Origin of the sequence: Bacillus sp. ms-22 (assembly GCF_009759805.1) — a bacterium.
Lineage (GTDB): Bacteria > Bacillota > Bacilli > Bacillales > Bacillaceae > Bacillus > Bacillus xiamenensis.
The window spans coordinates 1,382,304-1,439,974 of the sequence record NZ_CP046653.1; the positions used below are offsets into that span (position 1 = coordinate 1,382,304).

Below are 57,671 nucleotides of genomic sequence, written 5' to 3' on the forward strand. Positions count from 1 at the left end.
TTGCTCGCTATTCGTAAACAGCTGGACTTATTTGCAAACATCCGTCCTGTCAAAGTATTTGATAGCTTGAGCGATGCTTCACCGTTAAAACAGGATCATATTAGCGGAGTAGATTTTGTCATCGTTCGTGAATTAACAGGAGGCCTTTATTTTGGTGAACCTAGCGAGCGCTATACGGATGATGAAGGCAAAGAAGCTGCTGTTGATACGCTCCTTTATACAAAGGAAGAGATTGTCCGTGTATTAAAAGAAGCGTTCGACATGGCGTTAACGAGACGGAAAAAAGTAACGTCTGTGGATAAAGCGAATGTTCTTGCTTCTAGTAAACTATGGCGGGATGCGGTTGAAGAAGTTGCTTCCCAATATCCAGAAGTCGCATATGAGCACATGCTTGTCGATAATGCCGCCATGCAGCTTATTTATAAGCCCGCTCAATTTGATGTTATCGTGACAGAGAATATGTTTGGGGACATTTTAAGTGACGAAGCTTCTATGATTACTGGCTCACTCGGTATGTTGCCATCTGCTAGTTTATCAAGCACCGGACTCCATTTATATGAGCCGATTCATGGTTCAGCACCCGATATTGCGGGGCAAAACGTTGCAAACCCTCTGGCTACCATTTTATCAGCAGCCAGCTTGCTAAGAACATCTTTTGCATTAGAAAAGGAAGCGGCTGCAATCGAAGAAGCCGTCGAAGCCGTTCTTGCCTCTGGCAAACGAACAAAGGACTTAGCAGCAAAAGAGGGAACGTACCAAACGACTGACGAAATTACGACAGCCGTTGTAGACGCACTTAAACAGCGCACGAAAACAACTGTATAAATAGAAATCTTGTTGAATTAGGTAGAGGGAGGAAAAAGGGTTATGCCTCGAACAATCATCGAAAAAATATGGGATCAGCATGTTGTGAAAAACGGCGAGGGAAAACCAGACCTTTTATATATTGATCTGCACTTGGTGCATGAGGTGACGTCACCTCAAGCATTTGAAGGATTAAGACAAAAAGGACGCAAGGTGAGAAGGCCTCAAAACACATTTGCAACGATGGATCACAACATTCCGACTGTGAATCGATTTGTGATCAAAGATGAGATTGCAAAGAAGCAAGTTAGTGCTTTGGAGCGCAACTGTGCTGAATTTGGAGTCCGTCTAGCTGACCTTCACAGTGTAGACCAAGGAATTGTTCATGTCGTTGGACCAGAGCTTGGTTTGACACTTCCGGGGAAAACAATCGTTTGTGGAGATAGTCATACATCCACACACGGCGCATTTGGCGCACTTGCCTTCGGGATCGGTACAAGTGAGGTTGAACATGTACTTTCCACACAAACACTTTGGCAGCAGCGTCCGAAAACACTAGAAATTAGAGTAGACGGAAAGCTTCAAAAAGGGGTAACAGCCAAAGATGTCATTTTAGCAGTCATTGGCGCACATGGCGTGAAGTTCGGTTCAGGCTATGTCATTGAATACACTGGGGAAGTATTCAGAAACATGTCAATGGATGAGCGGATGACCGTTTGTAATATGTCGATTGAAGCAGGTGCAAGAGCAGGATTGATCGCACCTGACGAAGTGACCTTTGAATATTGCCGCGGACGCAAATATGCACCGCAGGGTGAAGATTTCGAAGCAGCCATTAAAGAATGGAAAGAACTAAGAACAGATCCGGGTGCAACCTACGATAAAACCATTGTTTTAGATGGAAATGAGATTTCACCAATGGTGACGTGGGGGATTAACCCAGGAATGGTGCTCCCTGTGGATGCAGCGATTCCAGGACCAGAGGATTTTGCACAAGAAGATGATCAAAAAGAAGCCATGCGTGCTTATGAATACATGGGAGTTCACCCGCATCAGCGTATTGAAGATATTAAGATTGAGCATGTATTTATTGGCTCATGTACGAACTCAAGAATGACTGATTTACGCCAAGCAGCTTCTATGATTGAAGGACAAAAAGTAGCTGATCATGTTAGAGCGATTGTGGTGCCTGGCTCTCAAAGTGTCAAACTGCAAGCAGAAAAAGAAGGTCTTCATGAAATTTTCCTTGAAGCAGGTTTTGAATGGAGAGAATCTGGCTGCAGTATGTGCCTGAGCATGAATAACGATGTGGTGCCAGAAGGCGAACGCTGTGCGTCCACATCAAATCGTAACTTTGAAGGGCGTCAAGGGAAAGGCGCAAGAACACACCTTGTCAGCCCGGCAATGGCTGCAATGGCTGCAATACATGGCCGATTTGTCGATGTCAGGAAGTTTAATCAAGAGAAAACAGTCGTGTAAGGAGTTGTCATAGATGGAGCCTTTAGTCACTCATAAAGGAAAAGCCGCTGTGCTTAACCGTATTAATGTAGATACAGATCAAATTATTCCGAAGCAATTTTTGAAAAGAATCGAACGAACAGGCTATGGCCGATTTGCCTTTTTTGACTGGCGTTATTTAGATGATGGCAGCCTGAATCCAGATTTTGAGCTGAATCAGCCGATTTATGAAGGAGCATCCATTTTGATCGCAGGAGAAAACTTCGGCTGCGGCTCATCAAGGGAACATGCACCTTGGGCACTAGATGATTATGGCTTCAAAATTGTCATTGCGCCATCATTCGCAGATATTTTTCATCAAAACTGCTTTAAAAACGGGATGCTTCCGATTCGTCTTGATTATGATGTGTGGAAAACATTTGCTGCATCATATGAAAACAAAGGATATGAGATGACAGTTGATCTGGAAAAACAACAGATTCAAGACCACGAAGGGAACATGACTCCTTTTGATGTAGATCCTCACTGGAGAGAAATGCTCCTGAATGGCTATGATGAGATTTCATTAACATTGTTACTAGAAGATGAGATTCAGGCATTTGAAGAAAAGCGCAGCAGCTGGCTGCGTGCATAAACAACGAGAAGCTGTCCGCCCGAGGTGAGACAGCTTCTTTTTTTTCATGAAAACCTCTCGTTACTTGTGTTTACTAACCTTCGTTGGTAAACTGATAAAAAATATGCGCCCGAAAGGAACGTAAGCATGAAACATGACAAGAAGAAAGATAATGTCATTTTGTTTCCTGGTCTGAAAGAAAGACTGATTGAAAAAGGAATGGCAGCATTAAAAGATAAACAGTATCAAGAGGCGCTTCACTTATTTTCTGAAGCGAAATCTTATGATGACGATGAAGAATCCGATATTCACCTCGGTATGGCGATTTGTTTTCTAGAGCTTGGTGAGCTGCAGGATGCAAAGCGTGTGTGTGAAAAGATGTTAAATGAAGGATATGGTCACTACTTCACAGTGCTTCAAGTATATATGACCATCTTAATTCAGCTGAAAGAATACGAGGAAGTCAAACAGACGATTGAGGCTGTACTCGAGGAGAACCACCTTCCAGCAGAAAGTGCGGAGCATTTTTATAAGCTGCTTGAATTTAGCAGAAAGATGATTGAATCGCCGGAAGAGATTTTAGACGAAGACGAGAATGACAGCGGTGAAATCAATATAGATGATATGCTGGAGCGGCCAGAAGAGCAGGTGCAGTTTATCCATTCTTTAAAAGACCGCAATATTACACCGCACATGGGTCTATTAAATACAATTTTACAGAAACCTGACGGAAACCCTTTGGTCAAATCATTGATCTTACAGCTCTTGTCAGACCATGATGTGGCAAAGCCGGTTCATGTGACAAAATTCGGAGACTCTTTAACGCTTGTTCCTTCGGAGGCGGTGAAGCCAGAGCAGATGCCGCTTCTTCAGCAAGTATTGCGTTTGCTGGATGACACACTCGGCAATGAGAATCCAACCCTTTATCAAGGGGTGGAAGAGTTATGGCGCAGACACTTATTTGTGCTTTATCCATTTCTTCCAAAATATACTGATCCAAACCTTTGGGCAGCGTCACTTCATAAAGTCGGCTATGAAATGCATGGGATCGAAATTGACCTTGAAGAATTGCATCTATTGTATGATTTTAACGAACGAGAGCTGAGAGAGGCTTGTACAATGCTGAAAGATATTGAAGAAATTTCTTATTTGTAATTTGTCGATTTAGTTGAAAGACGGACTTGTTATGTTATAATATAATGGTTGTATTTGTGCTTATATCGTGTAGTTGTACGATTCAAATGGTTGAAAGACGATATGTATAATCAAGTCAAATGTTGTATACATAATACCGCTGCTTTAGCGGAGTGCGTGGTTTTTTGATTGGACGAAGTCTTTGTGATGCTTTAGAATGTAACAACGCACAATCTGAATAGATTTTTGGAGGGAAACACACATGTCAGTAAAATGGGAAAAACAAGAAGGTAACGAAGGTGTCTTAACTGTAGAAGTTGACGCTGAAACATTTAACAAAGCACTTGATGATGCATTTAAGAAAGTGGTTAAGCAAGTATCAATTCCTGGATTCCGTAAAGGGAAAGTACCACGTGGTCTTTTCGAGCAGCGTTTTGGAGTAGAATCTCTTTATCAAGATGCATTAGATATTCTTCTTCCAGTTGAATATCCAAAAGCAATCGACGAAGCTGGTATCGAACCAGTTGACCGCCCTGAAATCGATGTTGAGAAAATCGAAAAAGGCGCAAGCTTAATCTTCACTGCAAAAGTAACAGTGAAGCCAGAAGTAAAACTTGGTGACTACAAAGGTCTTAACGTAGAAAAAGACGACACAACAGTCACTGATGAAGATGTACAAGAAGAGTTAAAAGCAATGCAAAACCGTCAAGCAGAGCTTGTTGTCAAAGAAGAAGGCGCAATCGAAAACGGCGATACAGTTGTTCTTGATTTCGAAGGATTCGTTGATGGAGAAGCATTCGAAGGCGGAAAAGCGGAGAACTACTCTCTTGAAGTAGGTTCTGGTTCATTCATCCCTGGTTTCGAAGAGCAATTAGTTGGTCTTGAAGCAGGCGCTGAAAAAGACGTAGAAGTGACATTCCCAGAAGAATACCATGCTGAAGACCTTGCAGGTAAACCAGCTGTATTCAAAGTGAAAATTCATGAAATCAAAGCAAAAGAACTTCCAGCACTTGACGATGAGTTCGCTAAAGATGTTGATGAAGAAGTAGAAACGATTGCTGAATTAACTGAAAAAACGAAGAAACGTCTTGAAGAAGCAAAAGAAAACGAAGCGGAAGGAAAACTTCGTGAAGAGCTAGTTGCGAAAGCTTCTGAAAATGCGGAAGTTGACATCCCACAAGCGATGGTTGACACAGAGCTTGACCGTATGATGAAAGAATTCGAACAACGTCTTCAAATGCAAGGGATGAACCTTGAGCTTTACTTCCAATTCTCTGGACAAGATGAAGAAGCGCTTAAAGAGCAAATGAAAGAAGATGCTGCTAAACGTGTAAAATCTAACCTCACTCTTGAAGCAATTGCTGCTGCAGAAGACTTACAAGTGTCTGACGAAGAAGTGGAAGAAGAACTTTCAAAAATGGCTGAAGCATACAACATGCCAATTGAAAATATCAAACAAGCGATTGGATCTACTGACGCAATGAAAGAAGATCTAAAAGTTCGTAAAGCAATTGATTTTCTTGTAGAAAACCGTTAATATGGTGCATAATAATAAAACAGGGCGCGAGTGACTCGTGCCTTGTTTTGTACAATTTTTGACTTATCATCGCTTCTTTTGGAAACGATAGTGTAAGTCACGCTTTTCTGTCATACATATTTCAATGTGCAGTGTTAGAAACACATCATTACCGTCTTTTAGGAAAGTATGGTAAAATGCATACATACTGGACCCAAAAAGGTAGCTGACTGTTAGCTACAGGCAAGTGAAGAAGAATAAGGGGTGAAAGAATGTTTAAATTCAACGAGGAAAAAGGTCAATTAAAATGCTCGTTTTGCGGAAAAACGCAAGATCAAGTGCGTAAACTGGTCGCAGGACCTGGCGTATATATATGTGATGAATGTATCGAGCTTTGCACGGAAATAGTTGAAGAAGAACTTGGTACAGAGGAAGAAGTTGAATTCAAGGATGTTCCGAAACCTCATGAAATTCGGGAGATTCTTGATGAATATGTCATCGGACAAGAGAAAGCGAAGAAATCCTTAGCTGTAGCGGTTTATAACCATTATAAACGGATCAATTCCAACAGCAAGATTGATGATGTTGAGCTTTCGAAAAGTAACATTTCGATGATTGGACCAACAGGAAGCGGTAAAACATTACTTGCTCAAACGCTTGCTCGCATTTTAAATGTTCCATTTGCGATTGCAGATGCAACGTCACTAACTGAAGCAGGTTATGTTGGTGAAGACGTAGAGAATATCTTACTAAAGCTGATCCAAGCAGCGGATTATGATGTAGAAAAAGCGGAAAAAGGCATTATCTACATCGATGAGATCGATAAAGTAGCAAGAAAATCAGAAAACCCTTCTATCACTCGTGATGTATCTGGGGAAGGTGTACAGCAAGCCCTTTTGAAAATTCTAGAAGGAACGGTCGCTAGTGTACCGCCTCAAGGTGGTCGTAAGCACCCTCATCAAGAATTCATTCAAATTGATACAACAAATATCCTCTTTATTTGTGGTGGAGCCTTTGATGGTATTGAGCAAATCATCAAACGCCGCCTAGGGCAAAAAGTCATTGGATTCGGTGCAGAAAATAAAGTCGAAGACCTTGAAAAAGAAGCTCTTCTATCAAAAGTATTGCCAGAAGACTTGCTTCGCTTCGGTTTAATTCCAGAATTCATCGGCCGTCTGCCGGTGATTGCAAGCCTAGAGCCGTTAGATGAAAAAGCACTTGTAGAAATCTTGACGAAGCCTAAAAATGCGCTAGTCAAACAGTATACAAAAATGCTTGAGCTTGACGATGTAGAGCTTGTATTTGAAGAAGATGCTCTTAGCGAAATTGCGAAAAAAGCAATTGAGCGTAAAACGGGTGCTCGTGGTCTTCGCTCCATCATTGAAGGCATCATGCTTGATGTGATGTTTGACCTTCCATCTCGTGATGATATTGAAAAATGTGTCATCACTGGTGCAACGGTTGCTGATGGTGAGCCGCCACGTCTTGTGTTAAAAGACGGTACAGTCGTGAATAAAGATACAAAAACATCGGCGTAAGCCAATGGATCACTCCTGAATCTTTTGATTCAGGAGTTTTTTATTTATCGTGGAAGTTGTGTTTATTCCGTCCAGCTCTAGGAAATACTAGCAGACAGAAACCAATACATACAATAGATGAAGGAGGGAGCACCGATTGAGCTGGACAGGAATCGTATTATTCATACAGTTGTTCTTTGGTATCGTCATCGGGCTGTACTTTTGGAACTTACTGCGAAATCAACGCACACAAAAGGTGACGATTGACAAAGAATCAAAGAAGGAAATGGAAGCACTTAGAAAGATGAGATCAATTAAGCTGAGTGAGCCTTTATCAGAGAGAGTCCGGCCAAAGGGGTTTCAAGATATTGTAGGACAAGAAGACGGCATTCGTGCACTCAAAGCCGCCCTCTGCGGACCGAACCCGCAGCATGTCATCGTCTACGGACCGCCTGGCGTTGGAAAAACAGCTGCTGCTCGTCTTGTCATGGAAGAGGCGAAGCGCCATGCTGACTCGCCATTTAAAAAAGATGCAGTGTTTGTAGAGCTTGATGCCACAACCGCAAGATTTGATGAACGAGGCATCGCAGACCCCTTAATCGGTTCTGTGCATGACCCGATTTATCAAGGAGCAGGGGCAATGGGACAGGCAGGCATTCCGCAGCCTAAACAAGGAGCGGTCACACACGCTCATGGCGGGGTTCTCTTTATTGATGAAATTGGAGAACTGCATCCGATTCAAATGAACAAAATGCTCAAAGTGCTTGAGGATCGAAAAGTGTTTTTAGACAGTGCCTATTACAGTGAGGAAAATACGCAAATCCCAAATCACATTCATGATATTTTCCAAAATGGACTGCCGGCTGATTTTCGATTGATTGGTGCTACGACAAGAACACCAGATGAAATTCCACCAGCGATTCGGTCGAGGTGTTTGGAAATTTTCTTTAAGGACCTCGATCAGCATGAACTCAAAATAGTCGCAGCGAAAGCTGTCCAAAAAATACAAAAGGAATTAAGTGATGAAGGCTTGAACCTGTTAACGTCTTATGTAAAAAATGGGCGTGAAGCGGTCAATATGGTGCAGATCGCAGCTGGTATGGCTGTCACTGAAAACCGAAAAGACATTACGATCGCTGATATAGAGTGGGTGATTCATTCAAGCCAGCTGACACCAAGATATGAACAAAAAGTACCGGAAAAGCCAAAGGTAGGAGTCGTAAATGGTCTTGCCGTTTATGGACCGAACAGCGGCGCTTTGCTTGAAATTGAAGTGAACATATGTAAAGCGCTTGAAAAAGGCAGTATCAATATTACGGGCATTGCAGAAGAAGAAAGCATTGGCAATCAGTCTAAGTCCATCAGACGGAAAAGTATGGCGAAAGGCTCAGTTGAAAATGTATTAACCGTGCTGAGAAACTTAGGCATACGGACAAATGAATATGATATCCATATTAACTTTCCAGCAGGTGCTCCGATTGATGGCCCGTCTGCCGGAATTGCGATGGCCACAGCGATTTTCTCAGCCATTCATCAGATTCCAATTGATCATCTGACAGCGATGACCGGTGAGATTGGATTGCAGGGCCAGGTAAAACCGATCGGCGGTGTGATACCGAAAATTAAGGCAGCTAAACAAGCTGGTGTTCAAACAGTGATCATCCCTTATGACAACCAGCAGTCGATTCTAAAAGAGATTGAAGGGGTTACGATTGTGCCTGTGAAGCACTTCCAAGAGGTGCTGGATCATTGTTTGATCAATCCGCCAGATGAGAAGAAAGACGGACTAGAAGAAGAAATGAAAAGAAAATCTGTTTAATCCCCATCTCATATGGGGATTTTTTAGTGAAATAGATCTTTTTTTCTTTTTCAGGATAAAAAGAAAGGGTATACTACGGTAAGATCATCATTTCTCAAGTCTTTTACATTGTACAAGACTGAAACAGGTATATTATAATGATTCATACTAGTGACGGAGGTGTCTATCAACATGGCAGATGAAATCAAAAAGAATGTTCCGCTCCTTCCATTGCGAGGTTTGCTTGTTTATCCAACAATGGTCTTGCATTTGGACGTTGGACGCGAGAAGTCTGTTCAAGCATTAGAACAGGCCATGATGAACGATCATATGATTTTTCTAGCAACACAGCGGGAAATTTCAATAGATGAACCAGGTGAAGAGGAAATTTTTAAAGTCGGCACCTACACAAAAATTAAACAAATGCTGAAACTGCCAAATGGAACGATTCGTGTACTTGTTGAAGGTTTAAACCGAGCACAGATCGAATCGTACGTGGAGCTGGAGGACTATACGTCAGTCGATATTAAAGAGCTGGCAGAAGAAGAATTAAAGGACGCAGAAGCAGAAGCACTCATGCGCACGTTGTTAGATCACTTTGATCAGTACATAAAAATTTCTAAAAAAATCTCAGCTGAAACATATGCAACGGTAACGGATATTGAGGAACCTGGCAGAATGGCAGATATCGTCGCTTCTCACCTGCCGCTCAAATTAAAAGACAAACAAGAAGTGCTGGAAACAGTCGATGTCAAAAAGCGGCTGAATCGGGTGATTAGCCTGATCCACAATGAAAAAGAAGTGCTGGAGATTGAAAAGAAAATCGGACAGCGCGTCAAACGTTCAATGGAACGAACGCAAAAAGAATATTATTTGCGTGAACAAATGAAAGCCATCCAAAAGGAACTTGGAGACAAAGAAGGAAAAACAGGCGAAGTCAGTTCATTAATGGCTAAAATTGAAGAGTCCAGCATGCCGGATTCTGTTCGTGAAACGGCATTAAAAGAACTGAATCGTTATGAAAAAATTCCATCAAGCTCTGCTGAGAGCTCTGTCATTCGAAATTATATTGATTGGCTGATCAATCTGCCTTGGGGCATCTATACAGAAGATCGTCTAGACTTAAAGCTGGCAAGTGAAATTTTAGATGAAGAGCATCATGGGCTTGAAAAAGTTAAAGAACGTGTGCTTGAATATCTTGCTGTACAGAAGCTGACAAATTCATTAAAGGGACCGATTCTTTGCCTCGCTGGACCTCCAGGAGTAGGGAAGACGTCACTGGCAAAATCCATTGCAAAATCACTGGATCGAAAGTTTATCCGTATCTCACTTGGCGGTGTACGTGATGAATCTGAAATTCGTGGTCATCGAAGAACTTATGTAGGTGCGATGCCGGGCCGTATTATTCGCGGGATGAGCAAGGCTGGCACGATGAATCCGGTATTTCTTTTAGATGAAATCGATAAGATGTCTTCTGACTTTAGAGGCGACCCTTCATCTGCAATGCTCGAAGTGTTAGATCCAGAGCAAAATCATAACTTTAGCGATCATTATATTGAAGAGACATTTGATTTGTCTCAAGTGTTATTTATCGCAACTGCCAATAATTTAGCAACCATTCCTGGTCCACTTCGTGATAGAATGGAGATTATCACGATTGCAGGGTATACAGAGGTTGAAAAAGCAGAAATTGTGAAAGATCACCTTCTGCCGAAGCAACTAAAGGAGCACGGATTAAAGAAAGGGAACTTACAGCTTCGTGAAGCAGCGATTTACGATATCATTCGCTATTACACAAGAGAAGCAGGAGTCCGCGGGTTAGAGCGTCAGCTGGCGGCAATTTGCCGAAAAGCGGCAAAAGCGATTGTGGCTGAAGACCGTAAGCGTATCACAGTGACGGAAAAGAATTTATCTGAATATCTCGGAAAAAGACTTTACCGTTATGGTCAAGCTGAAACGACAGATCAGGTGGGCGTTGTCACAGGACTTGCGTATACCTCAGTAGGCGGAGATACCTTATCCATTGAAGTCTCACTCTCGCCAGGTAAAGGCAAGCTTTTGCTCACTGGTAAGCTTGGTGATGTCATGAGAGAATCTGCGCAGGCGGCATTCAGTTATATCCGTTCAAAAGCAGATGACCTAAACATTGATCCTCATTTTAATGAAAAGCATGATATTCATATCCATGTTCCAGAGGGTGCGGTTCCAAAGGACGGGCCATCAGCTGGTATTACCATTGCGACCGCTCTTGTATCAGCACTCACAGGACGTCCTGTATCAAGAGATGTTGGTATGACAGGAGAGATTACGTTAAGAGGAAGAGTGCTTCCAATTGGCGGATTAAAAGAAAAAGCATTAGGCGCACATCGTGCAGGACTGAAAACGATTATTCTTCCAAAGGACAATGAGAAGGATATTGATGATATTCCTGAAAGTGTGAGAGAAGGACTGACCTTTATTCCGGTCTCACATGTAGATGAGGTGCTTGAGAAAGCGTTAGTAGGAGAGGGAAGATGAAAGTAACAAAATCAGATATCGTCATTAGTGCGGTGAAACCAGAGCAGTACCCAAGCGGGGGACTGCCAGAGATCGCTCTTGCTGGACGATCAAATGTTGGAAAGTCATCGTTCATTAACTCATTGATTAACCGTAAAAACTTAGCGCGTACGTCTTCTAAACCAGGGAAGACCCAAACGCTTAATTTCTACATTATTAATGATATGCTCCATTTTGTGGACGTACCAGGCTACGGCTTTGCCAAAGTATCAAAAACAGAGCGAGAAGCTTGGGGCAGAATGATCGAAACGTATATTACGATGCGTGAAGAATTAAAAGCAGTCGTCCAAATTGTGGACCTGCGTCATAAGCCATCAGTAGATGATGTGAACATGTATGAATTCCTTAAATATTACGGGGTTCCTGTCATCGTCATTGCGACAAAGGCGGATAAAATTCCAAAAGGCAAATGGGAAAAACATGCGAAGGTCGTCAAGCAGACACTCGATATTGACCCATCAGATGAATTAATCCTATTCTCTTCTGAAACAAAAAAGGGAAAAGAGGAAGCCTGGAATGCGATCCTTGCGAAGGTGAACAGCTAAGAAGTCTATAAAAAGTTGTAAGAAAACATTTGTTTTCTTACAACTTTTTTTCATATGTCGAGAAAAAACGTAGAACTTGAATGATTCGTTTTTGTTTCTAGAAATACTCAAATGGTTGCGTGCTGAAAATTAATTAAAAAGATACAGCATGTAAATTAAATACCATATTTATAAATAAAAGTAATTTGATAATATGAATTTGAAAATATTTCAGATAGGAGTGGTCATAATGAAATTAAAAGCAAGAACTTGTTATCATTACTCACTAAATGAAATGAAGGAAAGGCAATCAAAACTGAAGGCGAGAACGTGCTATAATTACTCGCTCAATGAAATGAAAGAAATGCAAAAGGAATTAAAGAAAAAATAAGAGAGAATATGATGAGAAACAGAGGTTTTTTAAAATCTCTGTTTCTTAACACTTAAATAAGGAATAGTGTACATGAACATTCGGAACGTGAATACATTTGTCTATTTGGATACTATGATCGTTTTCATAGGGGCATTAGTTTGGACTGGACTGCCTCTTTATTTTTTTGAAATGACTGGTTCATATTTTTATTCAGGCAGTTTGACATGAGGAAAGAAAAACAAAACCGTCTTACCTGCAAAAATGTTGCTACACAAGCAACTGCAGATAAGGCGGTTATTGTCGTCTATCATCAATGAAACTGTTCTCTTAAGATGTGATTACAAACATTTATACAACAACCAATTGATGGCTTATTAAACATTTTGATTGTATAAGTTATTTCCTTTTTAAAAATAATAAGAGGAGACTGATGGCAATCAGTACATATGGCCAGTACAATTCAAAACCGGAAGTAGGGATCGAGAGCGTGCTCAGCTGTTTTGTAATTTGCTGAAAGAAATAAAGGAACAGGCCAAGTGCAATGAGAACTAGACTTTCGATACGATATTCCTTTTTCTGAGATGATTTCATGAAAAGCGCAAGGCCGACGATGAACACAATCATTGTAAATGTGTCTGGCCAGTGATCCAATTTTGGCTGAAGGATAAAGTGTAGCGCAAGGCCCGTCATGAGCATACCGATAAACACATGAGAGGTTTCCTGCTCCTTCTTTCCTTGGTATAAGAAAGCAAGGCCAAAAAGCAGTACAAGTGTATACCATTTCTCCTGGTCTTTCCAAATGTCAAATTGATCTCCTGAGAGAATGGCATATAGCGCTACAGCCAGCAATGTGAGCGGCAGCAAAATGGATTTCTTCTTCAAAGATGTCACCTTCTTTTAAGCAGATCATTTGTTCACACTCGCCAAATCTGATAAATTGCTTGAAGTGATGATATGGCATCTGATGTCGAACATTTTTCTACTATATCACAACATTTTTGAAATCTGTTCACAATTTTTATCCAGTTAAAAATGAATATATGTTATAATCATTATAAATAATAAATTCTATATTGTAATTATTATAAATTAGACAGGGCGTTGGGGGTGCAAGCTGAAGTTATGCATATTCTTGTTGTGGGTTTAGATTATAAAACAGCCCCTGTTGAGATACGGGAACAGCTAAGCTTTGAACCGAGCGAGCTCGGAACAGCGATGTCCAAGCTTAAAGAAGAAAAAAGCATTCTAGAGAATATCGTCATCTCAACATGTAATCGAACAGAGATCTACGCAGTAGTAGATCAGCTTCATACTGGTCGGTTTTATATAAAAAGATTTTTAGCAGATTGGTTCGGTTTAGAAAAAGAAGATGTATCTCCGTATTTGAAGTTTTATGAAAACGATGGTGCGGTTGAGCATTTATTCCGTGTGGCCTGCGGACTTGATTCCATGGTCATTGGCGAAACACAAATACTCGGTCAAGTGCGATCCAGCTTTAAACTAGCTCAAGAGGAAAAAACCATTGGTACCGTTTTCAATTATTTATTTAAGCAGGCGGTCACCGTGGCGAAGCGCTCTCATGCGGAAACAGATATTGCATCTAATGCTGTATCTGTCAGCTATGCGGCAGTGGAACTTGCGAAAAAAATCTTTGGACGTCTTTCTGATAAGCATGTCCTTATTCTTGGTGCGGGTAAAATGGGCGAGCTTGCGGCGCAAAACCTTCAAGGTCAAGGAATTGGTCATGTGACGGTCATCAACCGAACGTATGAGAAGGCAAAAGAACTGGCCGGCCGTTTTTCAGGAGAGCCTAAGAGTTTAAACCAATTAGAAAAGACATTATCTGAAGCGGACATTTTAATTAGCTCAACAGGTGCTAAGCAATTTGTCATTACAAAAGAAATGGTCGAAAATGCGAACAAACAGCGCAAAGGCAGACCGCTATTTATGGTAGATATTGCAGTGCCCCGTGATTTAGATCCAGCCATTTCTGAAGTAGAAGGTGCTTTTTTGTATGACATTGATGACCTAGAAGGCATTGTGGCAGCTAACTTAAAAGAACGCCGTGCGGTGGCTGAGCAGGTGGAGCTCCTCATTGAAGCTGAAATTGTAGAATTTAAGCAATGGCTCAATACGCTCGGAGTGGTTCCAGTCATTTCTGCTTTAAGAGAAAAAGCACTCTCGATTCAAGCAGACACGATGCAAAGCATTGAACGAAAGCTTCCAAACCTTACAAATCGTGAAATGAAGCTGTTAAATAAGCATACGAAAAGCATCATCAATCAAATGCTGAAAGATCCTATTTTAAAGGCAAAAGAAATTGCCGGGGAACCGAATGCAGAGGAAAAGCTTTTACTCTTTAAAGAAATCTTTGATTTACAGGTTGAAGATGAAGAGCAAAAGGTAGAGCCGATGCAGGTGGATCAAGGGTCATTTCAGCTGTTCAAATCAAATATGGCACAAGGCTTTGCTACAGTTGCCAGTGAGTGATTAGGCGATGATGGAATCCATTGTAGCGAGACTAGGCGAAGCGACGATCTTGATTTATGCACTCAGTGTCTTGTTCTATTTCATAGATTTTCTTCAACACAACCGGAAGGCTGGAAAAATGGCTTTCTGGTTGCTTTCTATTGTCTGGCTGCTGCAAACAGTCTACATGTTTTATATTATGATGGAAACAGACCGATTCCCTGTGTTGAATGTAGCAGAGGGGTTATATTTTTATACATGGGTGCTTGTGACACTGTCACTCGTTCTCACAAAAGTATTACGCGTTGAATTTATTGTCTTTTTTACAAATGTAATTGGTTTTTCCATGATGGCGATTCACACCTTTACACCATCTAATCTCCATTCTGCGGAATTGACGGGGAGACTGACGAGTGAGCTGCTTGTCATTCATATTACGATGGCCATTTTATCGTACGGTGCCTTTTCACTTTCATTTGCTTTTTCACTTCTTTATCTCTTTCAATACCGTTTGCTGAAAAAGAAAAAATGGGGAAAATGGCTTCTAAGAATTGAAGACCTATCAAAGCTTGATCATATGGCGTACGTATTAAATATAATTGGCGTACCCATGCTCCTGCTTAGTTTAATTCTTGGTATTATATGGGCATATATTTCGTATGATACGTTGTACTGGACAGATGCCAAGGTGCTTGGTTCGTTTATTATGCTGTTTTTATACGGCTTTTACTTATACATTAGATTGGTGAGGAATATGCAGGGCAAAATCGTGGCACGCTGGAATGTCGCTTCATTCCTTGTGCTGATGATCAATTATTTTCTGCTTGGGAGCTTATCAACCTTTCATTGGTTTCAATAATGATGAGTCTTAAGGGCATTGTCGGGAGGAAGACGTAATGCGTACAATTAAAGTAGGTTCTAGACGAAGTAAGCTTGCGATTACACAAACAAAATGGGTCATCCAAAAGCTGTCTGAACTAACCACTTCTTATTCTTTTGAAATAAAAGAGATTGTCACAAAGGGTGATCAAATTTTAGATGTGACCTTATCGAAGGTTGGCGGAAAAGGGCTATTTGTCAAAGAGATTGAACAAGCCATGCTGAATCATGACATCGACATGGCGGTTCACAGCATGAAAGATATGCCGGCCGCTCTTCCAGAAGGTTTAGTCATTGGCTGTATTCCTGAGCGTGAGGATGTGCGGGATGCACTGATTTCAAAGGGGCATCTTCGCCTTCATGAACTGCCAAAGGGAGCCATTGTGGGAACGAGCAGCTTGCGGCGCAGTGCACAGCTTCTTCAGGAGCGACCAGATCTTGAGATTAAATGGATTCGAGGAAACATTGATACCAGACTTGAAAAACTGAAAAATGAAGAATATGATGCCATTATTCTAGCAGCCGCCGGTCTGTCTAGAATGGGCTGGAGCAAAGAAGTCGTGTCGGAATTTTTATCTCCTGACACCTGTCTGCCAGCTGTTGGGCAAGGTGCATTGTCTATTGAATGCCGCGGAAATGATGAAGAGCTCTTGCAGCTTTTAGCTCAATTCACGCATGAGTATACGGAGAAAACAGTCCTTGCTGAACGAGCCTTTCTTAAACAAATGGACGGAAGCTGTCAAGTGCCAATCGCTGGTTACGCTACGATGAATGAGCGTGATGAAATTGAACTGACGGGTCTTGTGGCATCAGCTGATGGCCATACGATCATTCGAGAAACTGTGACGGGTACTGACCCTGAGGCAATTGGTACAGCGTGTGCGAAACAGATGGCTAATAAGGGAGCAAAGGATTTGATCGACAAGGTGAAAAAGGATCTGTCCTCCCAATGACAAGAGCCAAATCGCTTTACGGACAGACGGTGCTTGTCACTCGAAATGAACGTCAAGCGGGCGTGTTTCGGCAGAAAATTGAAGCGCTGAACGGCCGTGCTGTATTAACCTCTCTAATTAGGTTTGAGCCAACGCTCACAAAAGAAAAAGCGGAGGCATTTTTACAAGACTTAAAAGCCAGTCATTGGCTTGTGTTCACGAGTGTGAATGGTGCGTCGTTTTTTCTCAATTATATAGAGGAGCATCGTTTACATCAAAGCTTATCCCACTTGAAAGTGGCGGCTGTAGGTGAAAAAACATCTGCCTATCTTAAGCAGCATGGATTTAAGGTGGATGTCGTTCCAGAACAATTTATAGCAGAAGAGCTGGCAGATGCCTTAATTGAACATGTTCAGCCAAAAGAGCGTGTTTTTGTAGCGAAAGGTCGCCTGTCACGAGATGTGGTGAAGAAAACGCTCGTTCCGCTTGGTATTGAAGTGAAAGAATGGATTTTATATGAAACAGTGAAGGATGAGGACGGAATTGCGGCTCTCAAGTCGGCCATGATGGAGCAATCATTTGATTTTATTACATTTACAAGCTCATCTACTGTTCATTCTTTTATGCATGCCATGGAAGCGGATGTAGCAAGGTTAGCAGCATCTGACACATGTTTTGTGACCATTGGTCCTCTTACAAAAGAGGCACTGCTTCAATACGGGATTTCCTCTGAAACCCCAGATACTTATACGATAGACGGGATGCTTGATTTGATGTGCCGTTTATCTGAAAGGAAGTTGAATCATTGATGAAATTTAACAGACACCGTAGATTGCGTACAAGCGCAGGAATGAGAGAGCTAGTCAGAGAAACCTTTTTAAGACCATCTGATTTCATTTACCCTATCTTTTTTGTTGAGGGAGAAAATGTCCGGAAAGAAGTACCTTCGATGCCGGGTGTCTATCACATTTCAGTTGATCTTGTGAAAGAAGAAGTTCAAGAGCTTGTGAATCTTGGCATTCAATCCATCATTGTATTTGGAGTACCAGACCATAAAGACCATGTAGGCAGTGAAGCATATCACGATCATGGCATTGTTCAAAGAGCAACGCTTGAGATTAAAAAGCATTTCCCAGAGCTTGTTGTCATTGCAGACACTTGCTTATGCCAATATACCGATCATGGACACTGTGGAATTGTTGAAGATGGTGAAATCTTAAATGATGAATCGCTTCAGCTTTTAGCAAAAACAGCAGTTAGCCAAGCGCGTGCAGGTGCAGATATCATTGCACCATCAAACATGATGGACGGCTTTGTTATCGCAATCCGTGAGGCACTTGATGAAGCTGGTTTTATTCATGTGCCTGTGATGTCATATGCTGTGAAATATGCAAGTGCTTTTTACGGTCCGTTTCGTGATGCGGCGCATAGTACACCGCAGTTTGGAGATCGTAAAACGTATCAAATGGACCCTGCAAACCGTTTAGAGGCGCTAAGAGAGGCGCAATCTGACGTAGAAGAGGGGGCTGACTTCCTCATCGTCAAGCCATCCCTTTCTTATTTAGATATTATGCGTGATGTGAAAAATGAATTTACACTTCCTGTTGTCGCTTACAATGTGAGCGGAGAGTACGCAATGGTGAAAGCCGCTGCTCAAAATGGCTGGATTTCTGAAAAAGAGCTTGTCCTTGAAATGCTGACAAGCATGAAACGTGCAGGTGCAGAATTAATCATTACGTATCACGCAAAAGATGCGGCAAAATGGCTCTCAGAATAAAGAACGGATAGACAGGAGGACGTTGAAATGGGACGTAGCTATGAAAAATCGAAGCAAGCATTTGAAGAAGCGCAGCACTTAATGCCTGGTGGTGTGAACAGCCCTGTGCGTGCATTTAAATCAGTCAACACAGACCCGATTTTTATGGAACGAGGAAAAGGCGCAAAGATATACGATATTGACGGAAATGAATACATTGATTATGTCTTATCGTGGGGCCCGCTTATTTTAGGACATACGAATGACCGTGTGGTTGAAAGCATACAGCGAGTAGCTGAACATGGTACAAGCTTCGGTGCTTCTACTTTAGTTGAAAATGAATTAGCTAAGCTTGTATCAGAACGAGTTCCTTCTATTGAGGTCATTCGCATGGTCAGCTCTGGAACAGAGGCGACCATGAGTGCACTTCGTCTAGCGCGCGGCTTTACAGGCAGAAATAAAATTGTGAAATTTGAGGGCTGCTATCATGGACATGGTGATTCTTTACTCATTAAAGCGGGATCAGGTGTAGCAACGCTTGGTCTTCCAGATAGTCCTGGTGTCCCTGAAGGTGTTGCAAGCAATACGATCACCGTTCCATACAATGATTTAGAAAGCATCAAAGTCGCTTTCCAGGAATTTGGTGACGACATTGCAGGTGTCATTGTAGAACCAGTTGCAGGAAATATGGGGGTTGTTCCTCCGCAAGAAGGTTTCTTGCAAGGCTTAAGAGACATCACAGAGCAATACGGCTCTTTACTCATTTTTGATGAGGTGATGACAGGCTTCCGTGTGGATTATCACTGCGCGCAAGGCTATTTTGGCATTACGCCTGATCTGACATGTCTTGGCAAAGTGATCGGAGGCGGTCTGCCAGTCGGCGCTTATGGCGGAAGAGCGGATATTATGAGACAAATTGCACCAAGTGGACCGATCTATCAAGCAGGAACGTTATCGGGTAACCCGCTTGCCATGACAGCAGGTTTAGAAACATTAAAACAGCTGACACCTGAGTCTTATGAAGAATTTAGACGAAAAGGGGATCGGCTGGAAGAAGGCATTTCAAAAGCGGCGAAAGCAAATGGAATTCCATTAACGTTTAACCGTGCTGGTTCCATGATTGGATTCTTCTTTACGAACGAGAAGGTCGTGAATTACGACACAGCGAAAACAGCAGACCTCGCTTTATTCGCTGAATTTTACAAGGAAATGGCTGATCATGGCATCTTCCTTCCACCTTCTCAATTCGAAGGGCTGTTCCTATCAACTGCTCATACGGATGAAGACATTGACTATACGATTGAGACAGTGGAAAAGGTATTTCAAAAATTACGTCGATAAACATATCGGCTTAGATTGTTGACAAAGGGCTAAAATGAACTTTATTTTAGCCCTTTGTCTTTTTTTTTTCAGCGTGATAGAAAACCTTTGAAGTCTAGGAAGGGAGAGCACTGGAGCGCAGACCTGACAACGAATGCGAGGGTTTGTCTACACGATGAAGCCGGTATGGAGACATATCGGCTTTTTGCTTTACGTAAAACCAATCATATTTTCGCTGCCTCCTACATACATCTGTATTGACATCTAATTTTATTTTGAAGGATTAGATGAAAGGAGGACACCGACTTGTCTCAAAACAATCGATTACAGTTTTCGGTAGAAGAGTCCATTTATTTTAAAAACGGACAGGAAGTCAGTGAGCTGCTGTCAATTTCTCTCGACCCTGACATTCTCGTTCAAGAAGTGAATGATTATGTTTCCATTAGAGGTTCACTCGAGCTAACAGGAGAATACAACATAAATCAAGAGGAGCTAATGGGTGAATCCAGTTCCTATGCATCATACAGGCAAGCTGATGAGGTAAAGGTTAGAGAGGACGGAACGGCGGAGCTGCTGCATCAATTTCCGGTAGATATCACCATTCCTAAGAACAAAATTAGTCATTTAAATGATGTATTTGTGTTTATTGATGCGTTTGATTACCAGCTGACAGAAAGCCGTTTGCTCACCATTCAGGCTGATCTAGCGATTGAGGGCTTATTAGATGAAGGAACGCCCGAACCGGTTGTAGATGAGCCGTATGAATTTGTTCATCGTTCTGAAGAGGAATATGGCGATGTCACCTATGAATATCAGGCGCAGCCAGAATATGAAGAGCAAGAAGTGCTACAAGGCGATGAGCGTGAGGAAGATGAAGAAAAGCAGGCTGTGCGGCAACATGATGTACGAACTGAAGAAGAAATAGACATAGAGACGGTGATGGTGGAAGAAGCAGAAGAGGAAGAATATGAGGAGCAAGAAGAAGCAGTGGCACTCGGATATCGCTCCTTCCCGGAAGCTCAGGTGCAGGAGCCGCCATTTTTTGAACCGCCTAAGCTATTAGAAGAAGAGGAACGGGATGATACGTTCTTTGAGGTGGAAGTGAGGAAAGATCCTGAAGCGGAGGGACATGAGGAAGAACCACCGCCAGCTTATCCAGCATTTGAATCACCTGAGTATCAGATGGAACAAGCGCAGGAGGAGCGGGATGACAGTTATCAATTCGAACGATTATATGAACGGGAAGCGCCAAAGGTGTATGAGTCAGCTCAAAAAGCGGAGGAGCATGAAGATGACGTGAGAGAAACGTCTGGCAGTGAGAATTCTCTTTATTTAACGAAGCTGTTCGCTAAGCAGGAGGAGGAAGATTTTTCTCGCATGAAAATATGTATAGTTCAGCAAGAAGATACGGTCGATCGTATTTGTGAACGATATCAGTTGAATGTGCAGCAGCTCCTTCGAACGAACTCGTTATCGATTGATGCGGAGCTTGAGGAAGGGCAGATTCTTTATATACCAGAATATCAAAAAAGCAATGCATAAGAAGCGATGATCGACCGAGAAAATGTGGTGAGTGAACGTGGATGAAATCCAATCTGTTCTATATGAATACGGGCTTGAGGCTGAATATATGGAACCTGTCAGTTCAGCAGTCGTCAAAGTGTATACAAAGCAGGGCGTATTTGCACTAAAGCGAGTCAAACCTCATCGGCATATGCAGTTTACAGAGCAAATGCTTGAATTAGAATCAAAGGGCTATCGCTCCTTTGTGCCGATTTATCGCACGAAGAGCGGTTCCTTTTTCTCAAGTCATCGAGATACCCAGTATGCCTATTACCTCATGCCATGGCTGACGAATGAAAAGAGAGAAGAGCAGGACGATAAGCATGAATATTTATTTCAAGAGATTGCAAGACTTCATAAACGAACTGAAGTGATGATGGACATCACAGAGCAAGAAATAGAAGCTCACTACACACAAATAAAAAGCAAATGGGAAGCAGAGAAAGACATGTATGAACGATTTATAGAGCGGGCAGAACAAACATGGTATATGTCGCCATTTGAACTGGCTGCTGCTATGTATTTTTCAGAAGCGATGTCTGCAAGTGAATTCGCGCTTGAGCGCTTAGAGGATTGGCACGAGGAAATGAAAGATCAAGAGACGACACGTATTGTGTTAAATCATGGGCAATTGTCGGTCCATCACTTTTTGTACAATGATGTAGGCACAGGACATTTCACCAATTTTGAGCGGTCCAAAAAGGCTGCCCCCATTTACGATCTTCTGACCTTTTACTTCCGAACCTTTAAAACCTATCCTACTGCTTGTCCTGAATGTACTTCCTTATTTTATACGTATCAAAAGGGGAATCCGCTTCGGGAGGAAGAGCTTCATTTGTTCCTAAGTTACCTCGCTTACCCGCAGGGCCTGTTTGATACGGTGAAAGCCTATGAAGCAGGCGGTCAGGATGAGATGGAAAGCTGTCAGGAGCTGTTAAGAGCGTATTGGCAAATGAAAAATTCAGAGCCGACTGTCATGAAGATTCACGAAATGGAGCAGGCTAGACGCCTTGAAGAAGAGCAAAATGCCTCGTCATCAGCAGAATGACGAGGTTTTTGTTTGAAAAATGGGAGGACCTTTACATAAGAGTGAGCCTGCATCTTTCAGCTCTTTTAAAACCAATCAAGGTGAAAGGCACAGGCGAGAAATATGAGAATACCTAAGATGAGGACGTCAAATGTTGTGGGAAAAATGATCGTACGAAACCCTTGAAATATGGCAATCGGGAGAACGACTTGGGAGGCAACTGCCCGAATTTGTCTAAGCCAGGGGGGGAGTGTGTAAGGATTGATCTTCTTCAAAATCAAACGCCCTCCTTCTTTATTTTGTTATTATTATATGGGCAATGAGGCAAAGGGTGCCTGCCCAATTTGTATAAAGAAGAAGAAAAGCGGAAAAGATGATTGACGAAAACAAAAGGCATTTAGTAATATTAATAAAAGATGAGTATGTGCTGATGAACGTGATATATCGTAAGCGTGGACCAGGAAGAGTACAAGCAAGCCCCTAAAGAGAGGGAAACCAAGAGCTGAAAGGTTTCCTAGGATACACTTGTTTGGAAGGTCGCCTGTGAGCTTAATTTCTTGAATGATTGAGTAGAGAAATTCGGGAGAACCCCGTTATCCTTTAGAGTGTATGGGACACGTGTATGTGTTCCATGAAAAAAGGTGGTACCGCGAAAAAGCTTTTTCGTCCTTTTATAAGGATGAAAGGGCTTTTTTTATGTTTCATCAGCCGAAAAAATGTGGAGGTTACACAAATGGGAACAAATAATCAAGAAATGCCTACAAAGTACGATCCAAATGCGATTGAAAAAGACCGCTATACGTACTGGCTTGAAGGAAAGTTTTTCGAAGCAAAAAATGACAAAACGAAAGATCCATATACAGTCGTCATTCCTCCACCGAACGTGACAGGAAAATTGCACCTAGGGCATGCTTGGGATTCAACTCTTCAAGATATCGTGACACGCATGAAGCGGATGCAGGGCTATGACGTTCTATGGCTTCCAGGAATGGATCATGCGGGTATTGCCACTCAAGCAAAGGTAGAGGCAAAACTTCGCGAAGAAGGCGTGAGCCGCTATGACCTCGGGCGTGAAAAATTTGTAGAAGAAACGTGGAAGTGGAAAGAAGAATATGCAGATTTTATTCGCAGCCAGTGGGCGAAAATGGGTCTTGGCCTAGATTACTCGCGTGAACGCTTTACATTAGATGAAGGTTTGAATAAAGCTGTTCGCCAAGTATTTGTTCAATTGTATGAGAAGGGACTGATCTATCGCGGAGAGTACATCATTAACTGGGACCCAGCAACAAAGACGGCCCTTTCTGATATCGAGGTGATTTACAAGGATGTACAAGGTGCGTTTTATCACTTGAGATATCCTTTAGCAGATGGATCAGGTTCGATTGAAATTGCGACAACACGACCTGAAACGATGCTTGGAGATACGGCAGTCGCTGTACATCCTGAAGATGAACGCTATCAGCATTTGATTGGGAAAACAGTTATTTTACCAATTACAGGCCGCGAGATCCCAATCGTTGGTGATGATTATGTTGATATGGAATTTGGATCAGGAGCGGTGAAAATTACGCCTGCTCATGACCCGAATGACTTCGAGCTTGGAAACCGTCATAACCTAGAACGCATTCTTGTGATGAATGAAGATGGCACGATGAATGAGAATGCGCTGCAATACAAAGGAATGGACCGCTTCGAATGCCGTAAACAGCTTGTGAAAGATCTTCAAGAAGAAGGCATTTTGTTCAAAATTGAGGACCACATGCATTCAGTTGGTCACAGTGAGCGAAGCGGAGCTGTTGTTGAACCGTACTTATCTACACAATGGTTTGTGAAAATGCAGCCGCTCGCAGATGAAGCCATCAAACTGCAAAAAGGTGATGAGCAAGTTCAATTTGTTCCGGACCGTTTTGAAAAGACGTATTTACACTGGATGGAAAATATCCGTGACTGGTGTATTTCTCGTCAGCTATGGTGGGGGCACCGCATCCCGGCTTGGTACCATAAAGAAACGAAGGAAGTATACGTTGGACTCGAAGCACCAGAAGATATTGAAAACTGGGAGCAAGATAACGATGTGCTTGATACATGGTTTAGTTCAGCGCTATGGCCTTTCTCTACAATGGGCTGGCCAGATGAAGACAGTGAAGATTTCAAGCGCTACTATCCAACAAATCTGCTTGTAACAGGCTATGACATCATTTTCTTCTGGGTATCACGTATGATCTTCCAAGGGCTTGAATTCACAGGAGAAAAACCGTTCAAAGACGTCCTCATTCATGGGCTTATCCGCGATGAGCAGGGGCGTAAAATGAGTAAGTCACTTGGCAACGGAATTGATCCGATGGAGGTCATCGACAAGTACGGTGCGGATTCATTAAGATATTTCTTAGCCACTGGAAGCTCACCAGGTCAGGACCTGCGTTTTAGCTTTGAAAAGGTTGAATCCACTTGGAACTTTGCGAATAAAATTTGGAACGCATCCCGTTTTGCTTTAATGAATATGAATGGTTTAACGTATGACGAGCTTGATTTGACAGGAGAAAAATCAGTTGCGGATCAATGGATTTTAACACGACTAAATGAAACGATTGAAAGTGTCACACAGCTTGCTGACAAATATGAATTTGGAGAAGTGGGCAGACATTTATACAACTTCATTTGGGATGATTTCTGTGATTGGTATATTGAAATGGCGAAGCTTCCGCTTTATGGAGAAGACGAAGCAGCAAAGAAAACGACTCGTTCGATTCTGGCATATGTTCTAGATCAAACGATGAGACTTCTTCATCCATTTATGCCGTTCTTAACAGAAGAAATCTGGCAGCATCTGCCGCATGAAGGTGAGTCCATTACCGTTGCGAAATGGCCTGAAGTGAAGCCCGAGCTTTCGAACGAACAGGCTTCTGCTGACATGAAGCTGCTCGTTGAACTCATTCGCTCTGTTCGTAACATTCGCAGTGAAGTGAACACGCCAATGAGCAAACAAGTTGAGCTATATATCAAAGCATCTACATCTGATGTACAGGAACGTTTAGAAAAAAATCGTTCATATATTGAGCGTTTCACAAATCCAAGTGTGCTTGAAATTGGCACAGATGTCCCTGCAAGTGATAAAGCGATGACAGCTGTTATTTCTGGAGCAGAACTCATTCTACCGCTTGAAGGCTTAATCAATCTTGATGAAGAAATCGCTCGTCTGCAAAAAGAGCTTGATAAGCTCACAAAAGAAGTCGAGCGCGTACAGAAAAAGCTAGGAAATGAAGGCTTTATGAAAAAAGCGCCTGAAAGTGTCGTGGAAGAAGAGCGTGAAAAAGAACGTGATTATGTCGCAAAACGCGAAGCTGTTCAAAAGCGTATTGAAGAGCTGAAAGCATAATGTTGAAAAGACGGCTCCTAATGGAATGGAGTCGTCTTTTTTGAAAATTTCGTATGAAATGGGAGATGACATTGTTTACAACCTATCATGAAGCCATTGAATGGATTCATAGCAGACTAGCCTTCGGCGTCAAACCGGGACTTGAACGAATGAAATGGCTGATGGACAGACTAGGGCATCCAGAACAAAAAATAAAAGCGGTGCATGTTGCTGGTACTAATGGAAAAGGGTCAACGATTGCGTTTACTCGTTCCGTTTTACAGTCAGCAGGCTATTCAGTTGGAACCTTTACCTCTCCGTTTATTTTAACGTTCAATGAAAGAATTAGTGTAAATGGGGAGCCGATTTTGGATGAGGAGTGGCTGAGCTTGGTGAATGAGATCAAGCCTTTAGTCGATGAATTAGATGATACAGAGCTTGGTGCAGCAACAGAGTTTGAGATCATTACAGCATGTGCGTTTGCTTATTTTGCCCATGTGCATCAAGTAGACTTTGTCCTATTGGAAACAGGGCTTGGCGGAAGGCTGGATTCAACAAATGTTGCAGCGCCCATTTTAACAGCGATTACGTCGATTGGGCATGATCATATGGTGATTTTAGGCGACACACTGGAACAGATTGCAGCAGAAAAAGCGGGCATTATCAAAAATGGCATTCCGATGATCACGGCCGTCCATCAACTAGAGGCTCTTTCTGTCATTCAAAACAAGGCACAAGAAAACAATGCACCGTTTCTTTCGTTACATGATACTTGTACCTTTGAGCATCAACAGCCGACGGAAACAGGTGAACGATTCACATTAACTACCCCAAAAAGGCAGTATCCACAGCTAGAGACAGGGTTAATCGGAACACATCAAAGACAAAATGCATCCCTTGCGGTTCTATTGATCGAATGGCTGGAGCAAGAGGGATATATCAATGTGTCAGAAGAGCAAGTGTATGAAGGAATTCGGCAAGCGGCATGGGCTGGAAGGTTTGAAAAGGTCAAAGATCAGCCTCTTGTCTATATAGACGGTGCTCATAATGAAGAGGGGATGGACCGTTTAATAGAAACCGTACAAGCTCATTTTTCCAGTAAACAAGTCCATGTATGTTTTAGCGCGTTAAAAGATAAACCGTACAGGCAAATGATTGACAAGCTTGAAGCTATTAGTTCCTCAATTCATTTTGTTTCCTTTGATTTTCCTAGAGCTGAATCAGCAGAAAAGCTGTATGCTTGCAGTCATTTAGAAGCAAAATCGTTTGATGAAGATCCTCGTGCAGTACTTGATTTCATTCAGAAAAAAAGTGCTGACCCTTCGGCAGTGATCCTTGTGACAGGCTCCCTTTATTTTATTTCAGATATACGAAATCGTATTTTAAGGTAATCAAAAGACGCAATTGCTTCGATGCAATGTGCGTCTTTTTTTCTTTTGAAATGAGAAAGAGGGGAGAAATCACATTTTCACTAGGTGCTCAAGATGAATCGCTATGGTACAATCCGGTCTATTCTATTTCTGGAAGGGGCTACTGAATTTGACGGATCTTTTTGTGTTTTTTGCGGGCATGATCATGGGGTCATTTTTTCATCTCGTTGGTGACAGGCTACCAATGAAACGGTCCATTCTTTTTCCACGTTCTCACTGTGAAATTTGTAAACAGTCGCTTTCTTTTCATGACATGCTTCCGCTCATCTCTTATATTGTATTGAAAGGGTCTTGTAAGCGCTGTGGCGCCCGCTTGTCTTTCCTGTATCCAATGACTGAGCTGCTAACAGGCTGCCTTTTTTTGCTCATTTATAGGACTGCTGGTTTTTCGTTTGAGGGCCTTTTTCTTGTGATTCTTTGTAGTTTATTCGTGATTGCTGTCGTGAGTGATCTTCTTTATATGAGAGTGCCAAACGAGCTCTTTCTTTTCTTTTTTCCTCTTTTCGTCATATATCGCACGCTAGAACCGCTTTTGATTTGGTGGGAAGGAGCGGCGTCTCTCCTTTTTTGTTTTCTTTTGTTTTATAGCTTAGACTGCTTCAAGCCAAATAGCATGGGCGGAGCGGATATGAAGCTGTTTGGTGTGCTTGCGTTTTGCTTTGGTTTCAAATGGTTTCTTATCATTCTTTTCCTTTCATCTGTCACTGGAATGGTTTATGCAAAGCTGTTTTCCTTCAGGCTGGATGAGCCATTTCCCTTTGTTCCTGCGATCGCTTTCTCTTTTTGGCTGTATCTTTTTTGGGGCGATAGGCTGATCGCAATTGGCGATTTTTTTGGATGAAAAAATTGGCGAACACTTTTTTAACCTGCCGACAAAAGTCTTGTTCTTTTTTTTATCTGCTATGTTAAAGTGTGAAGCAGAAAGAAGGACGGGTTACATTCGCGCTGATTCATTGGACAAAAGGGTCTTTCTTACAAACAATGTCAGAAAGCGGGGAATGACAGTGAAAAAAAGGCAGGCAAAAAAACAAGGGTTAAAGGTTAATATTAATGGCAAGGAAGAAATGCTTCATGAAGATGATCATCAGCCTCAAAAACAGCAAGAGGATCATGTAACGTTTTCGAACTGGGAGGAAAAGAGGCAATCGGAACAGGAGGCAGCAGCTTCCCAGGAAGAACCGTCTAAACCGAAGGAAGAAGATTTCCAGTGGGACGATGCAGCTGATCATATTTATCACTCTGATCCAAAGGTTGTCACGCCTTATCAAAAGAAAAAAGGCTCATTTGATCAGAAGTTCAGTAAAAATCGGGGTCCCTTCAAAAGAGTGATGACAACGATTGTGTTTGCAGTGGTTCTTGGGACAGGCCTCGGTGTGTTTGCACTAAGTTTAAGTCAAAATGGTTCAGCCAATCCGTCAGACGGAGATCATATCAGCGTCTCAGCATCTGGAAGCGAGCCTTCGATGAAAGCAGGAGGAGAGACGCCGCCGGCTGATACTACAGATGAATCAAAAGACAATAAAGATGAAAAAAGTGTCTCTGGCAGCTTTTCAACCTTTGTCGTACAGGCTGGAAAGTTTTCTTCTGAAAAAGGAGCAGATGACTTAGTTGGCAGTTTAAAAGAGGCAGGATATGCAGGTAAAAAGGTATCAATGGATGATGGATATTATGTGATTGCCGGGCTTGCCACAGAACAAGGCATGACAAGCGCTGTTGGGAAAAAGTTGATCGATCAGCACTTTGAAGCATGGGGAGGGAAGGAGCTCTCGTTTCAAGTGCCGGATGAGCTGACTAGTTTAATAGAAAAGGCATCTGTCTTATCTTCAAAGGTCATTGCAGGGGATGATGTAGATCAAAAGGAAGTCACGCAGCTGATTTCTGAGTTGGAAAATGCAAAAACAACTGATGCATCAGCCAAGAGCAGTTTGCTGAAAGCAGTTCAGCTCTTAAATAACCCATCTGCTGAAAATGGGTGGAAATCTCAGCAAGCCCTGCTTGATCAATTAAATACGTAAAATCATTTTTTAATCAACTAAACTAGTCAAAAAATGACTAGTTTTTTTCTTTTCCTTCCAACATAATGATGAATGAACATGAAAAATGATTTTTCATCAATTGTCGGTAAGATGTACATTTGATAGGATGAATGGGTATCTTACTTCTTAGGCTATACCCTGAAAGGATGAACAAACATGAACCAATTGATTCTCGCATCTCAATCACCTAGAAGAAAAGAATTGCTTGATTTAGCAGGGTTTTCATATGACATTCAAGCAAGTCAATTAAAAGAAGAAATAAATCGAAACCTTTCTCCTGCTGAGAACGTCCAATGGTTGGCAGAACAAAAAGCAAATGATATTCAAAAAATACATCCCAACGCTGTGATCATTGGCGCAGATACAATTGTTGCAATTGACGGCAAATGCCTTGGAAAACCAAAAGGCAAGGAAGAAGCGGCTTCAATGCTTCAATTATTGTCAGGTAAGGCACATCAAGTCTTGACGGGTGTTACGATTCAATCAGAAAATAGAAAAGAAACCTTTTATGAGCAGACAGAAGTGACATTTTGGCCGCTTACGCAAAATGAAATAGACCGCTATATCGAAACAGGCGAACCTCTTGATAAAGCTGGAAGCTACGGCATTCAAGGGAAAGGTGCTCTGTTTGTACAAAAAATAGACGGTGATTATTTTTCCGTTGTAGGACTCCCTATTGCCAAAACAGTTAGAGTGCTTGAAACATTTGGAATCACCCCTTTTTGATGACGGGAAGGAATCTAAAAAGGAGTGTTTATCTTGAGTCATTTCCCTATGTTGCTGAAGCATTTTCCTCATGATGAAAAGCCGCGAGAACGATTTATTAAATATGGTCCAAATAGTTTATCAAACCATGAACTTGTCGCAATCCTGTTGAGAACAGGCACAAAAAAGGAATCGGTTCTTCAAGTTTCTGCAAGGCTTCTGCAAACATTTGGCGGTCTTCGTACTGTGAAGGGAGCTTCAATTGAAGAACTGTCAAAGATTCGCGGAGTTGGAAAAGCGAAGGCGATCTCTCTTTTAGCTGCTTTAGAACTAGGCACAAGATTACACCATCAAACGACGGACAACCGTTATGTGATTCGCACGCCAGAAGATGGGGCGAACTTTGTGATGGAAGATATGAGATTTTTGACGCAAGAAAATTTCGTTTGTCTTTATCTTAATACGAAAAATCAGGTTCTTCATAAACATACTGTGTTTATTGGAAGTTTGAATTCGTCGATTGTTCATCCGCGTGAAATTTTTAAAGAGGCCTTTAAACGTTCGGCCGCTTCATTTATCTGTGTGCACAACCATCCATCTGGAGACCCGACACCTAGCAGGGAAGATATTGAAGTGACAAAGAGACTTTTTGAATGTGGAAAGCTGATTGGAATCCAGTTGCTTGATCATCTTGTGATAGGTGATCAAAAATTTGTGAGTTTGAAGGAAAAAGGGTATTTGTAACACTTTTTTTTTCAATGTTTTACGATATAATAGAGTTTATGAGTTTTTCCCTAAAGGGAATTTTGGTTTAAGAAAGGAAGATACATACATATGTTTGGAATTGGTACAAAAGACCTTGGAATAGATCTTGGAACAGCGAATACGCTTGTTTTTATTAAAGGAAAAGGCATTGTTGTGAGAGAACCTTCGGTCGTAGCTTTGGAAACCGATACGAAGTCTATAGTGGCGGTCGGAAATGACGCTAGAAATATGATTGGCCGTACACCAGGTAATGTGGTGGCGCTCCGTCCAATGAAAGACGGTGTCATTGCAGATTATGAGACGACAGCAACAATGATGAAATACTACATTAATCAAGCATTAAAAAACAAAGGACTATTTGCTCGTAAACCTTATGTGATGGTATGTGTACCATCCGGTATTACAGCTGTAGAAGAGCGCGCAGTCATTGATGCAACAAGACAAGCTGGTGCACGTGATGCATACCCAATTGAAGAACCATTTGCTGCGGCGATTGGTGCGAACCTGCCTGTATGGGAGCCAACAGGAAGTATGGTTGTGGATATTGGCGGCGGTACAACAGAGGTAGCGATTATTTCACTTGGCGGCATTGTGACATCTCAATCCATCCGTGTTGCAGGGGATGAAATGGATGATGCGATCAGCAGTTATATCCGTAAAACGTATAATCTAATGATTGGTGATCGTACTTCAGAAGCGATAAAAATGGAAATCGGTTCAGCGCAGCCAGATGTGCATGATGAGATGGACATTCGCGGACGTGACCTTTTAACAGGTCTGCCAAAAACAATCTCTATTACGGCGGAAGAGATTGCAAAAGCGCTTCGCGATACAGTGGAAACAATTGTCGATGCGGTAAAAATGACGCTTGAAAAAACCCCGCCTGAGCTGGCAGCAGATATTATGGACCGTGGAATCGTTTTAACAGGCGGCGGTGCATTGCTGCGTAATCTTGATAAAGTCATTAGTGATGAAACGAAAATGCCAGTCATTATTGCTGAAGACCCACTTGACTGTGTGGCGATCGGAACAGGGAAAGCACTAGAACATATTCACTTGTTCAAAGGAAAATCAAAAGATAATCGGGCGTAAATAAAGAGGTGTAAGACATGCCGCAGTTTTTTATGAATAAAAGATTAATGTTGCTCCTTGTCTGCGTCATCGTGCTGGTGGCCATGATTGGTTTTTCAGTGAAAAGCGGCAGAGGTGCTTCATGGCCGGAAAAATTAGTGGGGGATACGACAGGCTTTTTTCAAGGTGTCTTTCATAAACCATCACAATTTATTGCCGGTATTTATGAAAATGTACAAGATTTAAAGAACACATACGATGAAAACGAGCGTCTTCGAAAAAAACTTGATGGACAAACCCAATATGAGGCGAAACTTCAAGAACTAGAAGATGAGAACAAAAAGCTTCGCAAGCAGCTCGGATATGTAAACTCTATTCGTGACTACACGCCGATCCTTTCAACAGTCATCGCAAGAAATCCCTCCCTTTGGGATAGCTTTGTGATGATCGATAAAGGCAAAAAACAAGGCGTTGAAAAAGATATGGCGGTCACAAATGAGAGTGGTGCGTTAATTGGAAAAATTGAAAGTGATAAGCTCAACAATTTTACTTCGACTGTAAGGTTGCTAAGCTCTACAGACCAAAATAATAGAATTTCAACGAAAATTTTTGCGAAAAAGGGCAAAGAAGAACTCAATGGAATTATTAACGGCTATGACAGCAAGAAAAAAATGCTGACAATGAACATTTTAAAATCCGATGCTGATGGGGATGTCAAAAAAGGAGATCTTGTTGAAACATCTGGAGCAGGGGGCGTATTCCCGCAGGGCTTGACGATTGGAAAGGTGAGTGAAATTGAGCCTGACCATTACGGACTGACAAAAATTATTTATGTAGAACCAGCTGCTGAACTCAATAATTTAGACCATGTGATTGTTGTGAATCGCAGCACAAGTACGGCAGATGCATCTCAATTAACGAAGGAGGAAGGCTCGTGAAACGTGTCCTTCTTGCTTTCGTCATGTTGTTTATTTTCGTATTTGACAGTATTTTTGTTGATTTAGTGAGGCTCCCATTTGTTTCAGAGGATCAAATTTTAGCACCTCATTTCATCTTACTCGCACTTGTATTTTTGACAGCTTTTGTGAATCAAAAATACGGCGTGATTTACGGATTTATCTTTGGACTTTTATATGATATTTCGTATACAGGTATTCTTGGTGTTCATATGTTTGGCTTTGGTGCGCTCTGCTATTTGCTGGCGAAAGCCTTCAAAGTGCTTCAGACGAATATTTTAGTCGTTGTCTTTCTGTCAATTATTGCTGTTGCAGTGATGGAGTTTTATGTGTACGGCGTTCAAGCGACGATTCAACCAGGGATCATGCCGTTTAATACGTATGTGATCGAACGCTTTATTCCAACGATTCTTTTAAATACTGCTGCGTCTCTCATACTTGTTGTGCCGCTTAGGCTCTTTTTCATCAATGTGAAACAAGGACTGGTCGACGAATAAAAGCAGGAGTTTGTCCAATTACGGCGAAATGAGTATGTTGTTGAGGTGAGCATCTTGAAAACTCAAAAACAGCAATATGTGACAATAAAAGGTACAAAAAACGGATTAACACTACAGTTAAATGACGACTGTTCGTTTGAAGACCTTCTTTCTGGCCTGCGAGAGGTTCTTTTACTTGAGCAATATACAGATGGAAGAGAAGGACATAAGGTCAATGTGCATATTAAACTTGGTTTTCGGTATTTAACAGAGGATCAGGAGGCGCGTTTGACTGAAGCGGTGTCTGAAAATGAACATCTCGTCATTCACTCTATTGAAAGTGACGTCATGTCAACTGAAGAGGCGAGACGGTTAAAAGCAGAGGCCGAGATCACCTCTGTAGCAAAAATTGTACGCTCTGGACAGGTGCTGCATGTCGAAGGAGATCTTCTATTAATAGGGGATGTAAATCCTGGCGGAACCATTCGCGCAGGGGGTAATATCTTTGTGCTTGGTGCGTTAAAAGGTGTAGCACATGCTGGATGTAATGGAAACAAACAAGCTGTCATTGCGGCATCTCATATGATTCCAACTCAGCTTCGCATCGCACAAGTGTTTAACCGTGCACCAGATCAAAAAGAAGATGGAAATGAAATGGAATGTGCTTATTTAGATATAGATGGCAATATGATCATTGAACGCCTGCAGCAATTGGCTCATATAAGACCTAATCTGACAAGGCTTGAGGGAGGAATGTGAAATTGGGCGAGGCTATTGTGATTACCTCAGGAAAAGGCGGCGTTGGCAAAACAACAACATCTGCAAACTTAGGCACAGCACTAGCAATTCAAGGAAAAAAAGTGTGTCTAGTTGATACCGACATTGGCCTTCGGAATTTGGATGTCGTGATGGGGCTTGAAAACCGCATTATTTATGATCTAGTCGATGTAGTAGAAGGAAGATGCAAAATTCATCAAGCGCTTGTGAAAGATAAGCGTTTCGAGGATCTTTTGTATCTTTTACCCGCTGCTCAAACAAGCGATAAAACGGCTGTAGAGCCGGAGCAGATCAAAGAATTAATTCAATCATTGAAACAAGACTTTGATTATGTTGTCATTGATTGCCCTGCTGGAATTGAGCAAGGCTTTAAAAATGCTGTATCAGGTGCTGACAAAGCGATTGTGGTCACGACACCTGAAATCTCAGCTGTGAGAGATGCAGACCGAATTATCGGCTTGCTGGAGCAAGAAGATATTGAACCGCCTCGTTTGATTGTGAATCGCATTCGTACACACATGGCGAAAAATGGCGACTCAATGGATGTGGATGAAGTGGTCCATCATTTATCGATTGATCTTCTCGGCATTGTAGCAGATGATGATGATGTCATTAAGGCTTCAAACAATGGTGAACCGATTGTCATGGATGCCAAAAATAAAGTCTCGATTGCGTATCGCAATATTGCTCGCCGCGTACTAGGTGAATCTGTTCCGCTTCAATCATTTGAAGATGACAACAAAGGAATGTTTGCAAAGCTGAAAGCATTTTTCGGTGTAAGAGCATAATCATTCACGTGAGATCAGACCGATTCTTTTTGAATCGGTCTTTTTGTTGCATATCACATGAGGTCGTCACATAAAATGTACAAACTGTTTGTATGTAAAGGGTGATCTCATGAAAAGAGTGGACGAGTATCGAAAAAAAATAGCGCAGCGCCGCAAAACGAAGCAGCCGGCTGCTGCTCCTAAGAAGGCGGCTTCCAAGAAAAAAGGAGACATACCGCCATGGGTCATGTTAACGGAAGAAGAAAAGCATTCTGGGTCAGCTTCCTACGAGTCGACGTCTCATCAGTCAAAAAAATATCGTCATCCACTATTTAACCCCAATACTTTTGTGCTTAAATGTTTACTTTCTGCGTCGCTTGTTTTGATTGCAGCTATTTCATTTAAAGGTCAGGCAGGTCCTTTTCAGCAGCTGAAGCCGGTGATTAGTCAAACCTTTGAACAAGATTTTCAATTTGCCGCCGCCAACCGGTGGTTTGAGAAGACAATTGGGAACCCGCTTGCCTTTTTAACCGAGAAAAAGGATGGTCAAAAGGACGTACAAGCCAATCAAGAATTGGCTGTGCCTGCTTCTGGAAAAGTACAGGAATCATTCACACAAAATGGTGCAGGTGTCAAAGTGGAAACATCCGCAGAAGCCATTGATAGTATGAAAGAAGGCTATGTTGTAGAGGTGAAAAAGAAAAGCGACACAGGGCTCACAGTGGTGGTGCAGCATGCAGATAACAGCTACAGCTGGTACGGTCAACTAAAGGAAGCCGATGTGGCCCTATACGATTTTGTCGATAAAGGTGAAAAAATTGGCCGAATTTCGCTAGATGAACAAGGGAAAGGGACGTACTACTTCGCCATTAAGCAAAACGAACAGTTTATTGATCCCATTCAGGTGATGACCTTTGAATAGATGGCTGCTCATGCTGACAAAGGTTCACATCCATCCGCTTCTTTGGATTGTGATGGCGTTTGCCATTCTATCAGGTCAAATTAAGCCGCTGCTTTGTCTGCTCATTATCGTCTGTGTCCATGAACTTGGACATGCAGCGGCTGCTTGCTATTATCATTGGCGCATTCGGCGGATATTTTTACTTCCATTTGGCGGAGCGGTAGAAGTAGAAGAACATGGGAACCGTCCGCTAAAAGAAGAGCTGGCGGTGATTTTATGCGGACCGCTTCAGCATGTGCCGCTCCAGCTTATGGCGTGGCTTTTCATGCAAGCTTCTTTTATTTCTCAAGACGTCTTTACGATGTTCACCTTTTTCAATATGGCGATTTTTCTTGTCAACCTTTTACCTATTTGGCCGCTCGATGGCGGAAAATTATTTTTTTTGCTCTTATCTGTTTTTTACCCTTTCCAGCGCGCACATGCCCTTGCGATAAAAGGCTCACTTGTCTTTTTCGGTCTTTTGACAGCAGGGCTGATCTGTTTTGCTCCGCTGCAATTCAACGGCTGGGTCCTGCTCACTTTTTTAGCCTATTCCCTTGTGATGGAACACCGGCAGCGGCATTACGTCAGGGTACGCTTTTTACTAGAGCGGTATTACGGCAAAAAAGAGCAAAAGGTAGAGAAACTCATTCCGCTGAGAGCCAGTGCTGAGGAGAAAATATACGAAGTCATGTCACGATTCCAAAGGGGTTGTAAGCACCCCATTATTATCGAACGAAATGGTGTGAAAATGAGCCAGCTCGATGAAAATGAATTGCTCCATGCCTATTTTTCAGATCGAAGAACGACCTCCTCGATGGAAGAGCTTCTTTTACCTTACTAATGGTGAAAATACATTGACATTCTGCGTCTAGTTTGATATATTTTTTAATGTTATGGATATGTAGCACCCGTGCTACAACCGCGCGCGGAGCAGGTGTAAAGTGCCTATGGCCCCCTGTATTCGGCGAGTCTGAGTTTATTAGGAGGTGCAGAGATGTACGCAATTATTGAAACTGGTGGTAAACAAATCAAAGTTGAAGAAGGCCAAACTGTTTATGTTGAAAAACTAGCTGCTGATGCAGGTGAAACAGTTACTTTCGAAAACGTATTGTTTGTCGGCGGAGACACTGTCAAAGTGGGTAACCCTTCAGTTGCTGGAGCAACAGTAACGGCTAAAGTTGAAAAACAAGGTCGCGGTAAGAAAATTACTGTGTTCAAGTATAAACCGAAGAAAAACAACCACAAAAAACAAGGTCATCGTCAACCTTACACTAAAGTTGTTATCGAAAAAATCAACGCTTAAGGCGTGTGAGTGATATGATCAAAGCAACCATTACTCGGTCGCCAGCAGATGAGAGCATTACGTCTTTTCAGATGACTGGACATGCCGAGTTTGCTGAAAAAGGTCAGGATCTCGTTTGTGCAGGTGTATCTGCAGTTGTTTTCGGTTCAGTCAATTCAATTATTGCACTGACAGGAATTGATCCACTGCTTGATATTGGAGATGAAGGCGGATATTTCTCTTTTGAATTACCAGCTGATACAGATCCAGTCACCTTTGAAAAAGCCCAGCTGCTTTTAGAAGGCATGGTCGTTTCCTTAGAGACAATCGAACGAGATTATCACGATTATGTGAGAATATCTACAAAAAAATAGGAGGTGAACTTCATGCTTAGATTAGATCTTCAATTTTTCGCATCTAAAAAAGGGGTAGGTTCTACAAAGAACGGACGTGACTCTGAGTCTAAACGTTTAGGCGCTAAACGTGCGGATGGTCAATTCGTAACTGGTGGTTCTATCCTTTATCGTCAACGTGGAACGAAAATCTATCCAGGTGAAAACGTTGGACGCGGAGGCGACGACACTCTTTTCGCTAAAATCGACGGAACAGTTAAATTCGAACGTTTCGGTCGTGACCGTAAAAAAGTGAGCGTATATCCTGCGGCACAATAATTGCTAAAAACTCCGGTCATTGACTGGAGTTTTTTTCACTGTTCAGGGAGCTTTTGCGCTTTTTACAAGTGGTACCGAAGATGATAAAAGAAGATGCACTCCATAAATATCAGAGTACGTTTGCTGACTTTGCCTCATTTTCTCCTATACGATCAGAAAAAACAACCTTTCCTCACATAACTAGTGTTTTTCTAAGCTGTCTTCTCTGTTATAATTCAGGGAGACATAGTGATGATAAGACTCCTAAAAGAGAGACCAAACGATTGGGAGTGCGATAATGGAAGAGATACCAAGTAAACAAACTGAAAAATTAACTCACGTTGCATTAACAAATGAATTGATTTATCTACTTAGTCGCTCAAGACACGACTGGATGAATAAATTGCAGTTAATCAAAGGCAACTTGACATTAGAAAAATATGACCGAGTGTTCGAAATAATAGAAGAAATGGTCATTGAAGCACAGCATGAATCCAAACTCTCAAATTTAAAAATTCCCCAATTGGCCTATTACTTTCTAACATTTAATTGGGAGTCGCATTTTATCACCCTAGAATATGAAGTGCTTGGTGAAACCCGAGACTTATCAGCATATGAATCGCAGCTGCTAACGGTATCACGGGAGTTGTTTTCGATATTCGATCAATCAGTTTGCCAAAAAACTGAAAATCATTTAACGGTCACGTTCCAAACAGATCATGATGAGAATGATGTGGTCTTATATTTTGATTTCAAAGGAAAATTAACAAGTTTGGATGCGTTAAATGCGTTTCATGACGCAAACTATCCATGTATGAGTATAACGCAATTTCATGTGACCTCTCATGAGTCCATGATTGAGCTTTGTTTGAGGCAAGAACGAGATATGTGATGCAGAGAAACGGAGGAAGTTATGTTTGTAGATCAGGTTAAAGTGTATGTTAAAGGCGGTGACGGCGGAAACGGTATGGTAGCGTTCCGTCGTGAAAAATATGTGCCAAAAGGCGGTCCAGCAGGCGGCGACGGCGGAAATGGTGCAGATGTTGTATTTGAGGTGGACGAAGGACTCAGAACGTTGATGGACTTTCGTTATAAACGTCATTTCAAGGCGGATCGCGGCGAGCACGGGATGAGTAAAAACCAGCATGGCCGTAATGCGGAAGAAATGGTCGTCAAAGTTCCACCTGGTACAGTGGTAACAGATGCAGAAACGGGACAAGTACTTGCTGACTTAACAGAGCATGGGCAGCGGGCAGTCATTGCAAAAGGTGGACGAGGCGGACGTGGAAATACACGCTTTGCAACACCTGCAAACCCTGCACCACAGCTTTCTGAAAATGGTGAACCGGGTAAAGAACGTGACGTTATCCTGGAATTAAAAGTACTTGCAGATGTTGGACTCGTTGGTTTCCCAAGTGTCGGGAAGTCGACGCTGCTTTCCATTGTCTCTTCTGCGAAACCGAAAATTGCAGATTATCATTTTACAACGCTTGTGCCGAATCTTGGTGTTGTCGAGACTGATGATAACCGAAGCTTTGTCATGGCGGATCTGCCGGGACTAATTGAAGGCGCGCACCAAGGCGTTGGTTTAGGTCATCAATTTTTACGCCACATTGAGCGTACACGTGTCATTGTCCATGTCATTGATATGTCAGGACTTGAAGGACGTGACCCTTACGAAGATTATGTGACGATTAATGAAGAGCTTGAGCAGTACAATATGAGATTGACAGAGCGTCCACAAATCATTGTGGCCAACAAAATGGACATGCCAGATGCAGCTGACAATCTAGCAGCATTTAAAGAAAAACTAACGGATGACCATAAAGTGTTCCCAATTAGTGCGATCACAAGAGAAGGGCTTCGTGAGCTCTTATTTGAGATCGCCAATCAGCTTGAAACAACACCGGAATTCCCGCTCTACAATGAAGAGGAGCTGTCTGATAACCGCGTGATGTACAAGTTTGATGAAGGGGAAGCAGCATTTGAGATCTCAAGAGATCCTGATGGCACGTTTGTTTTAACGGGTAAAGCACTGGAGCGATTGTTTAAGATGACAGATTTCTCAAGAGACGAGTCAGTGAAACGATTCTCTAGACAGCTTCGCGGAATGGGTGTCGATGATGCCCTGCGTGAGCGTGGTGCGAAAGATGGCGACATCATTCGTCTGCTTGAATTTGAATTTGAATTTATTGATTGATCAAAAGGAGGGTCCAGTTCATGGGCTCTCCCGTTTTTAAAAGGGGAGAAAACAGGTGAAAGAAGAAACGTTCTATTTAGTAAGAGAGGATGTACTTCCAGATGCGATGCGAAAAACGCTTGAAGTCAAAAAGCTTCTCGATCGCAAAAAAGCGGATTCAGTTGCGGATGCTGTTCAGAAAGCGGATTTAAGCCGCAGTGCTTTTTATAAATACCGGGATGCTGTTTTTCCATTTTATACGATGGTGAAAGAGCAGATCATCACATTGTTTTTCCACCTAGAGGATCGGTCTGGGGCTCTGTCAAGGCTGCTGCAAATTGTGGCTGACTCTGGCTGTAATGTGTTATCCATTCACCAAACCATTCCGCTGCAAGGAAGAGCCAATGTCACCCTATCGATCAGTACGGCTGGCATGGTAGATGATATCCATACAGTCATGAATCAATTAAGAAAACTTGAATTTGTCGAAAAAGTTGAAATTCTCGGTTCTGGGGCGTAAAAGGAGAGATCATAGCAGATGAAGCAATTAACTGTAGGTTATTTTGGACCAGAGGCAACATTTACTCATTTGGCCGTATGTTCTTGCTTTCCAAAAGATGCAGTGCAGCGGGCTTATGCAACCATTCCGCAATGTATGGATGCTGTGTCAAAGGGCGAAGTAGATTTGGCGGTCGTTCCACTTGAAAATGCACTCGAAGGATCTGTAAACTTAACGATTGATTATTTAATCCATGAAGACGCACTGTCCATTGTTGGCGAAATGACAGCACCGATTCGCCAGCACCTGCTTGTCCATCCATCAAAAGCGGAGAGCTGGGAGACATTAGATGTGATTCAGTCACATCCACACGCAATTGCGCAGTGTCATCAATTTTTGAAAAAGCAGTACCCTGATATTCCGCATAGACCGGTGGAATCAACAGGCTATGCAGCGAAATATATTAGTGAGCATCCCGATGAAGCTGTTGGTGCGATTGCCAATGAGATTGCCGCAAAAACGTACGGATTGGCCATTGCGAAAAAAGACATTCATGATTATCCGCACAATCACACACGCTTTGTTATTTTACATAAAGACCCTAAGGCATCGTTTCCAATGAATTCAGGCTTTTCTTCGAAGCCAAAAACAACCATTGTTGTCAGTCTGCCAAAGGATGACCAATCAGGTGCATTACACCGCGTGTTATCTGCTTTTTCTTGGCGGAATCTGAACTTGTCAAAAATTGAATCCCGTCCGACAAAAACGGGTCTTGGACACTATTTATTTATCATTGATATCGAAAAAGAGATGGATGACGTGCTTGTCCCTGGTGCGATTCAAGAATTAGAAGCGATTGGCTGCGAGGTCAAACTGCTTGGCAGCTATCAAACATATGAATTAACGAATGAAAAATAGTGTCCCAACAGGACACTATTCAGCGTGTAGACAAACCCTCGCATTCTTTGTCAGTCCTGCGTGCCGGTGCTCACGAATGTCAAATTCGCTCCGCTCCTGTACTCGTCCTTCCTAGACTAGACTGCAAAGGTTTTCAGGTCACGATGAAAAGAAGACAAAGGGCTAAAATAAAGATCATTTTAGCCCTTTGTCAACAATCTGATAGTGTCCAAACAGGACACTATTTTTTTAGTCTTTAATAAGAAATCCGGCGTCATCCAGCGCCTGAATGGCTTGGTCAAGCTTTTTTTGGCTGTAAGAAGTGAGTGTATGTAAGTGCACGCCGTCTGTTAGCTCTGACAAATAGGAGGCGCCAGTGTTAGAAATGTGATGAACGAAATCAGCGACTTGTTTACGTGTGCTGACACGAATGGAGGCTGTCAGCTCACCGTAAACTGGGTGTTCGATTATAACGTCTTTCACCGTTACACCATGATCTACAATTAGTATCAGCTCCTCTTCTGTACGATGAGGATCATGCTTGCAGGCAATGATCTGTTCAATTTCGGTTTCCGGCGCATGCTGCGGTGCCATATACACATAGCCTTGACTTGTGGCAATAATGGGTTCATTTTTTGCTTTTAGTAATGAGATATCTTGTACAATGACTTGTCGAGATACAGCGGCTTTTTTAGCTAAATAGCTTCCGGTAAGCGGTGTATCTGTTTCTTTCAGCCACTCTAAAATGGCGGATCTTCTCTCTTCGCCAATGAGTTTTCTCTCATGCTCCACGTTTTATGCTCCTTTCTTCTCCTTTTGCAAGCTCTCAAATGTATGCAAAAGCTGGTCGATGTCATCTTTTGATGATCCTCGTCCAAATGATATTCGAATGAATTGAAGGGCATCACGATCTGATACATGCAATGCCTTCACAGCTGGGGAAGGATGATGATAACCAGAAGCACATGCGCTTCCAGTCGATATACAAACCCCGTTTCGGTTACATGCTAACATTACATATTGTCCTTCAAACCCTTCAAAAAAACAACCAATAATATGAGGCAGAATGCGGCGCTTTCCACTGCCTTGCAGCGTACGGACAGGCAGCTGTCGTTTTTTTAGCTGCTGAAGAAAATAATCACGAAGCTGACCATCGAGCTGCTGCTGCTCCTCGATCTGAAGCATTATTTGTTCGCTCGCGGCAACAAAAGCACCAATAGAAGGAATGTTCACAGTCCCTGGGCGTAGGCCGTTTTCCTGCACTGCCCCTTCATATAAAGGCTTCCAAGGGACATGTGTGTCCAAATAGACAGCGCCTGTACCCTTAGGTGCATACACTTTATGACTGGAAATGGAGATCGCATCCACCCCAAGTTCCTTCACGGACACACGAATTTTCCCAAATGTTTGCACTGCATCTGTATGAAAAAGAACCTGTCTTTCTTTTAAAAGAGCCGCTAATTCAGCCAAAGGCTGGATAATTCCTGTTTCTGAGTTGGCATGCTGGATGGATACGAGTCCTGTTTCAGGCAATAAAGCTTGTTTGAGAATTTCCGCTGTGATGATCCCTTCTTGGTTCGGTTCGATAATCGTGACCTTCACACCGAGGCGCTGCATGGCATTGACCGCATAATGAACGGAAGGGTGCTCTACTGATGTTGTGATGACATGCCGTTTATGCGGCGGAAGTCCATTCATGATGGATTGAATCGCAAGGATATTGGATTCAGTTCCTCCACTTGTAAAGTAAATGCCGCCGGGTTCGCCCTCTAAGATTGTCGCAAGTGATTGTCTGCTGTAAGTCAATATGTCATTTGCTCTTCCGCCTGCATCATGAAGGCTGCTTGCATTCCCGTAGCACTCTTTGCTCAGCTGCTGGAATACATGTAGCGCTTCGTCAGAAACAGGTGTAGAGGCTGCATAATCTAAATAGATCAAACCCATCCAACTCCCGTATAAAAATTTTTTCTTGTATTTATTGTAGTGTTGTGTAATGATATGTGTCAAGACAGGTGTAAATGACAGGAGGGGAGATTGTGTCATCAATCAAAAAAGTCATTGTGGTGGGATCAGGCATTGCGGCTCTTTCCTTTGCGAATACCATCTCAGACAACTGCCAAGTCATCATCATGACAAAAAAACAATTTTCCTCTAGTAATTCTATGCTTGCACAAGGAGGAATCGCTGCTGCTTTTTCAGCACACGATTCTGTCGATCAGCATGTGCAAGACACACTAGCTGCCGGCTGTGATCACAATGATGACAAAACCGTAGAAGAGATCGTACGGCTTGGAAAAAACCTTGTGGATCAGCTTGTAGAAGAAGGCTGTCCATTTGATCGAAATGAAGCGGGAATGCCGCAGTTAGGTAAAGAGGGAGCACATACTTTTCATCGCATTCTGCATGCAGGAGGAGATCAAACAGGTAAAACACTTGTGCAGTTTTTGAAAGGCAAGCTTGGCTCACATATCCATGTATACGAAAACCATCATGTCATTGATCTATTAATTCATGAAGGGACATGTATTGGTGTTGTGTGGAAAGACGAGGAGGGACACGTACATACAATGACCGCAGATGCAGTGGTGTTATCCACTGGCGGCTGTGGCTCATTATATGAGATAAACACAAATGACCCTTCTGTGACAGGAGATGGGCTAATGATGGCCTATCGAGCCGGCGCACAATTAGTGGATTTAGAATTTGTCCAATTCCATCCGACCCTTCTGACGATTGCTGGTAAAGCAGTCGGTCTCGTATCAGAGGCAGTCAGGGGAGAGGGTGCCTATTTAGAAGATGAATCGGGCAGACGGATCATGAATGGTATTCACCCACTTGGTGATTTAGCTCCTAGAGATGTCGTGGCAAGAACCATTTTCCATGAGCAGCAGCTAGGTCATTCTATTGATCTCAACATACAGGATATTCTGCATTTTTCTGCACGGTTTCCAGCGATTGATGCGATGTGTCAGCGTGCTGGAGTCGATACGGCAAGCGGCCGGCTGCCTGTTTCACCCGGTATGCACTTTTTAATGGGCGGAATCAAGGTCAATGAACATGGAGAAACAACAGTTCCATCGCTTTTTGCCATCGGTGAAGCGGCCTGTACAGGTTTACACGGCGCCAATCGATTGGCAAGTAATTCTCTTTTGGAAGGTCTCGTTTTAGGCAGCAAAGCGGCTCGGCGTATCGAGCAATTGGCCGTTCACCAAGAAACCATCCCATCTCTTTCAATACAAGAAATATGGTCTGTCCCGGCTATGTCAGAGGCTCAGCTCAGACAATGGATGACAGCATATGCCGCCATTGTGAGAGATGAAAAAGGCTTACAGACCTTGCTTCATGAATTAGAACATGTCTCTTTTCAGCAAACTAATGTGAAGAATATCACAAATGAGCAAATCGAATTAAGCAATCAATGGGCATTAGCCAGTTGCCTTGCCAAATCGGCATTACTCCGGACAGAAAGCAGGGGCGGTCATTATCGCAAGGATTATCCAAAGCGCCATGATGCTTTGTGGCAGGGGAAACAGATAGTACATGAACAAGGGCAAATTCACATCATCAAAAATGAAAGGATTGGTGCCAAATGGAACGTTTACAGTTAAAACAGATGCTTACACATTTTCTAACAGAAGATATTGGCTTTGGAGATGTATCCGCTGATGCCATCTTTGAAGATAAGAAAGGAACAGCTTACATCATTGCGAAACAATCCGGCGTATTGGCAGGATCACAAGTCATTGAGATGGGATACGAGCTTTTGAATGAACAGATTGAAACTGTGCTGTTTTTTCAGGAAGGCGATTGGATTCATAAAGGGGCTGTACTGGCAGAAATAAGCGGCCCTGTCAACGACCTGCTAAAAGGGGAACGGGTTATTTTGAATATACTTCAGAGAATGACAGGTATCGCAACTCTCACTCATGAAGCAGTAGAGCGATTAGCTGATCCATCTATTACGATTTGTGATACGAGAAAGACGACACCCGGTTTGCGCATGTTAGAGAAATACGCAGTGAAAGTCGGAGGCGGAAAGAATCATCGCTTCGGCTTATCAGATGGTGTGATGATTAAAGATAATCATATTGCCGCATGTGGCTCTATCCGTGAAGCTGTAGAGAAAGCTAGAGCATACGCCGGTCATATGGTGAAAATTGAAGTGGAAATTGAATCCGAAGCACAGCTACTGGAAGCCATTGACGCCAAAGCAGATGTCATCATGTTTGATAACTGCTCTCCGGATGAAGTGAAACGGTTTAAACAGATGACACCTGAAACCATTTTGACAGAGGCATCAGGCGGCATCACGTTAGAGACGCTACCAAGCTACCGGGGGACAGGTGTAGACCTTATTTCACTTGGCTTTCTGACACATTCTGCTCCATCATTTGATTTTAGTATGAATATGGAATTCAGTCATAAAGGGGGAACGACTCATGTCCATGCTTGATGTATTTGCGGCACAACACACAACGATGATGCCAGATGAATATAAGCACCGCTCTTATGAAGAAATGAAGCAGCGTGTGTTAGACATTAAACGAAATTTTGGATCAAAGCTTTTTATACCGGGTCATCATTATCAAAAGGATGAGGTGATCCAGTTTGCAGATGCCACAGGTGATTCATTGCAGCTGGCGCAAATCGCAGCTGATAATCAAGAGGCAGAATACATTGTGTTCTGCGGCGTTCATTTTATGGCGGAAACGGCAGATATGCTGTCAAAAAAGAATCAGCATGTCATATTGCCAGATATGAGAGCAGGCTGTTCAATGGCAGATATGGCGAACATGAAACAAACAGACAGCGCATGGGATCAGCTCACTGACCTGTTTGGCGATACGATACTCCCGCTTACTTATGTAAACTCAACAGCTGATATTAAAGCATTTGTCGGCAAGCATGGCGGGGCGACTGTCACTTCTTCAAATGCTAAAAAAGTACTGGAGTGGGCGCTCACGCAAAAAGAGCGGATTCTTTTTCTCCCTGACCAGCATTTAGGGCGTAATACGGCCTATGATTTAGGGATTCCGCTAGAAGAAATGGCTGTCTGGGATCAAATAGAAGAAAAGCTCATCACTGATCAGCCGCTTCATCGGATCAAAATGATTTTATGGAAAGGGCACTGCTCCGTTCATGAGAAATTTACCATTCGGAATATTGAAGAAACGCGAAAAAGAGATCGTGACATTCAAATCCTTGTCCATCCAGAGTGTATGCATGAGGTGGTAAAGGCTTCTGATCTAGCTGGTTCAACAAAATTTATTATTGACACAATCAAGCAGGCGCCAGCAGGAAGCAAGTGGGCCATAGGGACAGAAATGAATTTAGTGAAACGCATCATAGACCAGCATCCTGACAAACAAATTGAATCACTCAACCCAGATATGTGTCCATGTTTAACCATGAACCGTATTGATCTGCCTCATTTGTTATGGGCACTAGAAAGCATTGAAAAGGGTGAGCCTGTCGGTTTGATTCAGGTCAATGAAGACATGACCAAAGACGCTTTGCTTGCATTAAATAAAATGCTCACCATTCAATAATGAATCAGCCCCTCCTATGAGAAAACAAGTTTTTATCATATTGGCTTGTAAATAGGCATAAATTTATGTTGAAACATATTGTACTTCTGACATAACCGCTACGTTCACGTTTTGCATAGGAGGGGAAAACGTTGAAAATTCATATTGTGCAAAAAGGAGACTCCCTTTGGAAAATTTCAAAGAAGTACGGAGTCGACTTTCAAGAATTGAAAAAACTTAATTCACAGCTCAGTAATCCAGATTTGATCATGCCTGGAATGAAAATCAAAATTCCATCTAGTGGTGTTCCCGTGAAAACCGATCATCACAAAGCAAAAGAAATGCCAAAAGCGAAAGAACACCCGTATGTAAAAGAAAAGCCAAAGGATGTCGTGCAAGTTCAAGATACGAAGCCGAAGGAAAAGCCAAATGAACCAGTACCTTATGTGCCGCCAGTTCCAAAGATCGAGCAGCCAGTTTTTCCGCAAGTCGATGTGAACTATTATCAGACCAATCTCTACCAGCCATTCTCGCCTCCTCCCAAAAAAGAACATCATGAGAAAAAAGATCACGTACATGAGAAAAAGGACCACAAAGATCACAAGGATCATTTTCATCATGAAAATAAGGGTCATTTAAAAGAAGACGTGGCAAAGGGATATGATCCATTCATTCATATTCCACATCAAAAAGAGGAGGGAAAAGATATGGAGCATAGCAATTACCCAAACCTTCCTAATTTCCCGCAAATGCCGAATGTTGGAGGGGCAGCCGTAGGAGGGATGGCTGAAAATAAAGAGCATCAGCATCAGCATCATCATGATCCATATGATCCTTATTATGGTCATGGTCATTACATGCCGGCGATGTATCCATACCCGCAGCAAATGGTGCCGGCTTCTCCTATTTTACCGGGATCTGGTCTTTGTTATCCGGTTCAGCCGTATTATCATCATCATATGATGCCGTATCCTTACCCAGCTCAGCCGTATTATCCTGCGTATCAAGCGCCAGCCTATTACGGTGAAAATCATGAGCATCATGCAAACGACGGGCATCACTGGCACCACCATATGCATCCAAATGCAGGCGCAAATGCGAACGCCAATCAAGGCTTTTATCCAAACGCTTCAAATGAAGCATATGGTAAAGAAGACTGCGGATGTGATGATGGCATGAAGCACCATCATCAGCCATGGCCTGGACATTATCCAACTCCTGTTCCTTATGGTCAAATGGGCGCTTATCCAGCTCAGCCTTACATGCAGCCGTATCCTAATCAATCTGTATTCGCAAGACCAGAAGAAGACGAAGAAGATTAATGACAGAAGGGACGATCTCAATCGTTCCTTTTTTTGCTTATAAATGACAGCTTGTTTTTCTCCTTAACTGTACATCCTAAAACAGAGCCTGTTTCGTGCTCATAAGATTCAATTTGTACAGGGGGTTTTTCGTTTGAGACAAAAATGGCAAAAAACAATCGCATTAGTGCTTCTTCCTATTGGATTAACTGCTTGTGGTACAAATCACAATGCTGGTGTAGACACACGTCATAATCAATCAGGTCAGCCGGTTGGTTACCATTCAAATCAGCGGACAGCAAACAACGGAGAAGATCATCAAGGACCAGTTGCTGAGCTCATGGACGGAATGAACGGAAGAAATACAACGAATGTTGATTATCGTTCACGTCCTACACAGGATCAAGTGAGAATGCCGCTTACTGGTGGAGATGGACGCTACAGTCATGGAGATATGAACTATCATAACCAAATGTCGTTCTCTGGCTACGATAAACAAGAGAACATTCAGCGTTCAAGAAAAATCGCCAACCGAGTGAACAAAATGAACCATGTGACAGATTCACAAGTCATGGTGACGGATGAAAATGTGTATATTGCTCTCAAAACAGATGGGCGCTTGACGTCAGAGGGTGTATCACAAGTAGAAGAAGCAGCGACTCGTTATGCGGATGGAAGAGCTGTCCAAGTCATTAAAGATGAAGGAGCATTTACACGCTTCAGAGATATGAGAAGAACACAATTTGAAACAGGCCAAACAGGCATGACCCGATAGTTTGAGGAATCAAAAAGGCTAAAGTTCATGACGAACTTTAGCCTTTTCTTAAAAATAAACCTTAATCCCTATATAAAATTCGTAAAAGAAATAACAGCCAAATCCGAGTAATAAAATACCAGCAATCATGGATGTCCACTTGATCATCGTGCGATTCATCACTTTTCTCGTTAAGGATACAATCGTGAGAAGACCGATGTCATGAAGAAGAATCCCTGCCAGAATGCCGGCGGCAGCCAATATAAATTCAGATGAATCTGTTTTTGTATAAGCATCTGCCAGTACAGCACCAAACACAGATACCCAGAAGACAAGGTTTCCAGGGGATACCGCTACAAGCAGCCCGTTTCGGAATGTTTTTGCGAATGATTTATTCACTTTTTCTCCTGCTACATGAATGTCTTGATCCGCATTGTTGTGCGATTTTAAACAACATTTAAACTTCTTGTGTTTAGAAGGAAAGAAGCAGGGGAAACGAGTTAAATAGAGAATGAATGAAAGGAGCTGACCGGTTCGGTTAGCGAACAAGACAGAGTGGAAGGTGATCTTATGATGAAAGTATTTAAGGTAACATTTCATATGAACAATGGGGAAGTGCTTGATTTCGAGCTGAAACGTCCAGCTACCTATGATGTGTATAAAAAAATCGAGGAAGCCAATCATTGGTTTAAGCTAAACGACGACATCATTAACTTATTGAATGTAAATAGCATCCATGTAGAAACAGAATAAAACAGAAAAGCCGCTCTTCATTCGAGCGGCTTTCATTATGCAGAGAAATCATTTCGGTTGTTCAGCTGACCCCGGGACAGCCAGTTCTTTTTATATAAATAGGCGATCACTTCAAGCCATAGACGAGGCGCTTTTTTAGGGAAAAAGGGCTTTTGATAATAGACATAAGCGGCTTTTAAATCATCCCACTGATGACATGTTTTCGTTTGCGTGAAGCGGGCAACGTCAATAACCTTGACGCGTCCTTCTTTTGTTAAAATTAGATTTCGTAGATGGATATCAGAAGGATTTAATCCCTTCTCGCGTGCTTCCTCTAACGCATCATCTACCTGTTCAATCATTTGTTTATTGATGGGAATTCCCTTTGTCAGGCATTCATAGAATGTATGGCCTTTAATATATTCCATTAAAATATATCGATCCCCAGATTCATAAATCTCAGGATAGTATGAGGAACCGGAAAGTTTTGCGTAAATCGCAGCCTCTTTGCGGGCAATGTTTTCATAAGAAGGAAAAAAGACTTTTAACGCCATGTTCTTGCCGTCTTTTTTGTATGAAAATACATAGGCACTTCTTCCTTTGCCGCACAGCTCAAGCTCTGCCGGTTTGAAGGCGAGCTTATTAAAACGTTTTTCTTCATGATACTGAATCGACTCGGCTAATCTTTTGACATCTGACATTGACTTCACCTTCTTTGGTTTCAGTTTATGCGGCTGAAAAACGAATGATGAAAAAACCGTGTCATTCGGTAGAACAGGGTTGTATAAAACATAACATTTACGAATGAAGGATACAATGAAAGAGTCTTCATATGTGTCAGGTTTATCGATTTGGTTAATGTTTAGAAAAATGGGTCAAACTACATATGTCATGCATCGATCTCATGTTCTAAAGAGGTGTAAATAGTGAAAGTGAAGATGAAATATTTCGTTACAGGACTTATCATGACAAGTGTGCTTTTTTTCGCTGCGGATATGGAAGCAAAAGAACACTTGCAAAAAGAGTCAAAAACCATCAACGTTCAGCTTGAAAAAGTCTATCTAGACGGCGATGTGAGCATTGAAAGACACCAAGCATCATTAGAAGACAAAGATACATTTTGGGCGCAGTATAAAGGCTGGACATTGGTAGAACAGCGAGAGGATTTTGCCCTTTTTAGAAAGCAAATTGATGATATATCCCCATTAAGTAAAGCAAATGGATATATTGGATTATCTGAGGATGGTGTGATTTCTACGTTTCATGGAAGGCCTGACGGCTGGGCGGAGCCTATTCATCTCTTTTTTCAAATTGATACGTCCCGTTTAGAAAGCCATGTGGAGGAGCAGCTTGAGCAAGGCATTCCGTTTCGAACAAAAGATGAATTTGAGCATGTGCTTGAAGTCATGAAACCTTACCGACATGAAAGATCCTTTTAATGATGTGACAGCTTGCTGGTGTGATGACCGCAAGCTGTTTTTCGTGGGTTACATCGTAAAGACGGACTGAGCGAACGTATGTTAACTTTTATTGCGGTTTTCTCTTCGATTTATGTTACAATGGAGAACAGTCAAAGAGGTGAAAACGGTGATAGAGTTTGTAAAAGGGACCATTGATTATGTGTGCCCGCAATATGTTGTCATTGAAAACGGCGGCGTGGGATATCAAGTCTATACCCCAAACCCGTTTATCTATCAAGTAACAAAACAAGAAACGATTTATACGTATCATTACATAAAGGAAGACGCGTTTTCGTTATATGGATTCCAAACACGAGAAGAAAAAGCGTTGTTCACAAAACTGTTAAATGTCACAGGGATTGGACCAAAAGGCGCGCTTGCGATCCTTGCTTCCGGTGATCCTGGCGCTGTCATTTCAGCGATAGAACGTGAGGATGAAGCTTTTCTCATTAAATTCCCTGGTGTTGGCAAAAAAACAGCACGTCAGATCATTCTGGATCTAAAAGGAAAGCTCGCAGATGTGGTGCCAGAAATGATTGGAAACTTATTTACCCACGAGGATCATATTCAGGTCGAAACGCAGCAAACTGCATTAGATGAAGCGCTTGAGGCCTTAAGTGTCCTTGGATACGGTGATCGCGAAATCAAAAAGGTTCTCCCTTTATTAAAAGAAGAAAAGAATCTCACAACCGATCAATATGTGAAAAAAGCTTTACAAAAAATGTTGAAATAGGGTGATGTCTCATGGATGAACGGCTCGTCTCAACTGAAGCAGACAACCATGAATCAGCCATTGAGCAAAGTCTGCGGCCACAGACGCTTAGCCAATATATTGGCCAGCAAAAAGTAAAAGATAATCTTAGCGTGTTTATTGAAGCTGCCCGAATGCGGCAGGAAACGCTGGATCACGTCCTTTTATATGGACCGCCTGGACTCGGAAAAACAACGCTAGCGTCGATTATTGCCAACGAAATGAATGTTCAGCTGCGTACAACGTCTGGACCTGCCATTGAGCGTCCTGGAGATTTGGCGGCGATCTTGACATCTCTTGAACCTGGCGATGTTCTGTTTATTGATGAAATTCATCGCTTGCAGCGCTCAATAGAGGAAGTGCTATACCCAGCGATGGAGGATTTTTGTCTAGATATCGTGATTGGAAAAGGAGATACAGCACGCTCTGTCCGGCTTGATTTACCGCCATTTACTCTTGTAGGCGCAACGACCCGTGTCGGACTTTTAACAGCACCGCTTCGTGACAGGTTTGGGGTACATGCAAGATTGGAATACTATGAGCAAAGAGATTTGGCTGACATTGTGGTAAGAACAGCCGAGTTGTTTGAGATTGGGATCGACATTCGCTCAGCTGAAGAGATTGCAAGACGATCTAGAGGAACGCCGAGGGTCGCCAATCGGCTGCTCAGAAGAGTAAGAGATTTTGCGCAGGTGCTTGGAAATCATGCCATCACACAAGACATTGCAGAAGATGCCCTTGAGCGTCTGCAAGTTGACAGGCTTGGACTCGATCATATCGATCACAAGCTGCTTTTAAGTATGATCGAAAAATTTAGAGGCGGTCCTGTTGGACTTGATACGATCTCAGCGACAATTGGAGAAGAATCACATACGATTGAAGATGTGTACGAACCGTATTTACTGCAAATTGGTTTCTTGCAAAGAACACCAAGAGGGCGGGTCGTCACAAGAGAAGCGTATGAACATTTTCATATGGAGGTTCCGATTCGTGACTGAATTCCCTAAAATGTTGATGATTTTAGGTGGTGTCCTTTTTGCCGCAGGTTTAGTATTTCAATTGGTTGGGAAGCTGCCAGGTGATATTTTTGTGAAAAAAGGAAACGTAACGTTCTTTTTTCCCGTTATTACATGCATTGTCATTAGCATCGTACTAACCATTTTACTCAATGTCTTTGGACGGATGAAATAACGTTAACTAGTTAACTACAGAATAGGTGAAGGAAATGAAGCTAGAACTATTTGATTTTGATTTACCAGAAAGATTGATTGCGCAAGTCCCGCTTGAAAAACGAGACGCATCAAGACTGATGGTCTTAAATAAACAAACGGGTGCGATCACACATGATACATTTTCACAAATCACAGATTATTTTCAAAAGGGAGATTGTCTCGTTTTAAACAATACACGCGTTTTACCTGCGCGTCTGTTTGGGACGAAAGAGGATACAGGTGCCAAAGTTGAGCTTCTTCTTTTAAAGCAAGAAGAAGGAGACAAATGGGAAACGCTCGTAAAACCAGCAAAACGTGTGAAAAAAGGAACGGTCGTTACGTTTGGTGATGGACGGCTAAAAGCGGTGTGTACAGAGGAACTGGAGCATGGCGGAAGAAAAGTCGAGTTTCAGTATACAGGCATTTTTTATGAAGTGCTTGAATCTCTAGGAGAAATGCCGCTACCTCCATATATTAAAGAGCAGCTTGATGATCGTGAGCGCTATCAAACAGTATACTCGAAAGAGGTTGGTTCAGCTGCTGCTCCTACTGCTGGCCTTCACTTTACAACCGAGCTGCTGGATGCGCTAAAAGCAAAAGGTGTGCATATTGCTTTTATCACCTTGCACGTGGGGCTTGGTACATTTCGTCCGGTCAGTGCTGAACGCATCGAAGAACATGAAATGCACGCGGAATTTTACGAAATGAATGAAGAAACGGCTGAAGAGCTTAATCGCGTGCGCAAAGAAGGCGGGCGGATTATTTCAGTCGGAACAACATCGACAAGAACACTTGAAACCATTGCAAGTGCCTATGATGGTGAATTCAAAGCGTCAAGCGGATGGACGTCGATCTTTATTTATCCAGGCTATACATTTAAGGCCATTGATGGCATGATTACGAATTTCCATCTGCCGAAATCGTCATTAATTATGCTTGTCAGTGCATTAGCTGGACGAGAGCACGTCCTAAAAGCGTATAATGAGGCTGTAAAAGAGGAATACCGATTCTTCAGCTTTGGCGATGCCATGCTGATTCAATAACATCAACAAAGACAGGAGGGCTCATTTTTGTCGCAATTACCGATACGTTATGAGTTCATTAAATCATGCAAACAAACAGGGGCACGTCTTGGGCGCGTTCATACACCGCACGGCTCCTTTGAAACACCTGTATTTATGCCAGTTGGTACGCTGGCTACAGTGAAAACAATGGCGCCTGAAGAATTAAAAGCAATGGATGCAGGCATCATTTTAAGCAATACGTACCATCTATGGCTCCGCCCGGGGCATGACATTGTCAAAGAAGCAGGCGGCCTGCACAAATTTATGAACTGGGATCGAGCGATTCTAACAGATTCAGGCGGCTTTCAGGTATTTTCTTTGAGTGAATTTAGAAAAATTGAAGAAGAAGGCGTTCACTTCCGAAATCACTTAAACGGAGATAAGCTGTTCCTATCTCCTGAAAAAGCGATGGAGATTCAAAATGCACTCGGCTCTGATATTATGATGGCGTTTGACGAATGCCCTCCATACCCAGCAGAATACGATTACATGAAACGTTCTGTAGAACGGACAAGCAGATGGGCAGAGCGCTGCTTAACAGCGCACCAGCGTCCAGAGGATCAAGGTCTGTTTGGCATTGTCCAAGGCGGAGAATACGAAGAGCTTCGTAAACAAAGTGCAAAAGATCTTGTTTCACTTGATTTCCCAGGCTACGCAATTGGCGGCTTATCTGTTGGTGAACCAAAAGATGTGATGAACCGTGTGCTAGAGTTCACCACACCATTTTTACCGGCAGACAAGCCAAGGTACTTAATGGGTGTCGGTTCACCAGATTCATTAATTGACGGTGCCATTCGCGGTGTCGATATGTTTGACTGTGTACTGCCGACGAGAATTGCAAGAAACGGCACGCTGATGACAAGTGAAGGACGCCTTGTGGTGAAAAATGCAAAATATGAGCGTGATTTCAGACCAATTGATGAGAACTGTGACTGCTACACATGTAAAAACTACACACGCGCCTATATTAGACATTTAATCCGTACAAATGAGACGTTCGGAATTCGATTAACAACTTATCATAATCTTCATTTTCTGTTAAAATTAATGGAGCAAGTGAGAGAAGCTATCCGTGAGGATCGTTTAGGTGATTTTAGAGAAGAGTTTTTTGAGCGGTATGGCTTTAACAAACCGAATGCGAAAAACTTTTAACGCATAAACGAAAAGCTTTACAATGATTTAGAAAGGGGTGAGATAGAATGGATGGTGGTATGGGTTCAATCATTATGATTGTTGTCATGTTTGCTGTGCTTTATTTCTTGTTAATTCGTCCACAGCAAAAGCAACAAAAAGCTGTGCGTCAAATGCAGCAATCTTTATCAAAAGGCGATAAAATCGTCACAATCGGCGGCTTACACGGTGAAATCGACTCAATTGATGAATCAAAAGTGGTCATCAAAACAAGCGAAAACAACCGTTTAACTTTCGACCGTCGTGCTATTAGAGAATTAGCTGACAAAGGCTAATCCTCCAATACATAGCCATAAAAAAGAGAGAGCGGATCACACCGCTCTTTTTTTATTTGCCTCGAAGATTGACGCCAATCATTCCCCCTAGCATACAAATCCCCAAAAAGGCCGCATGATAGATGAATTGTCCTGGCGAAAAGGTTTCTCCAAACCCTAAATATTGAAATAAAAATACAGTGAGAGAAAAGATAAAAGAGGTGATGGCGCCTATGAGCCAGCCCCGCTCCTTTGCTTTTCCACCAGAAATGATTCCTCCTAGAAGAAGTGCCGCAAAGGACAATATCATAATCATCCATTTAAACGATGATTCCTGCATACTCGTAAAGGTAAGCATAAGTGACACAAGTAAGCTTGTCACAATCATCACGACAAAAATAGCAATTAAGCCGGATAAAATGCCTTTTCCTATTTGTTTCGTTTCCTGCATGTGATTCGTCTCCTCTCCAATTGACCGAAGCTTGTCTTTTACTAAAATGTATTCACGTTGAAGAAAAAATAGACATGTTTCTCACGATAAAAACAGAGGCTCTCTTTTCTACATAAATAAAGTGTTTTGACACAAGCTATGGTGGATAAGGAGGGTTTACATCATATGCAGGACATCTTAATTATCTCCATGAGAACGATCATTTTATATTTTCTCATTTGGTTTATCTTTCGTTTAATGGGCAAAAGGGAGATTGGAGAACTGAGTATTTTAGATCTTGTCATTTTTATGATGATCGCTGAAATTGCGGTGCTGGCCATAGAAGAAGTAGAGGATCATATGTTACATACGGTATGGCCGATCCTGCTGTTAACCTTCATTCAAATCACCCTTGCCTATCTTTCATTAAAGTTTCAAGGTGTTCGGCGCTTTCTTGACGGCAAGCCGGCCTTGCTCATTATAAACGGGAAAATAGACGAGGGTGCGATGAGAAAACAGCGTTACAATTTTGACGATTTGCTCATTCAATTAAGAGAAAATAACATAGATAGTATTCAGGATGTCTCGTACGCCATCTTAGAGCCTTCAGGAAAGCTTGCCGTTGTTGAAAAAGAAAACAAGCGCACACATGCAGCGCTTGAGCTTCCTCTTATTGCAGACGGTGTGGTTCAGCATGATCATCTCAAGCAGATCAACCATGATGAACAGTGGCTGAGAAAGGAGCTTGCCAAAAGAGGCTATGATCACATCGAACAAATCTCCTACTGCAGCTTTAATCAGAAGCATTTTTATATTGATTTGAAAGATGAAGTCATAAAGAAAAGATGAGCTAAAGCAGCTTCCCAATTAACGGGATGCGGCGCAGCTCTTCTCGTTTCACGAGCCCAAAACAGATTAATAGAATGACATACAGCACACATGTAACAAAGATCAGCATGATCAGCTCTAAAGGGGCAGAAATGAGTCCGCCCGCTTGATGCTTCATCCATAAGCTGACAGCCCCTGTGCCTATGATCACAAGGAAGCAAAGTCCATATTCTTTCAATGGTAAATGAATAGGCAGCACTTTACCGACAGTTGCCGCATGGAGCAATGTGACAAGGACGATGCCGATTAATATTGCAAGTGCTGCGCCCATAATACCAAAGCTTGGCTGTGAGGCAAGGACGAAGATCATTCCTGTTTTTACAACAGCCCCTATCAGGCTGTTGGTCATTGCCGCACCAGCTAAATTTAACGCTTGAAGGACGGCTTGAAGCGGCCCTTGAAAGTAATAGAGAAGAAAAAAGGGTGCCATGAATTTTACATAGATGGCCGCATGAGATGAACCATACATAAAGAGGGTTAAATTTTCTGCATACACAAAAAGGATAATACATGAAATGCCCCCGCTTAATAAACAAAGCCGCATCGCCTGCTTTAGCCGGTATTCTACCGTTTTGCGTTTGTTCTGCTCCATTCCTTCACTAATTGCCGGGACTAATGCGGTGGAAAGGGAATACGTAATAAAACTAGGCAATGTCAAAAGGGTGAGCGCAAGACCGGTCAATTCTCCGTACTGCCTTGTCGCTTCAACAGCCGCATATCCGGCAATTGCAAGGCTTTGCGCGACTACAATCGGCTCTAAAAACCACGAGATATTGCCGATAAAACGGCTGCCTGTCGTTGGCAGCGCAATACTCATCAGCTGCTTAAATGTGTCCTTCCCGTCATGAATCGCCTTGAAAAATCGTTTTCGGATACGGATGGTTTTTTTATAGCGAAAGGCGATCAGTAAGTAAGCAAGTGAAATCATCTCGCCAATCACTGATGAAATCATAGCACCTGCTGCCGCATATTCAATTCCATAAGGAAGGAAAGCTGTTGTACATACTGCCACAAGTGAAATTCTTGCAACCTGTTCCAGTACCTGTGACATTGCAAGCGGGCTCATTTGCTGTCTTCCTT

Annotated in this window: 59 protein-coding genes, 1 pseudogene and 2 other annotated features (2 of these 62 cut by a window edge); of the genes and pseudogenes, 52 read left to right on the forward strand and 8 right to left on the reverse strand. The window is 42.4% G+C overall.

Annotated features, from left to right (window positions below; genetic code table 11):
- From leuB to GPA07_RS07235, 10 genes are all read left to right on the forward strand, one after another.
- On the forward strand, positions 1-825 hold the 3' portion of the coding sequence (gene leuB / locus GPA07_RS07190) for a 3-isopropylmalate dehydrogenase (protein ID WP_157292269.1). Its footprint begins 273 nt before the window's first position; the window shows 825 of its 1,098 coding nt (coding positions 274-1,098); its start codon lies off the left edge, out of view; its stop codon occupies positions 823-825.
- Positions 826-867: 42 nt separating this feature from the next.
- Positions 868-2,283: a 3-isopropylmalate dehydratase large subunit gene (gene leuC / locus GPA07_RS07195; protein ID WP_008357974.1), complete on the forward strand. Its 1,416-nt coding sequence runs from the start codon at positions 868-870 to the stop codon at positions 2,281-2,283.
- Positions 2,284-2,296: 13 nt separating this feature from the next.
- A complete protein-coding gene (gene leuD, locus GPA07_RS07200; RefSeq protein WP_008357972.1) occupies positions 2,297-2,896 on the forward strand; it encodes a 3-isopropylmalate dehydratase small subunit in 600 nt (199 codons plus the stop codon).
- Positions 2,897-3,022: 126 nt separating this feature from the next.
- Positions 3,023-4,030: a DNA damage checkpoint antagonist DdcA gene (gene ddcA / locus GPA07_RS07205; RefSeq protein ID WP_008357970.1), complete on the forward strand. Its 1,008-nt coding sequence runs from the start codon at positions 3,023-3,025 to the stop codon at positions 4,028-4,030.
- A gap of 241 nt (positions 4,031-4,271) precedes the next feature.
- Entirely contained in the window at positions 4,272-5,546 is a 1,275-nt protein-coding gene (gene tig, locus GPA07_RS07210; RefSeq protein ID WP_157292270.1) for a trigger factor, read from the forward strand.
- A 251-nt stretch (positions 5,547-5,797) separates the two neighbouring features.
- Positions 5,798-7,063: an ATP-dependent protease ATP-binding subunit ClpX gene (gene clpX, locus GPA07_RS07215; protein ID WP_157292271.1), complete on the forward strand. Its 1,266-nt coding sequence runs from the start codon at positions 5,798-5,800 to the stop codon at positions 7,061-7,063.
- A gap of 136 nt (positions 7,064-7,199) precedes the next feature.
- Positions 7,200-8,861, forward strand: a complete 1,662-nt coding sequence (gene lonB, locus GPA07_RS07220; RefSeq protein WP_071168837.1) for an ATP-dependent protease LonB — start codon at positions 7,200-7,202, stop codon at positions 8,859-8,861.
- Between the two features lie 171 nt (positions 8,862-9,032).
- Positions 9,033-11,357, forward strand: coding sequence for an endopeptidase La (lon, locus tag GPA07_RS07225; RefSeq protein ID WP_008357962.1), 2,325 nt, complete (start codon positions 9,033-9,035; stop codon positions 11,355-11,357).
- On the forward strand, positions 11,354-11,941 hold the full coding sequence (gene yihA, locus GPA07_RS07230; RefSeq protein WP_008357961.1) for a ribosome biogenesis GTP-binding protein YihA/YsxC: 588 nt from the start codon (positions 11,354-11,356) through the stop codon (positions 11,939-11,941). The genes lon and yihA overlap by 4 nt, the downstream gene beginning before the upstream one ends.
- A gap of 229 nt (positions 11,942-12,170) precedes the next feature.
- Positions 12,171-12,311, forward strand: coding sequence for a hypothetical protein (locus GPA07_RS07235; protein ID WP_155887859.1), 141 nt, complete (start codon positions 12,171-12,173; stop codon positions 12,309-12,311).
- A 378-nt stretch (positions 12,312-12,689) separates the two neighbouring features.
- On the opposite strand, the gene GPA07_RS07240 is transcribed toward GPA07_RS07235, so the two are convergent.
- Positions 12,690-13,175: a hypothetical protein gene (locus tag GPA07_RS07240; protein WP_071168839.1), complete on the reverse strand. Its 486-nt coding sequence runs from the start codon at positions 13,173-13,175 to the stop codon at positions 12,690-12,692.
- A gap of 240 nt (positions 13,176-13,415) precedes the next feature.
- On the opposite strand from GPA07_RS07240, the gene hemA reads away from it, so the two are divergent.
- From hemA to ysxE, 8 genes are all read left to right on the forward strand, one after another.
- Entirely contained in the window at positions 13,416-14,783 is a 1,368-nt protein-coding gene (hemA, locus tag GPA07_RS07245) for a glutamyl-tRNA reductase (RefSeq protein WP_008357953.1), read from the forward strand.
- 7 nt (positions 14,784-14,790) lie between these two features.
- The gene (locus tag GPA07_RS07250) at positions 14,791-15,621 is read left to right on the forward strand and encodes a cytochrome c biogenesis protein (RefSeq protein ID WP_071168840.1); all 831 of its coding nucleotides are present in this window, start codon (positions 14,791-14,793) and stop codon (positions 15,619-15,621) included.
- 37 nt (positions 15,622-15,658) lie between these two features.
- Complete coding sequence (hemC, locus tag GPA07_RS07255; protein WP_157292272.1) at positions 15,659-16,594, forward strand: hydroxymethylbilane synthase; 936 nt, start codon at positions 15,659-15,661, stop codon at positions 16,592-16,594.
- Positions 16,591-17,382, forward strand: a complete 792-nt coding sequence (locus GPA07_RS07260; RefSeq protein WP_008357945.1) for a uroporphyrinogen-III synthase — start codon at positions 16,591-16,593, stop codon at positions 17,380-17,382. The genes hemC and GPA07_RS07260 overlap by 4 nt, the downstream gene beginning before the upstream one ends.
- Positions 17,382-18,350 (forward strand): porphobilinogen synthase, encoded by a 969-nt coding sequence (gene hemB, locus GPA07_RS07265; RefSeq protein WP_071169239.1) that lies wholly within the window; start codon positions 17,382-17,384, stop codon positions 18,348-18,350. Before GPA07_RS07260 ends, hemB begins: the two co-directional genes overlap by 1 nt.
- Positions 18,351-18,377: 27 nt before the next feature.
- Positions 18,378-19,670, forward strand: a complete 1,293-nt coding sequence (gene hemL / locus GPA07_RS07270) for a glutamate-1-semialdehyde 2,1-aminomutase (protein WP_071168842.1) — start codon at positions 18,378-18,380, stop codon at positions 19,668-19,670.
- 285 nt (positions 19,671-19,955) lie between these two features.
- Positions 19,956-21,191, forward strand: a complete 1,236-nt coding sequence (locus GPA07_RS07275) for a LysM peptidoglycan-binding domain-containing protein (protein WP_157292273.1) — start codon at positions 19,956-19,958, stop codon at positions 21,189-21,191.
- Between the two features lie 37 nt (positions 21,192-21,228).
- Positions 21,229-22,260, forward strand: coding sequence for a spore coat protein YsxE (gene ysxE, locus GPA07_RS07280; RefSeq protein WP_157292274.1), 1,032 nt, complete (start codon positions 21,229-21,231; stop codon positions 22,258-22,260).
- A 65-nt stretch (positions 22,261-22,325) separates the two neighbouring features.
- On the opposite strand, the gene GPA07_RS07285 is transcribed toward ysxE, so the two are convergent.
- Complete coding sequence (locus tag GPA07_RS07285; protein ID WP_003216497.1) at positions 22,326-22,514, reverse strand: hypothetical protein; 189 nt, start codon at positions 22,512-22,514, stop codon at positions 22,326-22,328.
- A gap of 169 nt (positions 22,515-22,683) precedes the next feature.
- Positions 22,684-22,913, forward strand: a binding site (T-box leader).
- A gap of 59 nt (positions 22,914-22,972) precedes the next feature.
- Here GPA07_RS07285 and GPA07_RS07290 point away from each other — a divergent pair.
- From GPA07_RS07290 to pheA, 20 genes are all read left to right on the forward strand, one after another.
- Complete coding sequence (locus GPA07_RS07290; protein WP_157292275.1) at positions 22,973-25,615, forward strand: valine--tRNA ligase; 2,643 nt, start codon at positions 22,973-22,975, stop codon at positions 25,613-25,615.
- Between the two features lie 65 nt (positions 25,616-25,680).
- Complete coding sequence (locus tag GPA07_RS07295; RefSeq protein WP_071169240.1) at positions 25,681-26,985, forward strand: bifunctional folylpolyglutamate synthase/dihydrofolate synthase; 1,305 nt, start codon at positions 25,681-25,683, stop codon at positions 26,983-26,985.
- 148 nt (positions 26,986-27,133) lie between these two features.
- Complete coding sequence (locus GPA07_RS07300; RefSeq protein WP_008357929.1) at positions 27,134-27,865, forward strand: prepilin peptidase; 732 nt, start codon at positions 27,134-27,136, stop codon at positions 27,863-27,865.
- Positions 27,846-29,039 (forward strand): SPOR domain-containing protein, encoded by a 1,194-nt coding sequence (locus tag GPA07_RS07305; protein WP_157292276.1) that lies wholly within the window; start codon positions 27,846-27,848, stop codon positions 29,037-29,039. The genes GPA07_RS07300 and GPA07_RS07305 overlap by 20 nt, the downstream gene beginning before the upstream one ends.
- Positions 29,040-29,216: 177 nt before the next feature.
- The gene (locus GPA07_RS07310; RefSeq protein ID WP_157292277.1) at positions 29,217-29,786 is read left to right on the forward strand and encodes a Maf family protein; all 570 of its coding nucleotides are present in this window, start codon (positions 29,217-29,219) and stop codon (positions 29,784-29,786) included.
- Between the two features lie 48 nt (positions 29,787-29,834).
- Positions 29,835-30,509, forward strand: a complete 675-nt coding sequence (radC, locus tag GPA07_RS07315) for a RadC family protein (protein ID WP_157293143.1) — start codon at positions 29,835-29,837, stop codon at positions 30,507-30,509.
- 90 nt (positions 30,510-30,599) lie between these two features.
- On the forward strand, positions 30,600-31,622 hold the full coding sequence (locus GPA07_RS07320) for a rod shape-determining protein (protein ID WP_008357919.1): 1,023 nt from the start codon (positions 30,600-30,602) through the stop codon (positions 31,620-31,622).
- A 17-nt stretch (positions 31,623-31,639) separates the two neighbouring features.
- Complete coding sequence (gene mreC, locus GPA07_RS07325; protein WP_008357916.1) at positions 31,640-32,539, forward strand: rod shape-determining protein MreC; 900 nt, start codon at positions 31,640-31,642, stop codon at positions 32,537-32,539.
- The gene (gene mreD / locus GPA07_RS07330) at positions 32,536-33,054 is read left to right on the forward strand and encodes a rod shape-determining protein MreD (RefSeq protein WP_008357915.1); all 519 of its coding nucleotides are present in this window, start codon (positions 32,536-32,538) and stop codon (positions 33,052-33,054) included. Before mreC ends, mreD begins: the two co-directional genes overlap by 4 nt.
- Before the next feature lie 54 nt (positions 33,055-33,108).
- Positions 33,109-33,792, forward strand: coding sequence for a septum site-determining protein MinC (gene minC / locus GPA07_RS07335; protein WP_008357913.1), 684 nt, complete (start codon positions 33,109-33,111; stop codon positions 33,790-33,792).
- A 2-nt stretch (positions 33,793-33,794) separates the two neighbouring features.
- Positions 33,795-34,598: a septum site-determining protein MinD gene (gene minD / locus GPA07_RS07340; protein WP_008357911.1), complete on the forward strand. Its 804-nt coding sequence runs from the start codon at positions 33,795-33,797 to the stop codon at positions 34,596-34,598.
- 109 nt (positions 34,599-34,707) lie between these two features.
- Complete coding sequence (locus GPA07_RS07345; RefSeq protein ID WP_008357909.1) at positions 34,708-35,499, forward strand: M23 family metallopeptidase; 792 nt, start codon at positions 34,708-34,710, stop codon at positions 35,497-35,499.
- Positions 35,492-36,361: a M50 family metallopeptidase gene (locus tag GPA07_RS07350; RefSeq protein WP_157292278.1), complete on the forward strand. Its 870-nt coding sequence runs from the start codon at positions 35,492-35,494 to the stop codon at positions 36,359-36,361. The genes GPA07_RS07345 and GPA07_RS07350 overlap by 8 nt, the downstream gene beginning before the upstream one ends.
- Positions 36,362-36,427: 66 nt before the next feature.
- Positions 36,428-36,502 (forward strand) — a sequence feature (ribosomal protein L21 leader region).
- 12 nt (positions 36,503-36,514) lie between these two features.
- Complete coding sequence (rplU, locus tag GPA07_RS07355) at positions 36,515-36,823, forward strand: 50S ribosomal protein L21 (protein ID WP_008357905.1); 309 nt, start codon at positions 36,515-36,517, stop codon at positions 36,821-36,823.
- Between the two features lie 14 nt (positions 36,824-36,837).
- Positions 36,838-37,176, forward strand: coding sequence for a ribosomal-processing cysteine protease Prp (locus GPA07_RS07360; protein ID WP_008357903.1), 339 nt, complete (start codon positions 36,838-36,840; stop codon positions 37,174-37,176).
- 12 nt (positions 37,177-37,188) lie between these two features.
- Positions 37,189-37,473, forward strand: a complete 285-nt coding sequence (rpmA, locus tag GPA07_RS07365) for a 50S ribosomal protein L27 (RefSeq protein ID WP_003216586.1) — start codon at positions 37,189-37,191, stop codon at positions 37,471-37,473.
- A gap of 277 nt (positions 37,474-37,750) precedes the next feature.
- Positions 37,751-38,344 carry a sporulation initiation phosphotransferase B gene (locus tag GPA07_RS07370; RefSeq protein WP_008357900.1) on the forward strand — a complete coding sequence of 198 codons (594 nt, stop codon included), beginning with the start codon at positions 37,751-37,753 and terminating at the stop codon, positions 38,342-38,344.
- 21 nt (positions 38,345-38,365) lie between these two features.
- Complete coding sequence (gene obgE, locus GPA07_RS07375; protein WP_071168850.1) at positions 38,366-39,652, forward strand: GTPase ObgE; 1,287 nt, start codon at positions 38,366-38,368, stop codon at positions 39,650-39,652.
- Positions 39,653-39,707: 55 nt separating this feature from the next.
- A complete protein-coding gene (locus GPA07_RS07380; RefSeq protein ID WP_157292279.1) occupies positions 39,708-40,151 on the forward strand; it encodes an ACT domain-containing protein in 444 nt (147 codons plus the stop codon).
- Positions 40,152-40,169: 18 nt separating this feature from the next.
- On the forward strand, positions 40,170-41,048 hold the full coding sequence (gene pheA, locus GPA07_RS07385; RefSeq protein WP_008357894.1) for a prephenate dehydratase: 879 nt from the start codon (positions 40,170-40,172) through the stop codon (positions 41,046-41,048).
- 228 nt (positions 41,049-41,276) lie between these two features.
- Here pheA and GPA07_RS07390 read toward each other — a convergent pair whose 3' ends face one another.
- Both GPA07_RS07390 and GPA07_RS07395 read right to left on the reverse strand, forming a co-directional pair.
- A complete protein-coding gene (locus GPA07_RS07390; protein WP_157292280.1) occupies positions 41,277-41,819 on the reverse strand; it encodes a transcription repressor NadR in 543 nt (180 codons plus the stop codon).
- A 3-nt stretch (positions 41,820-41,822) separates the two neighbouring features.
- Positions 41,823-42,971: an IscS subfamily cysteine desulfurase gene (locus GPA07_RS07395; protein ID WP_157292281.1), complete on the reverse strand. Its 1,149-nt coding sequence runs from the start codon at positions 42,969-42,971 to the stop codon at positions 41,823-41,825.
- 74 nt (positions 42,972-43,045) lie between these two features.
- Between GPA07_RS07395 and nadB the strand changes: the two genes are divergently transcribed.
- From nadB to GPA07_RS07420, 5 genes are all read left to right on the forward strand, one after another.
- Positions 43,046-44,635 (forward strand): L-aspartate oxidase, encoded by a 1,590-nt coding sequence (nadB, locus tag GPA07_RS07400; RefSeq protein WP_442859325.1) that lies wholly within the window; start codon positions 43,046-43,048, stop codon positions 44,633-44,635.
- Positions 44,617-45,480 (forward strand): carboxylating nicotinate-nucleotide diphosphorylase, encoded by an 864-nt coding sequence (nadC, locus tag GPA07_RS07405; RefSeq protein WP_008361019.1) that lies wholly within the window; start codon positions 44,617-44,619, stop codon positions 45,478-45,480. The genes nadB and nadC overlap by 19 nt, the downstream gene beginning before the upstream one ends.
- Positions 45,467-46,576: a quinolinate synthase NadA gene (gene nadA, locus GPA07_RS07410; RefSeq protein WP_157292283.1), complete on the forward strand. Its 1,110-nt coding sequence runs from the start codon at positions 45,467-45,469 to the stop codon at positions 46,574-46,576. Before nadC ends, nadA begins: the two co-directional genes overlap by 14 nt.
- A 131-nt stretch (positions 46,577-46,707) precedes the next feature.
- Positions 46,708-47,877 carry a SafA/ExsA family spore coat assembly protein gene (gene safA / locus GPA07_RS07415; RefSeq protein WP_008361014.1) on the forward strand — a complete coding sequence of 390 codons (1,170 nt, stop codon included), beginning with the start codon at positions 46,708-46,710 and terminating at the stop codon, positions 47,875-47,877.
- 133 nt (positions 47,878-48,010) lie between these two features.
- Complete coding sequence (locus GPA07_RS07420; RefSeq protein ID WP_008361012.1) at positions 48,011-48,631, forward strand: YhcN/YlaJ family sporulation lipoprotein; 621 nt, start codon at positions 48,011-48,013, stop codon at positions 48,629-48,631.
- Between the two features lie 48 nt (positions 48,632-48,679).
- Here the strand turns inward: GPA07_RS07420 and GPA07_RS07425 are convergent.
- Positions 48,680-49,054 (reverse strand): annotated as a pseudogene (locus GPA07_RS07425) (LysE family transporter); the annotation flags it as partial.
- A gap of 126 nt (positions 49,055-49,180) precedes the next feature.
- Here GPA07_RS07425 and GPA07_RS07430 point away from each other — a divergent pair.
- Entirely contained in the window at positions 49,181-49,363 is a 183-nt protein-coding gene (locus GPA07_RS07430) for a hypothetical protein (protein WP_174549238.1), read from the forward strand.
- A 35-nt stretch (positions 49,364-49,398) separates the two neighbouring features.
- Here GPA07_RS07430 and GPA07_RS07435 read toward each other — a convergent pair whose 3' ends face one another.
- On the reverse strand, positions 49,399-50,043 hold the full coding sequence (locus GPA07_RS07435) for a serine/threonine protein kinase (RefSeq protein WP_071168856.1): 645 nt from the start codon (positions 50,041-50,043) through the stop codon (positions 49,399-49,401).
- Positions 50,044-50,280: 237 nt separating this feature from the next.
- On the opposite strand from GPA07_RS07435, the gene GPA07_RS07440 reads away from it, so the two are divergent.
- The 7 genes from GPA07_RS07440 to yajC all read left to right on the forward strand — a co-directional run bounded on the left by GPA07_RS07440 (position 50,281) and on the right by yajC (position 55,294).
- Positions 50,281-50,781, forward strand: a complete 501-nt coding sequence (locus GPA07_RS07440; RefSeq protein WP_406566810.1) for a BofC C-terminal domain-containing protein — start codon at positions 50,281-50,283, stop codon at positions 50,779-50,781.
- A gap of 148 nt (positions 50,782-50,929) precedes the next feature.
- Positions 50,930-51,535, forward strand: coding sequence for a Holliday junction branch migration protein RuvA (ruvA, locus tag GPA07_RS07445; protein ID WP_008361001.1), 606 nt, complete (start codon positions 50,930-50,932; stop codon positions 51,533-51,535).
- Positions 51,536-51,546: 11 nt separating this feature from the next.
- The gene (gene ruvB / locus GPA07_RS07450; protein WP_008361000.1) at positions 51,547-52,551 is read left to right on the forward strand and encodes a Holliday junction branch migration DNA helicase RuvB; all 1,005 of its coding nucleotides are present in this window, start codon (positions 51,547-51,549) and stop codon (positions 52,549-52,551) included.
- Entirely contained in the window at positions 52,544-52,744 is a 201-nt protein-coding gene (locus GPA07_RS07455; protein ID WP_008342752.1) for a DUF2905 domain-containing protein, read from the forward strand. The genes ruvB and GPA07_RS07455 overlap by 8 nt, the downstream gene beginning before the upstream one ends.
- Positions 52,745-52,778: 34 nt before the next feature.
- Positions 52,779-53,807, forward strand: coding sequence for a tRNA preQ1(34) S-adenosylmethionine ribosyltransferase-isomerase QueA (gene queA, locus GPA07_RS07460; protein ID WP_157292284.1), 1,029 nt, complete (start codon positions 52,779-52,781; stop codon positions 53,805-53,807).
- A gap of 27 nt (positions 53,808-53,834) precedes the next feature.
- Positions 53,835-54,980 (forward strand): tRNA guanosine(34) transglycosylase Tgt, encoded by a 1,146-nt coding sequence (tgt, locus tag GPA07_RS07465; protein ID WP_008360996.1) that lies wholly within the window; start codon positions 53,835-53,837, stop codon positions 54,978-54,980.
- Between the two features lie 47 nt (positions 54,981-55,027).
- Entirely contained in the window at positions 55,028-55,294 is a 267-nt protein-coding gene (yajC, locus tag GPA07_RS07470) for a preprotein translocase subunit YajC (protein WP_008360993.1), read from the forward strand.
- Positions 55,295-55,346: 52 nt separating this feature from the next.
- On the opposite strand, the gene GPA07_RS07475 is transcribed toward yajC, so the two are convergent.
- Positions 55,347-55,724, reverse strand: coding sequence for a TIGR04086 family membrane protein (locus GPA07_RS07475; RefSeq protein ID WP_008360992.1), 378 nt, complete (start codon positions 55,722-55,724; stop codon positions 55,347-55,349).
- Positions 55,725-55,889: 165 nt separating this feature from the next.
- Between GPA07_RS07475 and GPA07_RS07480 the strand changes: the two genes are divergently transcribed.
- Positions 55,890-56,552 carry a DUF421 domain-containing protein gene (locus GPA07_RS07480; RefSeq protein WP_008360991.1) on the forward strand — a complete coding sequence of 221 codons (663 nt, stop codon included), beginning with the start codon at positions 55,890-55,892 and terminating at the stop codon, positions 56,550-56,552.
- 1 nt (position 56,553) lies between these two features.
- Here the strand turns inward: GPA07_RS07480 and spoVB are convergent, their stop codons facing one another.
- Positions 56,554-57,671: the 3' portion of a stage V sporulation protein B gene (spoVB, locus tag GPA07_RS07485; RefSeq protein ID WP_157292285.1), read on the reverse strand. The gene runs 433 nt beyond the window's last position; the window shows 1,118 of its 1,551 coding nt (coding positions 434-1,551); its start codon lies beyond the right edge, outside the window; its stop codon occupies positions 56,554-56,556.

What these genes read in the sequence shown, in the direction of transcription:
- nadA (WP_157292283.1), top strand. Translation starts at nt 45,467, where the DNA reads ATGTCCATGCTTGATGTATTTGCGGCACAACACACAACGATGATGCCA.
- GPA07_RS07360 (WP_008357903.1), top strand. Translation starts at nt 36,838, where the DNA reads ATGATCAAAGCAACCATTACTCGGTCGCCAGCAGATGAGAGCATTACG.
- GPA07_RS07320 (WP_008357919.1), top strand. Translation starts at nt 30,600, where the DNA reads ATGTTTGGAATTGGTACAAAAGACCTTGGAATAGATCTTGGAACAGCG.
- rpmA (WP_003216586.1), top strand. Translation starts at nt 37,189, where the DNA reads ATGCTTAGATTAGATCTTCAATTTTTCGCATCTAAAAAAGGGGTAGGT.
- queA (WP_157292284.1), top strand. Translation starts at nt 52,779, where the DNA reads ATGAAGCTAGAACTATTTGATTTTGATTTACCAGAAAGATTGATTGCG.
- mreC (WP_008357916.1), top strand. Translation starts at nt 31,640, where the DNA reads ATGCCGCAGTTTTTTATGAATAAAAGATTAATGTTGCTCCTTGTCTGC.
- GPA07_RS07395 (WP_157292281.1), bottom strand. Translation starts at nt 42,971, where the DNA reads ATGGGTTTGATCTATTTAGATTATGCAGCCTCTACACCTGTTTCTGAC.
- clpX (WP_157292271.1), top strand. Translation starts at nt 5,798, where the DNA reads ATGTTTAAATTCAACGAGGAAAAAGGTCAATTAAAATGCTCGTTTTGC.
- hemL (WP_071168842.1), top strand. Translation starts at nt 18,378, where the DNA reads ATGGGACGTAGCTATGAAAAATCGAAGCAAGCATTTGAAGAAGCGCAG.
- GPA07_RS07345 (WP_008357909.1), top strand. Translation starts at nt 34,708, where the DNA reads ATGAAAAGAGTGGACGAGTATCGAAAAAAAATAGCGCAGCGCCGCAAA.
- GPA07_RS07480 (WP_008360991.1), top strand. Translation starts at nt 55,890, where the DNA reads ATGCAGGACATCTTAATTATCTCCATGAGAACGATCATTTTATATTTT.
- GPA07_RS07370 (WP_008357900.1), top strand. Translation starts at nt 37,751, where the DNA reads ATGGAAGAGATACCAAGTAAACAAACTGAAAAATTAACTCACGTTGCA.
- radC (WP_157293143.1), top strand. Translation starts at nt 29,835, where the DNA reads ATGTTGCTGAAGCATTTTCCTCATGATGAAAAGCCGCGAGAACGATTT.
- GPA07_RS07295 (WP_071169240.1), top strand. Translation starts at nt 25,681, where the DNA reads ATGACATTGTTTACAACCTATCATGAAGCCATTGAATGGATTCATAGC.
- leuD (WP_008357972.1), top strand. Translation starts at nt 2,297, where the DNA reads ATGGAGCCTTTAGTCACTCATAAAGGAAAAGCCGCTGTGCTTAACCGT.
- GPA07_RS07430 (WP_174549238.1), top strand. Translation starts at nt 49,181, where the DNA reads ATGATGAAAGTATTTAAGGTAACATTTCATATGAACAATGGGGAAGTG.
- leuC (WP_008357974.1), top strand. Translation starts at nt 868, where the DNA reads ATGCCTCGAACAATCATCGAAAAAATATGGGATCAGCATGTTGTGAAA.
- lon (WP_008357962.1), top strand. Translation starts at nt 9,033, where the DNA reads ATGGCAGATGAAATCAAAAAGAATGTTCCGCTCCTTCCATTGCGAGGT.
- GPA07_RS07440 (WP_406566810.1), top strand. Translation starts at nt 50,281, where the DNA reads ATGAAATATTTCGTTACAGGACTTATCATGACAAGTGTGCTTTTTTTC.
- ruvB (WP_008361000.1), top strand. Translation starts at nt 51,547, where the DNA reads ATGGATGAACGGCTCGTCTCAACTGAAGCAGACAACCATGAATCAGCC.
- GPA07_RS07260 (WP_008357945.1), top strand. Translation starts at nt 16,591, where the DNA reads ATGACAAGAGCCAAATCGCTTTACGGACAGACGGTGCTTGTCACTCGA.
- GPA07_RS07250 (WP_071168840.1), top strand. Translation starts at nt 14,791, where the DNA reads ATGATGGAATCCATTGTAGCGAGACTAGGCGAAGCGACGATCTTGATT.
- GPA07_RS07310 (WP_157292277.1), top strand. Translation starts at nt 29,217, where the DNA reads ATGAACCAATTGATTCTCGCATCTCAATCACCTAGAAGAAAAGAATTG.
- tig (WP_157292270.1), top strand. Translation starts at nt 4,272, where the DNA reads ATGTCAGTAAAATGGGAAAAACAAGAAGGTAACGAAGGTGTCTTAACT.
- obgE (WP_071168850.1), top strand. Translation starts at nt 38,366, where the DNA reads ATGTTTGTAGATCAGGTTAAAGTGTATGTTAAAGGCGGTGACGGCGGA.
- yihA (WP_008357961.1), top strand. Translation starts at nt 11,354, where the DNA reads ATGAAAGTAACAAAATCAGATATCGTCATTAGTGCGGTGAAACCAGAG.
- GPA07_RS07235 (WP_155887859.1), top strand. Translation starts at nt 12,171, where the DNA reads ATGAAATTAAAAGCAAGAACTTGTTATCATTACTCACTAAATGAAATG.
- hemB (WP_071169239.1), top strand. Translation starts at nt 17,382, where the DNA reads ATGAAATTTAACAGACACCGTAGATTGCGTACAAGCGCAGGAATGAGA.
- nadC (WP_008361019.1), top strand. Translation starts at nt 44,617, where the DNA reads ATGGAACGTTTACAGTTAAAACAGATGCTTACACATTTTCTAACAGAA.
- GPA07_RS07435 (WP_071168856.1), bottom strand. Translation starts at nt 50,043, where the DNA reads ATGTCAGATGTCAAAAGATTAGCCGAGTCGATTCAGTATCATGAAGAA.
- pheA (WP_008357894.1), top strand. Translation starts at nt 40,170, where the DNA reads ATGAAGCAATTAACTGTAGGTTATTTTGGACCAGAGGCAACATTTACT.
- nadB (WP_442859325.1), top strand. Translation starts at nt 43,046, where the DNA reads ATGACAGGAGGGGAGATTGTGTCATCAATCAAAAAAGTCATTGTGGTG.
- ddcA (WP_008357970.1), top strand. Translation starts at nt 3,023, where the DNA reads ATGAAACATGACAAGAAGAAAGATAATGTCATTTTGTTTCCTGGTCTG.
- hemC (WP_157292272.1), top strand. Translation starts at nt 15,659, where the DNA reads ATGCGTACAATTAAAGTAGGTTCTAGACGAAGTAAGCTTGCGATTACA.
- yajC (WP_008360993.1), top strand. Translation starts at nt 55,028, where the DNA reads ATGGATGGTGGTATGGGTTCAATCATTATGATTGTTGTCATGTTTGCT.
- hemA (WP_008357953.1), top strand. Translation starts at nt 13,416, where the DNA reads ATGCATATTCTTGTTGTGGGTTTAGATTATAAAACAGCCCCTGTTGAG.
- rplU (WP_008357905.1), top strand. Translation starts at nt 36,515, where the DNA reads ATGTACGCAATTATTGAAACTGGTGGTAAACAAATCAAAGTTGAAGAA.
- GPA07_RS07475 (WP_008360992.1), bottom strand. Translation starts at nt 55,724, where the DNA reads ATGCAGGAAACGAAACAAATAGGAAAAGGCATTTTATCCGGCTTAATT.
- GPA07_RS07290 (WP_157292275.1), top strand. Translation starts at nt 22,973, where the DNA reads ATGGGAACAAATAATCAAGAAATGCCTACAAAGTACGATCCAAATGCG.